Below are 53,253 nucleotides of genomic sequence, written 5' to 3' on the forward strand. Positions count from 1 at the left end.
TCCGCGACGCGCAGCTGGCCGGTCACCCAGTAACCCGCCTCGCCCTCGTTGTAACGGGCCGAGACCACCAGGAAGTCACCGCCGATCCACGTTCCCGCCGTCTCGACTCGTTGGCCGACATACGGCTCCGGAAGATACTCGCCCGGTTCGAGGACCTCGCCCAGCGGACGCACCTCCTCGGTGACGCCCACCGGTGCGGGATCGGTGTCGATCGCGCGCTCCAGCTGCCACCGTCCGAGGAACGCGAAGATCCCCGCGACGGCCAGGCATGCCAGCAGCACGGCGATCCACCGCCCGCGCAGCATGACCTCACGAAGGGTCGGCGCGAACTCCTGCGATGTCGTCACGATGGGCGATGCGTCGCTCAGGACTGCTGGTAGGGGGCAAGGACGACCTCGACGCGCTGGAACTCCTTGAGGTCGGAGTACCCGGTCGTGGCCATCGACTTGCGGAGCGCACCGATGAGGTTCGCCGTGCCGTCGGCGACCGGCGCCGGCCCGTAGAGGATCTCCTCCAGCGTGGCGATGCCGGGCGTCTCGACGCGGCGGCCGCGTGGAAGCTGCGGGTGGTGCGCCTCGGGGCCCCAGTGGAATCCGCGGCCCGGAGCATCCGTCGCGCGGGCGAGTGCGACTCCGAGCATGACGGCGTCCGCACCCATCGCGAGGGCCTTGACGATGTCGCCCGAGGTGCCCACGCCACCATCGGCGATCACGTGCACGTAGCGTCCGCCCGACTCGTCGAGGTAGTCACGGCGCGCGGCCGCGACATCGGAGACGGCCGTGGCCATCGGAGCGTGGATGCCGAGGGTCGCACGTGTCGTCGACGCCGCTCCCCCACCGAAGCCGACGAGCACGCCGGCCGCACCGGTGCGCATGAGGTGCAGCGCCGCGGTGTAGGTGGCCGCGCCGCCGACGATCACCGGCACGTCGAGGTCGTAGATGAACTTCTTCAGGTTCAGCGGCTCGGCGACGCTGGAGACGTGCTCGGCCGAGACGGTCGTGCCGCGGATGACGAACAGGTCGACGCCGGCAGCGGCGACCGTGTCGTAGAACTCCTGCGTGTGCTGCGGGGTGAGCGATCCGGCGACGGTCACGCCGGCCTCGCGGATCTCGGCCAGACGCGCGGTGATCAGCTCGGCCTTGATCGGCTCGGAGTACAGCTGCTGCATGCGCACAGTCGCCTTCTCAGCGGGCAGGCCCGCGATCTCGGCGAGCAGCGGTTCGGGGTTCTCGTATCGGGTCCACAGGCCCTCGAGGTCGAGAACGCCCAGGCCGCCGAGCTTTCCGAGCATGATGGCGGTGTGCGGGCTGACGACCGAGTCCATCGGAGCGGCGATGATCGGAGTGTCGAACGAGAAGGCGTCGATCGTCCACGCCGTCGACACGTCCTCGGGGTTCCGCGTCCGTCGGGACGGGACCACCGCGATGTCGTCGAACGTATATGCGCGGGTCGCGCGCTTGCCTCGGCCGATTTCGATGTCCATGCTCACCCCACAAGCCTACCCCGCCCGCTTCGGAGTCCTCCCCGCGGGGATCTCCCACGTATCGAGTCCCGTCTACGCATCGAGCTCCCGTCGTATCTGCGTGGATACGACGGGAGCTCGATGATAAAGCGGGGGCTCGCGGAAGAGTTACTTCTTGTAGTTCGGCGCCTCGACGACGATCTGAACGTCGTGCGGGTGCGATTCCTTGAGGCCTGCTGCCGTGATGCGCACGAACTTGCCACGTGTCTTCAGCTCTTCGATGGTGCGGGCACCGACGTAGAACATCGACTGGCGAAGCCCCCCGACGAGCTGGTACGCCACCGCGGAAACCGGACCGCGGTAGGGAACCTGGCCCTCGATGCCCTCGGGGATGAGCTTGTCATCGCTCGGCACATCGGCCTGGAAGTAGCGGTCCTTCGAGTAGGAGGTCTGCTTGCCGCGAGTCTGCATGGCGCCCAGCGATCCCATGCCGCGGTACTGCTTGAACTGCTTGCCCGACTGGAAGACGATCTCGCCCGGCGACTCGTCCGTGCCCGCCAGCAGCGAGCCCAGCATGACGGCATCCGCACCGGCGACCAGCGCCTTGGCGATGTCGCCCGAGTACTGCAGCCCGCCATCGGCGATCACCGGGATGCCCGCGGGACGCGCGGCGAGGGATGCCTCGTAAACAGCGGTCACCTGCGGGACGCCCACACCCGCGACGACGCGCGTCGTGCAGATGGAGCCCGGCCCCACACCGACCTTGACGGCGTCGACACCGGCGTCGACGAGCGCCTGCGCACCCTGACGCGTCGCGACGTTTCCGCCGATGATGTCGATGTGCTCGAAGGACTCATCGGCCTTGAGCCGCTTCACGAGATCGATGACGCCCTGGGACTGACCGTTCGCGGTGTCGACAACGAGCACGTCGACGCCGACGTCGCGCAGCGCCTCGGCGCGCTCCCAGGCGTCTCCGAAGAAGCCGATCGCCGCGCCCACGCGCAGGCGGCCCTGGTCGTCCTTGGTGGCGAGCGGGTACTTCTCGCTCTTGTCGAAGTCCTTGATCGTGATGAGCCCCGCGAGCTTGCCGTCCTCGTCGATCAGCGGCAGCTTCTCGACGCGGTGCTTCGCGAAGAGCGCGATGACCTCGCCGGCTGCGACCCCGACGGGCGCGGTGACGAGGTTCTCGCTCGTCATGACGTCCTTCACGAACGTGCTCTGGCGCTCGAAGCCCGACACGAAGCGCATGTCGCGGTTCGTGATGATCCCGACCAGACGACCTTCGTCATCGACGACGGGAAGTCCGGAGATGCGGTACTTCGCGCACAGATCGTCGACCTCTTCGACGGTCGCTGCGGGCGTCGTCGTGATCGGGTCTGTGATCATGCCCGACTCGCTGCGCTTGACGCGGTCGACGTGAGCCGCCTGGTCGGCGATCGAAAGATTGCGGTGCAGGATGCCGATGCCGCCTTCTCGCGCCATGGCGATCGCCATGCGCGACTCGGTGACGGTGTCCATCGCGCTCGAGAGCAGGGGCGTCGCGACCGAGATGCGGCGGGTGATCCGCGAGGACGTGTCCGCCTCGCTCGGGATCACATCGGTGTGTCCGGGAAGAAGAAGGACGTCGTCGTACGTGAGTCCGACGAAACCGAAGGGATCGTGCTGTTCCATGGATGATCCTCCTGCATGCGCGCGTGTGGTGTACCAAGTCTAAGTGCGGCGACGCCGGGAAAATTCCCGGAACGGTGCCGGCCACCGTTTGATAACAACCTGGCGGGATTGGGAAGCGGCACATTACGCTCATAGCGTCGTTCATCATCGTCGAGACGACCCGAGCCTTGGCGACCTTTCACGGGACGACTGGGGAGGTTTCGTGGAACTGCCGACCAGCCATGAGCGCCGAACGGCACCGTGGATCATCACGCTCGTGAGCGCCGTCCTGGCCGCTGTCATGCTGCTGCTGACAGCCCCGGCCGCTTTCGCCGATACCGACGACCCTCCCGCCGAGCAGGAGGTGACCGACTTCTTCTTCGCCGGGGTCATCCGTTTCGACGACGATCCGCTTCCCGGCGTCGTCGTCGCGATCGAGGGATCCGGTTTCGAGGCCGAGACGGCGACCGACGACGCCGGACGATGGACGCTCTACGTGCCGGAGAAGGCCGAGTACACGCTCACGGTCGACGAGTCCACCCTCCCCGATGGAGTCATCGTCGAAGGCGACTCCGCCTCGCAGGACGTGGAGTTCGGCCTCTCGAACCGCGTCGTCATCAATCTCTTCCTCGGCGAGGGCGTCCGCGAGACGACCTCCTTCCTCGACCAGTTCGTCGAGCGCCTGATCAACGGCATCAACTTCGGCCTCCTCCTCGCCCTCGCCGCGATCGGCGTCTCGCTGATCTTCGGCACCATGAACCTGACGAACTTCGCGCATGCCGAGATGGTCACTTTCGGCGCCGTCATGGCCGTCGTCTTCGGCGTCACCCTCGCGCTCCCCATGTGGCTGACGATCCCGCTCGTCGTCGTCTGCGGCGCGATCTTCGGCTATCTGATGGACGTCGGGCTCTGGAAACCTCTGCGAAAACGCGGAATGGGCATCATCCCGCTCATGATCGTCAGCATCGGCTTCTCCTTCGCCCTGCGCTACGTGTTCCTCTTCTTCTTCGGCGGCGGCACGGTGCAGCTGCCGAACGCCGGGGCGCCCAAGATCACCCTCTGGGGGCCGATCCGGCTCAGCATCATCGACATCATGTCGATGAGCATCAGCGTCGTCGTCCTCATCGCGGTCGCCCTCTGGCTGCTTCACACGCGAACAGGCAAGGCGACACGGGCCATCTCCGACAATCCCACCCTCGCCGCGGCATCCGGCATCAATGTCGACCGGGTCATCCGCATCGTCTGGGTCCTCGCCGCAGCGCTCGCCGCTCTCGGCGGCATCCTGTGGGCATACTTCCGACCGGGTGTGAGGTGGGACATGGGCGTGCACATCCTGCTGCTCATCTTCGCCGCCGTCTGCCTCGGCGGTCTCGGCACCGCCTTCGGCGCGCTGATCGGAGCGATCATCGTCGGCATCCTCGTCGAGGTCTCCACCCTGTGGCTGCCCTCCGACCTCAAATACGTCGGCGCACTCGCGATCCTGATCCTCGTGTTGCTGTTCCGGCCGCAGGGAATCCTCGGACGCAAAGAGAGGATCGGTTGATCATGGACTGGGGAGCGATCTTCAACAACACCGCCGCCTGGATGCTGAGTCCCACGACGATCGCCTATGCGATCGCCGCCACGGGCCTCGCCGTGCATTTCGGCTACGCGGGACTCCTGAACTTCGGCATGGCCGGGTTCATGGCCATCGGCGCCTACAGCTACGCCATCTCGATCCTCTCGTTCGGGCTGCCCTGGTGGGTGGGCATCATCGTCGGCATGGTGATGTCGACGCTGTTCGCCTTCATCCTCGGCATCCCGACGCTGCGCCTGCGCGCCGACTACCTCGCCATCGCGACGATCGCCGCGGCCGAGATCGTCCGGCTCCTCTTCACCTCGACGGCCTTCGAGAAGCACACGAATGCGGCCGATGGTCTGGGCGGCTACCACGCGGGTTTCCGCGCGGCGAACCCCTTCCCCGAGGGGAACTACGGATTCGGCCCATGGACGTTCAACGCGAACCAGCTCTGGGTCCGTGTCTTCGGGCTGCTGGTCCTCGCCGTATGCATCTACCTCGTCTGGGCGCTCATGCGCAGCCCCTGGGGCCGTGTACTCAAGGGCATCCGCGAAGACGAGGACGCCGTGCGATCCCTCGGCAAGAACGTGTTCGCCTACAAGATGCAGGCGCTCGTGATCGGCGGGATCATGGGCGGCCTCGGCGGCGCCGTGTTCGCCCTGCCATCCGCCGTGGTGCCGGCCAGCTACACGACCTCGTTGACGTTCTTCCTCTGGACCATCCTCCTCCTCGGCGGTGCCGCCACCGTCTTCGGACCGGCTCTGGGCGCCGTGATCTTCTGGGTCATCATGGCCTTCCTCGAAGGAGTCCTGCCCAGCCTGGCGGCCCAGGGCATCCTGCCCATGTCGGCGATCCAGGCGGGCACCCTCCGCTTCGTGATCGTCGGAATCGCGCTCATGCTGCTGGTGATCTTCCGGCCGCAGGGGCTCCTCGGAAACAAGAGGGAGCTGACCTTTGTCAAATAACGCCGCACCCACGAACGGGCGAACCAAGAGCACCGGCCTGCACACCGGCGACGCCGTCCCCGGGTGCAAAAAGGTCGACCCGATCCTCGTCGCCGACCACGTCACCCGCCGCTTCGGCGGCCTCACCGCGGTCGACGTCGACCACCTCGAGATCCCCCGGAACGCCATCACCGCCCTCATCGGCCCGAACGGCGCCGGCAAGACCACCCTGTTCAACCTGCTCTGCGGATTCGACAAGCCGAACACCGGCACGTGGAGCTTCGACGGGCACCAGCTCTCGGGCATCCCGTCCTTCAAGGTGGCCCGTATGGGGCAGGTGCGCACCTTCCAGCTCACCAAGGCGCTCTCCCTCCTCACCGTGCTCGAGAACATGAAACTCGGCGCACCGGACCAGAAGGGCGAGAGCATCCTGCCCAGCCTCATCCCCGCGATCTGGCGCAAGCAGGACACCGAGCTCGAGACGAAGGCCATGGACCTCCTGGCCCGCTTCAAACTCGATACCAAGGCACAGGACTACGCCGCGAGCCTGTCCGGCGGGCAGCGCAAGCTGCTCGAGATGGCGCGCGCCCTCATGCGCGACCCCAGTCTCGTCATGCTCGACGAGCCCATGGCCGGCGTGAACCCGGCCCTCACCCAATCCCTGCTCGAGCACATCCTCGATCTGAAGGACCTCGGCATGACCGTGCTCTTCGTCGAGCACGACATGAACATGGTCCGCCACATCGCCGACTGGGTCGTCGTCATGGCCGAAGGCCGCGTCGTCGCCGAGGGGCCACCCGAGAGCGTCATGCAGGACCGGGCCGTCATCGACGCCTACCTGGGCAGCCACCAGGACGTCGACCTCGGCGTGGTGACAGGCCGGTACACGGGCGAGCTCGACGAGTCCGCCGAGGAGATGCTCGAAGAGATCCGCGAAGAGCAGGAGGCCGCGATCCACGCCGCAGAGGAGGACAAGCGATGAGCACGACGCAGACGCCCGTCGTCGAGGTGAAGAACCTCACAGCGGGATACCTCCCCGGTGTGAACATCCTCACCGACACCAACCTCGTCGCAGCCCGGGGCGAACTGATCGGAATCATCGGCCCCAATGGCGCCGGAAAATCCACCCTGCTGAAAGCGATCTTCGGACAGGTCAAGGTACGCGGCGGAGACATCCTCGTCGATGGCGAGAGCATCGTCGGCCTCAAGGCGAACGAGCTCGTCCAGCGCGGCGTCGGCTTCGTGCCCCAGACCAACAACGTGTTCCCCTCGTTGACGATCGAGGAGAACCTGCAGATGGGCATCATCCAGCGCCCGAAGGCCTACAAAGAGAGGCTCGAGTTCGTCACCGGCATCTTCGCGGAGCTCGGCGGACGTCTCAAGCAGCGAGCCGGATCGCTGTCGGGCGGTGAACGGCAGATGGTCGCCATGTCGCGGGCGCTCATGATGGACCCATCGGTGCTGCTGCTCGACGAGCCCTCCGCCGGGCTCTCCCCCGTGCGGCAGGACGATGCCTTCATCCGGGTCTCCGACATCAACAAGGCCGGCGTCACCACCATCATGGTCGAGCAGAACGCACGCCGCTGCCTGCAGATCTGCGACCGCGGATACGTGCTCGACCAGGGGCACGACGCGCACACCGGCACCGGACGCGAATTGCTGAACGACCCGAAGGTGATCGGGCTCTACCTCGGGACGCTCGGCGAGGACTGACGCCGCGCGCACGGCGCGGGGTGGATTTCACGGCTCACGACCCGATTGGAGCCGTATTTTCCATCCCACGCCCGGGCGCAGAGAAGGGGCCGGATGCCGCAGCGCCCGGCCCCTTCCTGACAGATCAGTTGATACGGGTGTGGGTGTTGTCGGCGCCGTACTGGAAGACGCCGATCGTGGCTTCCGTCGGGTCGCCGTTGTCGTCGAAGGTGATGGCTCCGGAGTAGCCGTCGTAGTCGGCGGTGCCTCCGTCGAGGATGATCTGCGCGCAGGCCTCGAACGACTCGCACTTCTCACCGTCGCCCGAGCCCCCGGAGACCTCCTGCAGGAAGCCGGCGATGTCGGCGGCATCCGTCGAATTGGCGGCGAGCGAAGCGAGCGCGAGCAGCACGACCGCATCGTACGATTCTGCGCCGTAGTTGAAGTCGACGAGCTCTTCCCCGGCCTGCTCCTGCCACTGGTCGATCAGACGCTGCTGGAAGTCGTCGGCGAGCACGGGGCCCGGCTGGGTTCCCTTGCTGCCCTCGATCGACCCCGGCATGTCGGCGCCCCACTGCTGGGTGTTGCCGTCGACGAGGTAGAACTTGCTGCCGTCGAAGCCGTTCGACATGAACGCCGGGATGATCGTCGAGGTCTCCTCGAAGCCGATCACGGCGACCGCGTCGGGGCTCTGCGCGAGGATCGAGCTGATCTGCGCATCGAACGACGTGTCGTTGGCGTTGTAGGCCTCGGATGCCACGACCGTTCCGCCACCGGCCTCGAAGTTCTCCGTCAGCGATGCTTCCAGCCCGGAGCCGTAGGCATCGTTGAGATAGATGATGCCGAGGTTGGCGTGCCCGTCGAGACCGATCTCCGTGGCGAGGACCTCACCCTGCAACAGGTCGCTGGGGGCGGTGCGCCAATAGAGGTCGTTGTCATCCCAGGTGGTGAAGTCCGGCGAGGTGTTCGCCGGCGAGAAGGTGATCACGCCCGCGCTGATGGCCTGGTCGAGGAACAGCTTCGTCACACCCGACGAGGCCGCGCCGATCAGCGCCGAGACGCCGGAGTCGAGCAGACGCGGAACCGTCGTCTCGAACGCCTTGTTGTCGGCATCGCCGGAGTCACCGTACTGGACGTCGACCGTGATGCCGAGCCCTGCCGCGTTGATCTCGGCGGCAGCGAGGCCGACACCGGCCTCTTCCGGCGGGCCGAGGTAGGCGAGCTGCCCGGTCTGGGGAAGGACGGTGCCGATGCTGAGCGTGAGGTCCTCACGATCAGTGGGAGTGGATGGGTCGGCCGAATCATCGGTTCCGGTGCCCCCACCGCACCCGGTCAGAACGATAGCGCCCGCACTGACCAGGGCCATACCGCCGAGGAATTTTCGTGCGCGCGTACTGGTGAAGAGACTCATGCTGCTCCCTTGCTAGATCATGATTCCCGAACGACTCGGGCGCCGTCCGTGAAACAACGGTAGCGGCGAACCCTGTCGCGTTGTGTTGCGATGCGTTAACGGTCTGATCGGGCTTTTCGCCGGGATGCCGGGGCTCAGACGATCGCGGCGGGGCGGCTGCGGCGCCCTCGGCGCGCGGCGAGGACCAGATCGATGACGAAGACGATGACGGCGCACCAGACGATCGCGAATCCGATCCAGCGTTCCAGCGGCATGGGCTCCTCGAGGATCAGCACTCCGGTGAGGAACTGCATGATCGGCGTCATGAACTGGATCATTCCGATCAGGGTGAGGTCGATGCGCCGGGCGCCGGCGGCGAAGAGGAGCAGGGGCACCGCCGTGGCGACGCCCGTGAAGAGCATGAGCACCGTGTGCCCGATGCCGAATGATCCGAAGGTGATCCCGCTGCTCTGGGCGACGATGATGAGTTGCACGATCGCGATGGGCAGGAGCCAGAAGGACTCGAGGGTGAGTCCGCTGACCGCGTCGACGGCGGCGCCGATGCGCTTCTTGATGAGCCCGTAGACACCGAAGGACGCTGCCAGGGACAGCGCGATCCAGGGGAACGAGCCGTATCCGATGATGATCACCACGACGGCGAGCGCGGCGATGCCGATGGCGACCCATTGCAGACGGCGGATGCGCTCATGCAGCACGATAACGCCCAGCAGGACCGTGAAGATGGGGTTGATGAAGTATCCCAGCGAGGTCTCGACGACGTGGCCGGTGAGGGTCCCGATGAGGAATACCTGCCAGTTGATGTAGATGAGCAGGCCCGCCAGGGCGGTCAATCCGAGAAGTCGCGGCTGCCGGATGATCGCGATGATGCGCCGCCATCCGCGCAGGACGGTGAGCAGCACGAGGCAGAAGACGAGGGAGAAGATCACACGGGCGGCGACGATCTCCCAGGGGCCTGCGGGCACGAGCAGCAGGAAGTACAGCGGGAGGAACCCCCACAGCAGGTAGGCCCCGACCGAGTAGGCGATACCGGCGGGTTGCTCGGCGCGTTGGCGGGTCACGAGGTTCACCCTATGCCCGGGGATGCGAGAAGGCCCGGATGCCGTGGCATCCGGGCCTTCTCCGATCGGCATTCGAGCCGATCAAGATCTGCTGAAAGCGATCAGCGAACGACGACGGCGAGGACGTCGCGAGCCGAGAGCACCAGGTACTCTTCAGCGCCGAACTTCACCTCGGTGCCGCCGTACTTGCTGTACAGGACGCGGTCGCCGACGGCGACGTCGAGCGGAACGCGGTTGCCGTTGTCGTCGATGCGGCCGGGGCCGACGGCCACGACCTGGCCCTCCTGGGGCTTCTCCTTGGCAGTGTCAGGGATGACCAGGCCACTCGCGGTGGTCTGCTCGGCCTCGACCTGCTGGATGACGATGCGGTCCTCGAGCGGCTTGATGGAAACCGACACGGTCTACCTCTTCTTTCTTTACGCTGACACGAAAGATTCGTTCGCACTCTCAACCCGAGAGTGCTAATCACAAGTGTATGGGGTCGGCTGGCACTCATGCAATGCGAGTGCCAATTCCGACGGGCGGCCTCCGACGGGCCAATCTAAGCTGGTCGGATGGAGATGTCCGAGCTCACCGCGCTGCTCACCCCCGATGGTCTCCGACTCCTCGACGGAGTCGGCCCGCTCGCCTCGACCGGTGACGTCGCCCAGGCCGTCTCGAAGCTGCGCGCCGCGGGCCATTCACCCGATCTCGTCTCGGCCGTCGTCGGCCAGGCGCATCTGCGGGTTCGCGGCGCCGCCAAGTTCGGAGATTTCGCCGAGCGGATGCTGTTCACCCGGGCCGGCTACGAGCAGGCGACCCGTCTCGGCGTCGCCGCCCGCCATGCGGGCCGCATGCGCCGCGCGGGCATCGAGCGCGTGGCCGATCTCGGCTGCGGCATCGGCGGCGACTCGCTGGCCTTCGCAGGCGCGGGTCTGCGGGTGGATGCTGTCGATGCCGATGAAGTGACCGCGGCGATCGCCGCTTACAACCTCGCCCCCTTCGGCGCGGATGCGGCGGTGCACCATGGCACGGCGGAGGAGTTCGCCGAGCGGTTCGCCGCAGACGAGCAGCGCACCGCCATCTGGTTGGATCCGGCCCGTCGGACGGCCGGTCACAGCGAGACGCGGCGGGTCGCGGCATCCGACTACTCCCCCTCTCTCGATTGGGCCTTCGAGCTGGCGACACGCATGCCGGTGGGCATCAAGCTCGGCCCGGCGCTGGATCGTGATCTCATCCCCGATGACGTCGAGGCGCAGTGGGTCAGCGTCGACGGCAGCGTCGTCGAGCTCGTGCTCTGGTCGGGGCTCCTCGCCCGCGAGGGCGTGCGCCGCGCGGCGCTGGTGATCCGGGGCGACGAGTCGCACGAGCTCACCGCGGCGGACGATGCCGCCGATGCCGAGGTGCGTGATCTCGGCCCCTTCCTCCACGAACCCGATGGCTCGATCATCCGCGCCCGTCTGATCGGCGATGTCGCCCGGAGCCTGGACGCCGGGATGCTGGATGAGAAGATCGCCTATCTCACCGGTGATGCTGCGGTGACGAGCCCGTTCGTGCAGACGTTCCGGGTGCGCGAGGTGATGGCCGCGAATCCGAAGGCGATCAACGCTGTGCTGCGCACCCACGGCATCGGAAGGCTCGAGATCAAGAAGCGCGGCATGGACATCGATCCGGCGCAGTTCCGCAAGAAGCTGAACCTCTCCGGCCCGGAGTCCGCGACGCTGATCCTGACGCGCGTGGGCGACAAGCGCCTGGCGATCCTCGCCGACCGGGTCTGAGATCTTCGTCGATCAGCCGGCGATCTCGGCGGTCGTCTCGTCGATGGGCGTGCTCTCGTCGGGGTCGAGGAAATACTCCGTCGCGTCCTGCACGCGGGTGATCGTCAGCACCGGGTTACCGGTCGAATAGCGGCTGACGGTGTATTCGGTGCGCACGCCGTTCACGGTCTGCTCGAGCACGATGTCGCCGCCGTCCTCCATGTCGCTGCACGCCTGGAAGGCGCCGTCGTCGCCGTCGGCCATCACGCAATAGCCCAGGTTCCCCCAGGCGGCCCAGACCGGGGAGTCTCCGTCGTAGCCGATCAGCTGCAGCTCCTGCGGGTCAAGGTCGAATGCTGCGGAGATCGTGATGGCGCTGGCGACCTCGTCGTCGGTGAACTGGTCCGTCCAGTCATAGGTCTGCGTGTCCCATTTCTGAAAGAGAGCCACCCGTTCACCGCCGAGGCCCGGCGCCATCCAGAAGGCGACGTTGAGCTCCGCGCCGTCCTCGGAAGGGACGAAGACGGAGCCGCCGAGGTACCCCTGGCCGTCGATATCATCGATCTCGTCGGCGTGCAGGCACTGCTCCGTCACCCGGTCGCCGGCCGTCGCGATCGCGCACTCGAGCGCCCCGTCGTCCGCCGTCGCGAGCCACCCGACCGCGCCGTACTGGGCCCCCACCGCGACGACCGAGCCGGGGTCATAATCGCCGCTCGCCTCGAGCTCGGCACGGGTCTCGGCGTTCTCGAGGTTCAGCAGGAATCCCGCTGTGTCCCATCCGAAGGCCAGCCAGCCCAGAGCGAATCCGGCGAGCAGCCCGATCCCGGCGAGCACGGGCCCACGGGCGAAGAGCGGACGGTGAGGCGCCGCAAGGGTGACGGATGCGCCGAAGGCGGAATCCTCCGAGGGCTCAGCAGCCTCAGCATCCGCAGGCGTCTCGACCGGCGCAACGACCATGACCTCCTCCGAGGCCGGAACGGGCTCAAGAACCGGAGGCATCGGCACCGAGCGCCCCATGAGCTCATCCAGCCGCGCACGGTCGGCGTCGGTCGCCGTGCCATCGCGGCCGAATACTCTCGCCTGCAGCGTCCTCAGCTCTGCGGACTCGTCCGTGCTCACCCGAGCACCTACCCGAGCTTCTCGTACTGTTGCGCGGCCCACAGCAACCAGCCGAGGCTGAAGATCGTCGCCGCGATGCCGAGCACCAGCGCCCAGAGCGCGATCGAGCGCGATTCGACGGCCCGGCGCAGCGACATGATCGCCGCGACGACCGCGACGACGGCGAGCGGGATGCCCCAGCCGACGAACCAGGAGGCGATCAGCGCGACGATCGCCGCGACGAGGGCCCAGGGCGCCAGACGCGTGTTGTCCTCCGCGATGAGCAGATCGTTCGGCGCCCACTGCACGGTGGGCTGCCCGGCGGTGTCATCGGGGCCCGTCGCGATGACGGGCTCGACGCCGACCGGTCCGGTCGGCAGCTGCGTGTATCCGGTCCGCGGCGCCCCGGGCACACGCGTCGTGCCGGGCACCGCCTCGACCTCGGGGGCGGCCCCCTCGATCTTCCGCGCTTCGGACGGCTCGCTCATCAGTCCGGCCTTTCGGCGACCTGGATCTCGGTGACGGGCAACGTGGAATCGGCGCCGAAGGCGAGCGTCGACGGACGCCGACCGGAGGCGATGAGGTCAGCGGCGAGCGCGGCGATCATGGCCCCATTATCGGTGCACAGCGACAGCGGAGGAATCCGCACCGTCACGCCGGCGGCTGCGGCACGTTCGATCGCGACCTCCCGCAGACGCTTGTTCGCGATGACGCCGCCGCCGAGCAGCAGACGCGGAACGCCGCGCTCCGCACAGGCATCGAGCGCCTTGGTCACGAGCACATCGACGACCGCTTCGCGGAAGCTCGCGGCGACATCGGCGACCGGGACCTCTCGCCCCTCGGCCTCGCAGCGCTCCACCCAGCGGGCGACAGCGGTCTTGAGACCGGAGAACGAGAAGTCGTAGCGGTGCTTGGCCATATCGGAGGCCTTCGACAGGCCCCGCGGGAAACGGATCGCCTTCGGGTCGCCGTCGAGCGCAGCCCTGTCGATCTGCGGGCCGCCCGGATACGGCAGCGACAGGAGTCGTGCGACCTTGTCGAACGCCTCCCCCGCAGCGTCGTCGATCGTCTCGCCGAGCAGCTCGACATCCGTCGTCAAGTCGCGCACGTGCAGGAGAGAGGTGTGCCCGCCCGAGACGAGCAGCGCGATCGTCGGGTATTCGAGAGGCTCGGAGTCGGGGGTGACGATATCGGCGGCGATGTGGCCCACGAGGTGGTTGACGGCGTACAGCGGCTTGCCGAGAGAGACGGCCAGCCCCTTCGCCGCGCCGACGCCGACCATGAGGGCACCGGCCAGCCCCGGGCCGCTCGTCACGGCGATCGCATCGAGTTCATCGAGAGTGACGGATGCTTCGGCGAGCGCCGCCCGGATCGACGGTTGCAGCGCCTCGAGGTGGGCGCGCGCGGCGACTTCGGGGACGACCCCGCCGTAACGGGCGTGCTCGTCCATGCTCGAGGCGATCGTGTTCGACAGCAGCGTGCGCCCCCGGACGATGCCGATGCCCGTCTCGTCGCAGCTCGTCTCGATGCCGAGAACCAGCGGTTCGCTCATGCCTTCTCCTCCTGCGCCCGCGCCCATCCGCGCAGGTCGAGCTTCATGATCACAGCATCCACGTCATCGGGCTGGTAGTACCGCGGGCGACGGCCGATCTCCTCGAAGCCCTCCGAGGCGTACAGCGCCTCCGCCCCGGGGTTGTCGGCGCGAACCTCGAGGAATACCTCACGGGAACGGCGCTCGACGGCCTCCGCCAGCAGCGTGCGCAGAAGGGCCCGCCCGCGTCCCTCGCCGCGACGCGAGGCCGTGAGAGCGATGGTCTGGACATCGGCATCCGCACTGCCGCGGATCGCCCGCAGCCCCGCATAGCCGATGATCTCACCGGCATCCTCGTCCACGACGTAGTGGCTGTAATTCGTGACGAGCTCGGCCGCCATCGACTCGGCGCTCCAGGCGTCGGTCGGGAAGGAAGCGCGCTCGATCGCCATGATGGCGTCGAGATCATCTCCGGTCGCGGTGCGGATCGTCATTCAGCTCACGCGCTTCGGTGCGCCGGGAACCGTCACATCGGGCTGCCGCAGGTAGAGCGGTTCGGCGTCGGCGAGCTGACGCCCCGCGGCGACGGCGCGAGCGCCGACCCGGGCGAGGGCGGCCCCGTCGAGAGTGGCGACCTCGATCGCGTGGATCCCCGCGAGCTTCTCCTCGGACTCCGAGCGCGGCACGAGCACCGTGCGCTCGACGAGGTTCGGGATGCCGTCGGCATCCAGGCCATCGAAGATGCTGATCGCGACCTCACGACGGCGCGCATCCGTCACGATCGCGAACCGGGTCTCGGGCGCCTCGTTCTGGATGATCGCCAGAGCGGCACCGAAGTGGCTCGGCACCGCGACAACCGGCAGCCCGCGGCCGACAGCGAACGCGCGCGCTGTGGCGATGCCGATCCGCAGACCCGTGAACGGGCCCGGCCCCATACCGGCGACGACATGTGTGATGGCATCCGCGCCCACGACCTGTTCGAGCAGCGTGCCGATGACCTCGGCGTGGCCCAGAGCGTTCGGGCTCTCAGCCAGAGCTTGCACCGCCCCATCGGCTTCGATCAGCGCGACGGCGGTTCCCAGCGAGGTGTCGACGGCAAGAATCACCTCTCCAGGGTAGTCGCCCAGAAGACCGCGCGCTTAGAGTCCGACGTGCTGCACCGTCACGACGCGGGGTGCGTCGGCATCCAGATCCTCATCCGCGACGCCATCATCGGCGCGCCCGACCGGACGCTCCAGCTCGATGTCCCACCACGAATCGGCGATCGCCGAAGCCATCTCACGACCCCATTCGACCACCACGACCGACCCGGACAGATCGACATCGAGGTCGTCGAGCTCCGCGGCCGAGCCCAACCGGTAGGCGTCGACGTGCACCAGCGGCGCGCCCCCGACGAGCGAAGGATGCGTGCGCGCGATCACGAACGTCGGACTCTGCACCGGGCCGCGCACTCCCAGCCCTTCGGCGAGCCCACGCGTGAACGTCGTCTTCCCCGCGCCGAGCGGCCCGGTGAGCACCAGCAGATCACCCGCCGTGAGCTGCTCTCCGATCAGGAAGCCCAGACGCTCCATCTCCTCCGACGTCGCGATCTCGCGCCGACCGAGAAAAGCAGGATCCACGCTCATACGCCCCTCCTCGGAACACGGTTGCCGATGCGCGTCACGATCTCGTAGTTGATGGTGTCCGCAGCATCCGCCCACTGCGTCGCCGCCGGAGCGCCGAGCGTCGGATCACCGAAGAGCACGACCTCGTCACCGACCGCTACCGGGGCGTCTCCCACATCGATGACGAACTGATCCATCGCGATGCGGCCCGCGACCGTGAACCGGCGGCCATTGATCATCACCGGCCCCGTGCCCGACGCTTGGCGCGGGATGCCATCCGCGTAGCCCAGCGGCACCAGAGCCAGCGTGGTCTCCTCCGCCGTGCGATGCGTGTAGCCGTAGGAGATCCCGGCACCGGCCGGGACCCGGCGCACCGCGGCGACCGCGGCACGCAGCGTCATGGCCGGGCGCAACCCCAGATCCGACGAGGAGCGCCGATCGAACGGGGACAGCCCGTACAGCCCCAGACCGATGCGCACGGCGTCGAGCCGCGCCTCCGGCAGATCGATCGCCGCCCCCGTCGCGGCGATGTGCCGGATCTCGGGGTGAACCCCCTGCGCCGCCGCCGCGGCGACTCCCCGCTCGAACACGGCGAGCGCCGCACGGTCATCCTCGAGCGACGTCGTCGACAGGTGGCTGAAGATCCCGACGATGCGGATGCGGCCGATGCGCTCCAGACGTGCAGCCTCAGCGAACACCCGCATCCAATCATTCGGCGCGACCCCGTTGCGCGAAAGACCCGTCTCGAGCTTGATGTGCACCCCGATCGTCGTCGCTGCGCGGGCTGCCGCGGCATCCACCGCCATGAGCTGATCGAACGACGAGATGCCGACCTCGATGTTCATCGCCGCGGCCGTGTCGAACGTCTCATCCGGCGCATGCAGCCACGCCAGGATCGGCGCGGTGATCCCCTGCAGGCGCAGATCGATCGCCTCCGGGATCTCGGCGACGCCGAGGCGCGTCGCCCCGCCCGAGAGCGCGGCCACCGCGACGGAGGCCGCGCCATGACCATAGGCGTTGGCCTTCACGACCGCGATCACCTCGACGCCCGTCAGCCTGTGCAGGTGACGGGTGTTGTCGGCGACTGCTTCGAGGTCGATGCGTGCTTCGCGGAACGGGGCGGTCACAGCGGATTCCCTTCGGCGACGACGAAGGCCGTGGCGAGCCCGGCGTCGTGCGAGATGGTCAGGTGGAGGTTCATGATGCCCCGGTCTCGAACGACCGCGGCCGTCGTGCCCGACAGGCGGAAGTGCGGTTTACCGGACTCCTCCGAGGCGATCTCGATCTCGGTCCAGTGCACGCCGTCCGAGCCGCCGAGGGCCTTAATCAGCGCTTCCTTCGCGGCGTAGCGGGCCGCGAGCGACGCGAGCTTCAGAGTCCGCTCCGACGGGGCGAAGAGCCTCTGCATCAACCGCGGGGTGCGGGCCATGGTCTGCTCGAACCGCGGTATATCGACGAGGTCGATGCCTGTCCCGATGATCACCCTTCCAGCCTACTCGCGTGCTGTACGGGACCCCGGGTCGGCGCCTTCTGCTCTCCGTCCTGCCGCCTGCTCTCCCACCCCGCCCGTCTTGCCGATACTCGCCCGCTCGGGCCGCGGACACTTGTCAGTCGAAATGACGGATGCCGGGGCATCCTGCCCATCCCGACCGACAAGTGTCGGATCCGCTGACAAGTGTCCGGGCGGAGCCGGGGTCACTCGTTCTGCACAATCGCAATCGCGACTGCCCGGCTGTGGATCATCGCAACCGGAGCCCCGGCCTCGGCGAGTATCGCAGCATGTTCACCCCCGCCGCGCTGCTTGCGCACTTCGACGGCATCGCCCGAGGATCGCTTCTCCAAAAATACGGATGCACGCGCCAGCAGCTCGCCGATGCGGCGACCGCCGGAAGCATCCTCCGTATCCGCACCGGTGTCTATGCCCTGCCCGCCGTCGATGACGCCATCCGGACCGCCGCGGCCCATGGCGGCGAGCTCACCTGCGCTGCTGCCCTTCGCGCGCGCGGTGTCTGGGTGCTGCCCGATCCGGATGCCATGGTGCATGTCTGGATGGGGACGGCCGCCCGGCGTCACCCGCACTCTGGCTGCTTCTGCGTGGCCCATTACGGAGATGGACCCGCCGGAATTGGCATCGCGTCCGCCGCCACCGCGCTGATATCCGCTTTTCGATGTCTGTCCGGCGAAGCTTTCTTCGCCGCCTACGAATCCGCCTGGAACCTCCGTCTGGTGTCCGCGTCTGATCGCCGGCGGATCCGCCAGGCCCTCCCGAGATCAGCGCACTGGGTCCTGAACCTGGCGCGCGCGGATGCCGGGAGCGGCCTCGAGTCGGTGCTCCGGTTCCGTTTGCATCTTCTGGGACTCGTGCTCGATTCCCAGGTCGAGATTGGCGGCGTCGGCCGGGTGGACTTCGTCGTCGGCGGTCGGCTGATCATCGAGGTCGATGGTGCGCTGAACCACCGCGGTGCGGAACGCCGTCACCGCGACCTCGTCCGAGACGCCGAAGCATCCGCCCGCGGATACGAGACGCTGCGCTTCGACTACGCGCTCCTGCTGCACGACTGGCCACGGGTCGCCGCCGCCATCATCGCGGCGCTGGGGCGCGCTCTGGCTTAGCTCGGGCCGCGGACACTTGTCAGTCGAAATGACGGATGCCGGGGCATCCTGCCCATCCCGACCGACAAGTGTCGGATCCGCTGACATGTGTCGGTGTCCGGGTCACTCGACCGTGACGGACTTCGCGAGGTTGCGCGGCTGGTCGACGTCGAGGCCCTTCGCGGTGGCGAGCGCCATCGCGAAGATCTGCAGCGGCACGACGTTGAGCACCGGCTCGAACAGGGCTCCCGCCAGCGGAATGCGGATCACCTCGTCGGCGAACGGCAGCACCGCGGCATCCCCCTCTTCGGCGATCGCGATCACACGGGCGCCGCGCGCGCGGATCTCCTGGATGTTCGAGACGACCTTGGAGTGGATGAGCGCCGAGTGCCGCGGCGACGGCAGGAGCACGAACACCGGCTGTCCGGGCTCGATCAGGGCGATCGGGCCGTGCTTGAGCTCACCCGCGGCGAAGCCCTCGGCGTGGATGTACGAGATCTCCTTGAGCTTGAGCGCGCCCTCGAGCGCGATCGGGTATCCGACGTGACGGCCGAGGAACAGCACCGAGCGGGTGTCGGCCATCCAGCCGGCCAGCTGCGAGACGTGCTCGCTCTCCTCCTCGAGCACGCGGGCGATCTTCGCGGGGAGCTCGGTCAGCTCCGCGACCGCGGTCTCATCGGCCAGCGTCCGGCGCACGCGGCCCATGTGCAGGCCGAGCAGCAGCAGTGCGGTGATCTGAGCCGAGAATGCCTTGGTGGACGCCACGGCGACCTCGGGGCCGGCGTGCGTGTAGACGACGGCATCCGATTCGCGCGGGATCGTCGCGCCCTGCGTGTTGCAGACCGACAGGGTGCGGGCGCCGCGCTCGCGGGCGTACTTGACGGCCATCAGCGTGTCCATCGTCTCGCCGGACTGGCTGATCGAGATGACGAGCGTGTCGTCGCCGATGACGGGGTCACGGTAGCGGAACTCGTGCGCGAGCTCGACATCGGTGGCGATGCGCGCCCACTGCTCGATCGCGTATTTGCCGACGAGGGCTGCATAGGATGCCGTTCCGCAGGCCGTGATGATCACACGGTTGATGCCGAGGAACAGATCGTCGAGCCCGTCGAGCTCGGGGATCACGACGGCTCCCTCGTGAACCCGCCCGCGGATCGTGTTGGCGACGGCCTCGGGCTGCTCCGCGACCTCCTTCGCCATGAAGGACGGCCAGCCGCCCTTCTCGGCGGCGGCGGCGTCCCAGGAGACGTCGAAGGGCTCCGCTTCGACCGGGACTCCGGAGAAATCCGTCACCGTGACGGCGGTGGGGGTGATCGCGACGATCTGGTCCTGACCGATCGCGAGGGCCTTGCGCGTGTGCTCGATGAACGCCGCGACGTCGGAGCCAAGGAAGTTCTCCCCCTCGCCGAGGCCGATGACCAGGGGCGAGTTGCGCCGGGCCGCGACGACGAGCCCCGGGTGGTCCTCGTGCATGGCGAGGAGCGTGAAGGCACCCTCGAGACGGTTGACGACAGCGCGGAACGCGGCCTGCAGGTCACCGGTGCGCGTGTACTCCCGCCCGAGGAGGGCCGCGGCCACCTCGGTGTCGGTCTCGCTGAGGAAGACGACGCCGTCGGCGAGCAGCTCTTCGCGCAGCGCCGAGAAGTTCTCGATGATGCCGTTGTGGATCACCGCGAGCTTGCCGTCATCGGCGAGGTGGGGGTGCGCGTTCAGATCCGTGGGGCCGCCGTGCGTCGCCCAGCGGGTGTGGCCGATGCCGGTCATGCCGTCGCCGAGCGGCGATTCGGCGAGCGAATCGCGCAGCGCATTGAGCTTGCCGGCCTTCTTGCGCATCCCGAGCTGGCCGGTGTCGTCGATGACGGCGACTCCCGCCGAGTCGTACCCGCGGTACTCGAGGCGGGCGAGTCCGGCGATCAGGATGTCCTGGCTGGGGCGAGGGCCCACGTATCCGACGATTCCACACATAACGTCCAGAATAAACGCCGCATTTTGCAAGGATTCCGAACGAAATACTGCGCACTACGCCCGCTTCACGACGCGCCGTCGGGCCTCGGATCAGAGCTTGCGCAGCAGGACGCTCTCGACGTTGTGATCACTGCCCTTGTTGAGCACGAGGGAGGCGCGGTGCTTGGTCGGCATGACGTTCTCGACGAGGTTCGGCATGTTGATGTCGTTCCAATATCCGAGGGCTGCGGTGCGGGCCTCATCGTCCGTCAGGTGCGCGAACACGTTGAAGTAGGACGAGGGGTTCGTGAACGCCCCCTGGCGCAGCGCCAGGAACCGCGACACGTACCAGTTCTCGATATGAGAGGTATCGGCGTCGACGAACACCGAGAAGTCGAACAGATCGCTGACCGCCACATCGTTCGGGGCCGGCGGCGGCTGCAGCACGTTGAGCCCCTCGACGATCACGACATCGGGGCGGCGGACCACGACGTGCGCATCCGGGATGATGTCGTACCGCATGTGCGAATAGAAGGGCGCCCGGACCTCCGGAACGCCGGATTTGACCGCGGTCAGGAATTCGATCAGCGCGCGCCGATCGTAGGATTCCGGGAAGCCCTTGCGCTCCATGAGCCCGCGCCGCTCGAGCTCGGCATTGGAATAGAGGAAGCCGTCGGTCGTGACGAGCTCGACCCGCGGGGTTCCCGGCCAACGGCTCATGAGCTCGCGCAGCAGACGCGCGATCGTCGACTTCCCGACCGCCACGGAGCCCGCCACCCCCACGACGAAGGGCGTCGTCGCGTCGTCCTCATCGAGGAAGCTGCTGGTGGCTGCTCCGAGCTGCTTGGTCGCCGTCGCGTACAGGCTCAGCAGTCGGCTCAGCGGCAGATAGACCTCCTGCACCTCTGTGAGGTCGAGTCGGTCTCCGATGCCCCGGATCTCCACTAACTCCGTCTCGCTCAGCGGCTGGTCCAGGCCCGCGGCGAGGCGCGCCCATTCCGCCCGCCCGATCTCACGGTAGGGCGAGAGGGGCAGCGCGGCGTCGACGGAGGTCACGGCATCCATCGTAATGGCGCGCATGCGCGTAGTCTCGTTCCGTGCGACTCGGAATCCTCGACATCGGCTCCAACACCGTCCATCTGCTCACGGCGCAGGCGCGTCCCGGCGGGCGCCCGCACGCGACGACGAGCGACCGCACGGTCGTGCGACTCATGCGGTTCCTGACCCCCGAGGGCGCCATCAGCGAGGAGGGCATCCGCGCCCTCGAAGCGGCAGTCTCCCGCGCACGCGCCGCCGCCGAGGCCGAGCGGGTCGAGACGCTGCTCGCGACCGCCACGAGCGCCGTGCGCGATGCCGTCAACGGCGACGAGGTGATCGCCCGCATCGAGGCAGCCCTCGGCCAGCCCCTGCAGGTGCTCACCGGTGTGCAGGAGGCGGAGTTGACCTTCCTCGCGGTGCGCCGGTGGTTCGGGTGGGATGCCGGGCGCATCCTTCTGCTCGACATCGGCGGCGGCTCGTTCGAGTTCTCCGCCGGCGAGGACGAGACCCCGGAGATCGCCGAATCCGTCGCCCTCGGCGCCGGACGCATGACGATCGAATACCTGCCCCAGGACCCTCCCGGCGAGGATGCGGTCGCGAACCTGCGCGCTCACGCCCGTGCGACGCTCGCCCCCGTCGTCGCGAAGCTCAACGCCCTCCCCCGCCCGGACCACATCATCGGCTCATCCAAGGCCATCCGGTCGCTCGCGAACCTGGCCGGGCGCGAGGTCTCCGGGCTCGGATTCGACCGCACCGTGATGTCGCGCTCCGCGTTGAAATCCTGGATCCCTCGGCTCGCCCGCATCCCGGCATCCGCCCGCCAGGAGCTTCCCGGGATCACCCCCGACCGCACCTTCCAGATCGTCGCGGCCGCGGTATCGCTGCACACCGCGATGAAGATGCTCGACCTCGACGAGCTCGAGGTGTCGCCCTGGGCGCTGCGCGAGGGCGTTCTCGTGCGCTACACCGAGTCGATGAGCTGGGGCGGCGTCGGGATCTGAGACTCCGCATCGAAGCCGGAAACACGAATCGGGCGAGACCGTTCGGCCGGAATCATCCGACCGGGCGATGTCGCCCGATATCTGCGTGTGACGGTGCCGCGTGTCAGAGCGCCAGCCGGTCGCGGACGACGTCGGCGAGCTTCTCGGCATACGACTGCGCGGACTCGGCATCCGCCGCTTCGACCATGACCCGCACGAGCGGCTCGGTGCCGGACTTGCGCAGCAGCACGCGACCGGTCTCGCCCAGCTCGGCTTCAACCGACGCGACCGCGCTCTGCACGCCCTCGTCGTCGGCGACGCGATCCTTGTCGACCCCGCGCACGTTGATGAGCACCTGCGGGTAGACGGTCATGACGGACGCGAGCTCGGCGAGCGTCTTCTTCTGCCGCGCCATCTCGGCGACCAGGTGGAGGCCCGAGAGCAGGCCGTCTCCGGTCGTCGCGAACTCGCTCATGATGACATGGCCGGACTGCTCGCCGCCGAGCGAGTATCCGCCCGCATTCATGTCTTCGAGCACGTAGCGGTCGCCGACGGCCGTCTGACGCACGGCGATGCCGTGCTCCTTCATGGCCATGTGCAGACCGAGGTTGCTCATGACGGTCGCGACGAGCGTGTCGTCGGCGAGGTGGCCGCGCTCCTTCATCGCCACGGCGAGGACGGCCATGATCTGGTCGCCGTCGATCGTGTTACCGTCGGCGTCGACCGCCAGGCAGCGGTCGGCGTCGCCGTCGTGCGCGATGCCGACGTCGGCGCCCAACCGGACCACGGCCTCGGCGAGGTTGTCGAGGTGGGTCGATCCGACACCGTCGTTGATGTTGATGCCATCGGGCTCAGCACCGATGACGGTGACCTCTGCGCCCGCGGTGCGGAACGTCTCGGGTGAGACACCGGATGCCGCGCCGTGCGCGCAGTCGAGGACGACGTGGATGCCGTCGAGGGAATGCGGCAACGAGCCGAGCAGATGCAGCTTGTAGCGATCCTCGGCGTCCGAGAAACGCTGGATGCGTCCGACGCCCTCACCGGTGGGGAGCAGCATGTCGCCGCTCATCGCGGCTTCGATTCGCGCCTCGACCTCGTCGGGGAGCTTCACGCCGCCACGGGCGAAGATCTTGATGCCGTTATCCGGCGCCGGGTTGTGCGACGCGGAGACCATCACGCCGAAATCTGCGTCGTGATCGGCGACGAGGAAGGCCAGGGCCGGAGTCGGGATGACACCGGCATCGAGGACATCGACGCCGGATGCGGCCAGTCCCGCCGAAACGGCGGCGACCAGGAATTCTCCGGAGATCCGCGGGTCGCGGGCGACGACGGCGGAAAGCCGCTTTCCCTCGGCCTTGCGTGCCTCTGCAGTACGGCCCTGGCCCAGGACGACAGCAGTCGCCTGGGCCAGGGTGAGCGCGAGATCGGCGGTGAGGATGCCATTGGCAAGTCCTCGCACGCCGTCCGTGCCGAAAAGCGGCATGGTCCCGCTGGACCTTAACGCTTCGAGTACTGAGGCGCCTTGCGGGCCTTCTTGAGTCCGGCCTTCTTGCGCTCCTTGATGCGCGCGTCGCGCGAGAGGAAGCCGGCCTTCTTCAGGGTCGGGCGGTTGTTCTCGACGTCGATCTCGTTGAGCGCACGGGCGATGCCCAGGCGCAGCGCGCCGGCCTGGCCCGAGTCGCCGCCGCCCGAGATGCGGGCGATGACGTCGTATGCGCCGGCGAGGTTGAGCGCCGTGAACGGGTCGTTGATCAGCTGCTGGTGCAGCTTGTTCGGGAAGTAGTCCTCGAGCGCACGGCCGTTGACCGTGACGACGCCCGAGCCGGGGATGACGCGCACGCGGGCGATGGCCTGCTTGCGACGACCCACGGCCGCACCCGAGACGTTGAGGACGGGGCGGGGAGCCGCCTCGGTCGCCGCGGTCTCCGGGGTGGAGGTCGAGTAGTTCTGAGGGGTTTCGATGGTGTCCTGAGTGTCAGCCACGAGAGTGTCCTTAGTGATCTTTGCGGCGCTTACTGGGCGACCTGGTCGAGGGTGTAGGTCTGGGGCTGCTGAGCGGAGTGCGGGTGCTCAGCGCCGGTGTACACCTTGAGCTTGGACAGCTGCTGGCGGCCGAGGCTGTTCTTGGGGAGCATGCCGCGGACGGCCTTCTCGACAGCGCGGACCGGGTTCTTCTCGAGCAGCTCGGCGTAGGAGACGGCCGTCAGACCACCCGGGTAGCCCGAGTGACGGTAAGCCATCTTCTTCTGCAGCTTCTGTCCCGTGAGCGCGACCTTGTCGGCGTTCACGATGACGACGAAGTCGCCGCTGTCGATGTGGTTGGAGAAGGTGGGCTTGTGCTTGCCGCGCAGGAGCGCTGCAGCGTGCGAGGCGAGGCGGCCGAGGACGACATCGGTTGCGTCGATGACGACCCAGTCACGCTGGACCTGCCCGGCCTTCGGGGAGTAAGTGCGCGTCACGATAGTGCTGCTTTCTTGTTCGAACGGAGGAGTTCGTGAATCCCACTCCGGGGGGTTCTGGCCCGCAGATGCTGAGAAGAACTCGGCTTCTGCGGGGAACACGCCAGTGGAGGGCTCACGTTCGCGGCACTCGGCAGTCGAGTACCAAAGTGATAGCTTACGCCATCTGCGCCCACACGGCAAAACGCGCCTCGGGAGCATCACAGGGCGATGTTCCCGAGGCGCGTTCCGCGGGGGTCAGTTGGAGCGGATCCGGCGCACAGCCATCAGTGCGATGCCCATGAGCAGCGCGAACAGGCCTCCGCCGATCAGCAGCCACGGCGTATCGGAGCCCGTCGTGGCGAGATCCTCGTCACCGGCTTCGACGGCTTCGGGCTCTTCAGCAGAGCCGTCATCCGAGACGTCCGGGTTCTCAGTGGGAATCTCCGGCTCCTCAGTGGGAACCTCGGGGTCCTCAGTGGGATCCTCCGGCTCCTCAGTGGGAACCTCGGGGTCCTCACCGGGGACCTCGGGGTCCTCACCGGGGACCTCGGGATCCTCACCCGGGATGATCGTCGCCGAGGACCCTGCCGCGGTGTTCACGACGCCGATGCCCGGCTCGAAGTCGTCGAGGCGCACCTTGAAGTTGACCGAGAGGGGGGTTGTGGTGTCGAGCACCGTGCCCGGGGACTGCTGAATCGTCAACGTCCCGTTCTCGGCGTCCCAGTCGGCCCGGAGGTTCCCACCCATCTCGAGCTGTGCGGCGCGCGTCGACTCCTCATCGATCACTCCGGTCTCGAGGTCGCCATCGGACACGAACCCGAGGAACTCCATCCCCTCCGGCAGGACGTCCTCGACGGCGTAGATCTCCACACCGTTGTATCCGCCGTGCGGGCGCAGCTGGATTCGGTAGATGAACTCGTCCTCGAGGAGGTCCCCCTCCTCGTCCAGTTCAACGCGCATCTCGTCGGTCCAGCTCCCTGCATCGTACAGGGCCTTAGCGACCTCCATCTCGGCACCGTACGAAGTGGCGTATCCGGTGGCCTGGGAAGTCCAGAACTCGACGATCTCGTCCGTGCCGTACAGGTTGGCCGTGTTGACGAAGTCGAGGGTCTCCTTGCCCTCGACCGGGTTGGTCGGGATCTCCAGACGCAGCGTCATGGCCGCCCTGGGGTTAGCCTCCGCGCCCATTGCCCCCACCAGGTTCGCGTTGGGCTCGATGACGAGGTTCCCCTCGGCATCGAGGGAGACATCGAACATCTCCGGCGCGAGCGTCACGGCGCCGAAGGTGCCGCTGATGCTCGCCGCAATCTGGTCAAGAGTGTTCTCAGTGACATCGAAGACCGAGTGATCGATGATATCGACGAGGCGCGACTTGGTGACGTCGAGTCGGTCCTGTCCGGTGGTGAACACGAACGGCACGAGACCGACGCCGGTCGCGGGATCGATCTTCGTCTCTTCCGAGCCGACCGACTTGCCGAACGCCGCACGGTCATCGAGCCCGTTGCTGAGATCCTTCTGCACGTAGAGCGCCTGCGTCGTGGTCGACCTGTTCGAGTTGACCTGCGCGCCGGGCTGGTACGTGAAGTAACCGATATTGACCGGCCCGTCGTAGAGCGTCTCGGCGGGGGTGAACTCGCTCGGGTTCGACACCGCGGGGATGCCGGCGACGCTGATGATCTGCGCCTTGACGTCGATGACGTCGGTCGCCGTCGCGTCCTGGCCGACGTTGATGCGCAGTTTCTGACCGTCGAGGGTGAAGGTGCCCACATACTCGTTGCCGCGGAAGTCCGCGTCGGAGATGCCGTCCGCGGCACGGGTGATCACGGCGCCGCTCCGGGTGGTGAGGAAGTCCGCGTCCTCCGCGAGCCAGATGCTCTGCGTGGCGAGGGTATCCGTCATCACGAAGTTGTCGGTCAGAGCGTGCTCATCGCCGCCGTATCCGGCGAACGGCCGCAGGTCGTACTTGAGGGAGTAGGTGATGTCGAGCGGCGTCACCAGATTCCCTGCGTCATCGACCTCGATCTTCGTGTAGCTCTGAGCACTGCTCGGACGCAGGCTGCTGGTCTTTCCGAACACGCCGCTGAGGTTGGGGCCGCCCGTGCCGCCCACGACGCGTTCCTGCAACGTCAGCGTGGCGACGGCATCCTCCGAGCCCGTGACCCGGGCCGTGTTGTCCAGATCGAGCGTGAAGGTTCCGCCGGCTTCGGGAAGCGCATCCGCCTTGGCTTGCAGGTCTGCGACCAGATCGTCCGTGCGGTCGAGGTCGAGCTTCGCCTGATAGGTGATCGTCACGCGCGAGTTCGCGGGAAGATCGACGTCGTCGAAGACGAATCCGCCGCCGGATGCCACCGGCGTCGCAGCGAGCGGGGTGTCCGTCTTGTTGAGGCCGTTCGCATCCCAGGTCGTGACGGTCGCCGCGATGGAACCGAGGTCGACGACGAGGAACTCGTCGGGAATATCGGCGATCTGGATGCCCTGCCGGGCCTCGAGACTATCGATCGAGATGATGTAGTCGACGCGGGCATCTTCGACGCCCGCCTTCAGGGAGATGACGCCCCGGCTGCTGAGCAGGTAGCTCTGAAGCGAGTTCGAGGCGACACCCTTCGTTACCGCGGACCCGAGATCGGGCCGCTGCTCGTCGTCGCCCGCAAGCAGGATGACGTTGTTCGTGTGCGGAGTGCCGTCGACATTCCAGGTGAGATCTGCGGGGCCGGAGCCGGTCTCCGGTTCATCGACGACGTAGTCGAATCGCAGGATGCCCTGGCTGAGCTGCCCGCTGCTCTTGAAGGTGATCTGGAGGACTCCGTCGACGATCTCGATTGAGTCGATGGATTCGTTGCCCGCAGGAACGTTCGGAATCCGAACCCCCTCCGGAATCGCGATCTCGGCGACGGCACCGGATGCGACATTATCCGGGTACTGGAAGGTGAACGTGTACGGCGTCTCGCCGTCCGCGTCCACGATCTGGCCATCGGTGACGCCGGTGGTCACTCGTACGCCCGGCACAGCGGCACCGGCGGTTGCGGGAAGCGCGATGAGACCGGCGACGGCCAGCACCATGGCCAGCACCGCTCCGATCCACGTGCGCAGGGTGCGGGTTCCTCCTCGTGGAGAGTGGACGCGCAAAGATTGTTCGTACATACTCTTCTTTCTCAAGGCGATGGAATGCACGCCGGACGGCGGCACACGTCATCGGGGCAAATCCGCCTCCCCGCGGGTGAAATCACCATGGGGGTTGGGGGTGGCGGCTGAGGTGTCCATGAGCGCAGATTGGGGAGGGGCGCGAAAACATCCCCGATGCATAGCAGACGTTCCTGATCGTCGACACGCCCGGAATCCAGACCCCCGGTTCGGCTCACTCCGGGAACGGCACGCGCGGCGCCCGTCCGGAAGGGGCCAGCTCCAGCCTCTCTTCGGCCCGGATGCGCTCGCGCTCCATGGCTTCGAAGGCTCCGTGCACCGTTTCGGCGAAGACGTCGCCGCCGGCCGTGCCGGGGTGGATGCCGTCGTCGGCGAGCAGACTCTCCTGCGCCCCGATCGCCGCGTCCCAGTCGGCGATCCCGACCCCGGGGCGTCCTCGCGCGAACGAGGACAGTTCGGCGTTGACACCGGGGATCCACTCGCGGGGAGCATGCGCGTTCACCAGCACCAGAGTCCGGTCGCGCCCGATGATCTGCGCCATCTCCTGGAGCACGGATCGCTCGACGGGGCCGTTCGTGCCGAGTGCGACGACGACGTTCTCTCGCAGCTCGCCGCGATCGGCCATCGCCCGCAGGATCTCGGGGCCGGCCCAGACGGAGCGGGAGACCTCGGCTTCGACGGCGATGCCCGGGAACCGCTCCATGAGCGAGGGCGCGGAGGCGAGCATGACGGAGTCACCGATCGCGGTGATCTGCTCCCCCGCGGGCACCGCGATCGGTGCAGGGTCCTCGGCCGCCGGCAACGGGTCGTCGTCCTCCGCGGGGGCATCCTCCACCGCCTGCGCGCCGCGGTCGATCGCGGCGGCGGCCGACGTTACCCGTGGTGCCGTCGCGATCGATGCGGCCGTGCCCGCGAGCATGACTGCGGCTATCGTCACGGCGGCGAGTCCGGTCATCCGTGCCTTCGGCGTTCCCGCCATGCGCCGGCGGAGGATCCCGAACGACCCGCGGAAGCCGTGCCGACGCAGCGGCTGCTCGACGTACCGGTACGACAGCTCCGCGGCTGCGAGCGAGATGGCCAGGGCAACGGAGCCTGCCAGCGGCGGCACCCCGCCCTCCGGCCCGAAGCCCCGCGTGGCGACGAGGACGAGTACCAGCACGGGCCAGTGCCAGAGGTAGATGCCGTAGGAGCGGTCGCCGATCCACTTCAGCGGCGCGGCATCCAATGCCCTCCCGAACCACGATCCCGGCCCGATGCCGGCGACGATCGCGAGCGCCGACCCCGCGGAGGCCATCAGCAGCGCACCGGGGAAGGTCGCGGCATCCGGGGTCTCGGCGCGCAGCGCCGCCAGCACGATCAGGCCGACCCCGGCGAGGCCGACGAGCAAAGACCCCGCGCGGGCCTTTCGCGTGCGCATCCACGAGCGATCCGGCACGCCCGTCATCACGAAGGCCAGGGCGATGCCGAGGAGAATTCCGAACGCATGCGAGCCGGTGCCGAAATAGGCGCGGGTGACGTCGCCGTCGGCGACAAGCGCGGCCATCCACACGGCCGAGCCGGCGCCGAGCAGGAGAACAAGGGCGATCCGGGACCAGCGGCCTGGGATGAGCATGATCAGCGGCAGCAGCAGCGGCCAGACGAGGTAGAACTGCTCCTCGACGGCGAGGGACCAGAAGTTGCGGAACAGTTCCGGCGCGGTCGCCGCGAAGTAGTCCGAGTCATCAGCGATCGCCAGCCAGTTGTAGCTGAATGTCGCGGAGCCCAGAACCTGGCGGCCCATGCCGACGAGGACGTCGCCGCCGATCACCCATGCTGCGGTGGCGCAGACCGTGACGACGACGGCGAGCGCCGGCAGCAGGCGGCGAGCGCGTCGCCGCCAGAAGTCGACCAATCTCCGCCTCGACCCCAGAGCCCCCGCGCGCGATGGCCGCAGCAGAAGCGAGGTGATGAGGAATCCGCTGATCACGAAGAAGACGTCGACGCCGACGAAACCACCGCGCAGGGGCGAGCCCGGGAACAGGTGATAGACGAGCACGAGGACGACGGCGATCGCACGCAGGCCGTCGAGGCCCGCGAAACGCGCAGGGGAATTCTGGCTGGTCATCGTCATGGAAGAGGGTCGCACCGGTCAGGACGCAGGGTGCAAAGCCGCCAGTCTAGGCTTATCGGGTGAGGATCAGGCTGGATATCGCCTATGACGGGACGAACTTCCGCGGGTGGGCGGCGCAACCGGGACTGCGCACGGTGCAGGGCACGCTCGAAGCGGCCCTCGCGCGCATCGTCGGCTCCGATGTGCGCTTCGTCGTCGCCGGGCGCACGGATGCCGGGGTGCATGCCTCCGGCCAGGTCGCGCACGTCGATCTCGACGAGGCGCAGTGGGCGCGCATCACCTCGCGGCACGGCCGCGCGGCCGAGGACCCTGCGGGAACGATCGCTCATCGCATGCGCGGCGTGTTGGGCTCGTACCCCGATGTCACGGTGCATCGCAGCTCGGTGGCGGACGACGGCTTCGACGCCCGGTTCTCGGCGGTCTGGCGGCGCTACCGTTACCGGCTCGGCGACGATGCCTCCGGTTATGACCCCGCCCGCCGGCTCGACACCACGCGGATCCGCGGCGATCTGGACGTCGAGGCGATGGATGCCGCGGCACGCTCCCTCATCGGCCTGCATGACTTCGCGGCGTACTGCAAGCCGCGCGATGAGGGAACGACGATCCGCACACTGCTGGACTACCGGTGGCGGCGCGACGATGAGGGGGTGCTCATCGCCGAGGTGAAGGCCGATGCGTTCTGCCACAGCATGGTGCGCGCGCTCGTGGGTGCGTGCGCCGCGGTCGGACAGGAGCGCCTGGACGTCTCGGATCTCGTCGTGCTGCGGGATGCCCTCGCACGAACGAGCGCTTTCCCTGTGCTCGCGGCCCGCGGCCTGACGCTCACCGAGGTCGGTTACCCGGCTGTCGATCTGCTCGGTGCCCGCGCCGAGCAGACGCGTGCGCGCCGCGACAGCGAGTGACGCGGGGCTGCGCTTCTCGCACCCCGCTCCCCGCCGAGACGCACTAGCCTGGGCGGGATGAAGGTCATCTCGTACAACCTGCGCAAGCATCGTGCTGCGACCGAGCTCGAGAAGCTCGCGGCCGAGCATGCTCCGGACGTGCTCTGCCTTCAGGAGTGCGATGTGTCGGCGCTGCCCGAGGAGATCGGCGGGCTCGTACTCGCCGATGCCACCCAGGGCAACCGTCTGGGGCTCGCCGTGTACTTCCGGGCGAACACGTTCCAGCTGCAGCAGATCCGCACGTTCGGGCTGAAGAAGTCGTTGCACGACCGGGTGCTGCGGCCCGCGCATGAGCGCGTGCTGGGTGTGCGCCTACGTGATATCGACGACGGCGGAGAGCTCATCATCGCCTCGTTCCATGCGGCGCCCCTCACGGCCCTGAACTCCCTGCGTCGCAATCAGATCCGCGCCGCGCTGAGCGAGCTGGAGACCATGGGCCCGGGCCGGCCCATCCTCATGGTCGGCGACTACAACTATCCGGTGTTCAAGGAGAACCTCAGCCAGAATGTGCGCGAGCACGGATACACGCTGACGCTCAGTGACGACCGCACCTACACGCGCTACCGGGTGTTCAAGGGGCACTACGACTTCGCTACCTCCGACGGCTTCACGATCGACAGCATCCAGACCCTGCCTCAGCGTTCGAGCGATCATCGCCCGATCCTCATCACGGCGGCCGTCGCCGGCACCCGCTGGTAGAGCTCCCCTAACGGCGCAGTACGCGCTGGGCGAGCCAGTTGCCGAGGAGCTGCCCGACCTGCACGATGACGATGACGATCGCGACTGTGACCCAGGTGACCTGCTGGTCGAACTGCTGGTATCCGTAGATGATCGCGAAGTTGCCGAGCCCGCCGCCGCCGATGTAGCCGGCCATGGCGGACATGTCGACGACCGCGATGAACATGAACGTGTAGCCGAGGATCAGCGGCGCCAGCGCCTCGGGGATCACGACGCCGAACAGCACGGCGACGCGCTTCGCGCCGATGGCGAGGGCCGCTTCGACGACGCCCGGATCGACGGCGACGAGGTTCTGCTCGACGACGCGGCCGATCACGACGGCCGCCATGATCGTCATCGGCACGATCGCCGCCTCGGTTCCGAGGGTCGTTCCGGCGATGACCTTCGTCAGCGGGCCGACGGCGGTCAGGAAGATGATGAACGGAATCGGCCGCACGAGGTTGATGACGATGTTGACCGTGTGGAACACGGCACGGTTGCCGAACAGGTTGCCGGGTCGCGTCGCATAGAGCACGGCGCCGATCAGCAGCCCTGCGATCCCGCCGATGAGGAGGGTGACGACGACCATGTAGATCGTCTCCTGGATCGATTCCAGGAGCACCGGGGTGAGCGAGCCCCAGTCGGCGCCCGGGCGCACGCCGCTCATGCGGCAGCCTCGGCTGCGAGCCGCTGCACCGCGGTGCGTTCGGAGAGCTCCGCGACGACCGCGGTCACCGCATCCGCTTCGGCGTGAACCCGGTACGTGAGGGTGCCGAGCTGACGACCGCGGATATCGGTGACGCCGCCGAAGACGACGGAGCGACGGATGCCGTGCTTCTCGAAGATGGCATCGACGTCCTCGCTCGTGAACTCGTTCACGTCGACGCTGAGGAGTGCGCCTCCGCCGGAGAGGAGCGCGTCGCGGGTATCCCCCGTCGGGACTCCCTGGGTCACGGCCCTCACGAACCGCTCGGTGAGTGCTGCGCGGGGGTGCGCGAAGACGCGGTAGGTGTCGCCGCTGTCGACGACGCGGCCGCCCTCCATCACGATCACCTGGTCGCACAGCTCGTGCACGACGGAGATCTGGTGGGTGATGACGACGATCGTGATCCCCAGCGTGCGGTTGATCTCCCGCAGCAGAGACAGGACCTCGGCGGTCGTCTGCGGGTCGAGCGCGCTGGTGGCCTCGTCGGCGAGGAGCAGCTCGGGGTTCGTCGCGATGGCACGCGCGATTCCCAGCCGCTGCTTCTGCCCGCCCGACAGGGAACGCGGGTAGCGGTCGGCCTTGTCCCCGATGCCGACGAAGTCGAGCAGCTCGGTGACGCGCGCCGCGATGTCGGCCTTCTTCCACCCGGCCACGCGCAGCGGATAGGCGACGTTGCCGCGCACGGTGCGCGAGGCGAAGAGGTTGAACTGCTGGAAGATCATCCCGATCCGACCGCGCAGAGCGCGCAGCTCCCCCTCGGAGGCGCGGCCGATATCGGCGCCCAGCGCCGTCACCGTCCCGGCGGTGGGCTTCTCGAGGCCGTTGATGAGGCGCACGAGCGTGGACTTGCCGGCGCCGGAGTACCCGATCACTCCGACGATGGACCCGCGCTCGACGGAGAGGTCGACTCCGTCGAGCGCGGTGACTGCGGGCCCTCGGCCTGCGGCCGGGAACGTCTTCGAGACGTTCTCGAAGGTGAGGATGCCGGTCATGGGCTCGTCGTCCTCGGCGGTTACTTGATCGCCGCCAGCTTCTCCTGCAGGTCGGTGAGCTCGGCCTGCAGATCGGCGACGCTCCAGTCCTGTGTGAAGACGAGGTTGCCGTCGTTCAATTCGGTGACGGATGCCTGGACCTGGGCCGAGTGGTAGGCCTCGAGCACCTTCGCCCACCGCGGGTCGTCGGCGTTGTCGGCGGTGACGGCGAAGATGTTGATGTACGGGGCGAGCGCCGGGTCGTCGACGTCCTCCTTGTAGATCATCTCGTCGTCGCCGAGTCCGCCCTTCTGCGCCTGCGTGTTGTTGATGATCGCAGCATCCGCGCTGCCGTCCTTCAGCGCCGTGACCGTCTGGTTCGGGTCGACGGGGAAGATCTCCACGGAGCTTTCGACGATGTCCGCCTGGGAGGAGTACGCGTTGCCGCCGTCGGCGAGCTCGAGCAGGCCGACGGCCTGCAGGTTCAGCAGCCCGCGCGAGAGGTTGGTCGCGTCGTTGGGGATGGCGATGGTCGCCCCCGCGGGGATCTCGTCTGCTGAGGCGTACTTCTCGGAGTACAGGCCCAGCGGGTAGACGGCCGTCGCTCCGGCCGGGACGAGCGTGCCGTTGTTGCTGACGTTGAAGTCGGCGAGGTAGATGAGGTGCTGGAACAGGTTGATGTCGGCGTCGCCGTTCTGCACCGCCTGGTTCAGCTGAACGCCGTCGGTGATCGTGCGAACCTCGAGCTCGATGCCGTCGTCCGCGAGGATGTCCTTCATCAGCGTCCAGTGCGCTTCGACGCCGTCGTTCGCGACGAGCACGATCCGGTCGGAGTCGGCGTCGCCGCCTGCACCTGCGCACGCCGTCATCGACAGTGCCAGAGCACCGGTTGCCAGGATGCCGACGACGGACAGGAGCTTCTTCACACGGGAGTTGTTCACGAGAGCGAGTGAACCACGCCGCGCTCCCCCGCCGTGGGGATTCGGTAACGGCGCGTAATCTCCTCACGCGGACGCGCCTACTCTGGGGGTGTGACTCATCTCGAAGAAGAGGCCGTCGACTTCGTCCGCGCCCTGATCCGCATCGACAGCGTCAACACCGGGGACATCGCTACCATCGGCGATGGCGAGACGCGCGCCGCACGCTACGTGCAGGCAGCGCTCGAGGAGGTCGGTCTCTCGACGGTCTTCGTCGAGCCGCTTCCGGGCCGCGGCAGCGTGATCTCCCGTATCGCCGGCTCGGATCCGGATGCCGGAGCGCTCATCGTCCATGCCCACCTGGATGTCGTTCCCGTGCAGGCCGAGGACTGGACGCATGATCCCTTCGGCGCGGAGATCGTGGACGGGCTGCTCTACGGACGCGGCGCCGTCGACATGAAGGACTTCGCCGGTGTCATCCTCGCGGTGGCCCGCCACCTCGCGCGCGAGGGGATCCGGCCGCAGCGCGACCTCATCTTCGCGTTCCTCGCGGATGAGGAGAGCGGCGGCGTCTGGGGCGCGTCCTGGCTCGTCGACAACCGGCCCGAGCTGTTCGCGGGCGCGACCGAGGCGATCAGCGAGGTCGGCGGGTTCTCCGTGCCGCTCGCGCAGGATCGCCGCGCCTACCTTCTGGCGACGGCGGAGAAGGGCGTCGGAGGGGCTCGGCTGACGGCCCGAGGCGCCGCCGGACATGCGTCCCGCCCCCTGCCGAGCGACGCTGTCCCCCGCCTGGCCGGCGCCGTGGCACGGATCGGCGCGCACCGGTTCCCCGTCGTGCGCACGCCGGCGCTGGCTCGTTTCCTCGAGGCGTTCGGCGAGGCCCGTGGGACGACGTTCACGGATGAGGATCTGGATGCCGAACTGGACGAGCTCGGTTTCGTCGGGCGCGTGATCGGTGCGGCTGCGCGGAACACGGCCGCGCCGACGGTTCTGGATGCCGGCGGAAAGATCAACATCATCCCGGGTGACGCATCGGCGCTTCTCGATCTGCGTTCGTTGCCGGAGGGCGCGGACGCTCTGCGGGACGGGATCATCGACCTTGCGGGTGATGGCGTCGAGGTCGAGTGGCTGCGGATGATCCCGCCGATCGCAGCACCGTTGGAGGGGCCTCTGGTGGATGCTGTCACGGCGGCGATCGCGGCGGAGGATCCGGAGGGCGTGGTCGTGCCCTACTTGCTTCCGGCCTCCACCGATAACAAGCATTTCTCGCGGCTGGGCGTGCACGGATACGGTTTCGTGCCGCTGCGCGTGCCGGATGATTTCGATGTGTACGGGCAGTTCCACGCGGTCGATGAATGCGTGCCGGTGGAGTCCCTGCGCTTCAGCGCGCGTGTGACGCTCGACATTGTGCTGCGGGCCTAGGAATACCCCCCGGGGGTATCCTGTTGTCGTTGGTGAACGCCCCGCGTTCCGACGAGAGGAAGTCAGCATGAGCAGCACGAGTGTTTTCCTGGTGACCGGGATGACCTGCGGTCACTGCGAGATGTCCGTCCGCGAAGAGGTCTCCGAGATCGACGGTGTCGAGGGCGTCGAGGTGAGTGCCCAGGACGGCCGCCTCATCATCACGGCATCCGCTCCGGTCTCCGACGAGGCGGTCATCGCGGCCGTCGACGAGGCGGGATACACCGCCGCCCGGATCTGACGGAGCCGGCATGTCCACGGTGAATGATGTCGAACTCGCGATCGGCGGCATGACGTGCGCCTCCTGCGCCAATCGCATCGAGCGCAAGCTGAACAAAATCGATGGCGTGAGCGCGACCGTCAACTATGCGACGGAGAAGGCTTCGGTGCGGTCAGCGTCGGGCATCGAGCCCGCGCTCCTCATCGCCGAGGTCGAGAAGGCCGGCTACTCCGCTGCGCTTCCCGCACCCGTGAAGGCCGATGAGGGCGAGGACCCCGAGCTGCGGTCGCTGCGCCGGCGCCTGATCGTCTCCATCGCTCTGACGGTTCCGGTGATCGTGATGGCGATGGTTCCTCCTGCGCAATTCATCGGCTGGCAGTGGGTCTCGCTCGTCCTCGCCACCCCGGTGATCCTGTGGGGCGCGTGGCCGTTCCACCGCGCCGCCTGGATCAACCTGCGTCACGGGGCCGCCACCATGGACACGCTCATCTCGATGGGCACGCTCGCCGCCTTCCTCTGGTCGTTGTACGCGCTGTTCTTCGGCACCGCGGGGATGCTCGGCATGACCCACGGGTTCGAGTTCGCGCTGTCGCGCTCGGACGGCGCCGGAAACATCTACCTCGAGGTCGGCGCCGGGGTGACGATGTTCGTGCTCGCCGGCCGCTACTTCGAGAAGCGTTCCAAGAGGCAGGCGGGTGCCGCGCTGCGCGCTCTGCTCCAGCTCGGCGCCAAGGACGTCGCGGTGCTCCGCGACGGCGTCGAGACGGCGATCCCCATCGAGGACCTGCGCGTCGGCGATGAGTTCCTCGTCCGCCCGGGCGAGAAGCTCGCGACGGACGGCATCGTCGTCTCAGGGGCATCCGCGGTGGATGCTTCGCTGCTGACCGGCGAGTCGGTACCCGTGGAGGTGACCGCCGGGGATGCCGTGACCGGTGCGACCGTGAACACGAGCGGACGCCTGCTCATACGGGCGACCCGGATCGGTGCGGATACGCAGCTGGCTCAGATGGCGAAGCTCGTCGAGGAGGCCCAGACCGGGAAGGCCGAGGTGCAACGCCTCGCCGACCGTATCTCGGGCGTCTTCGTGCCGATCGTGCTCATGATCGCCGTGGTGGCCCTCGGCGGGTGGCTCGTCGCCGGGTATCCGCCATCCGCCGCGTTCACCGCGGCCGTGGCCGTGCTCGTCATCGCCTGCCCGTGCGCGCTCGGGCTCGCCACCCCGACGGCGCTGCTCGTCGGCACCGGCCGCGGCGCGCAGATGGGCATCCTCATCAAGGGCCCCGAGGTGCTCGAATCGACCCGCGCGGTCGACACCGTTCTGCTGGATAAGACCGGCACCGTCACCGCGGGGCGGATGACCCTCGACGGTGTCCTCAGCGAGGAGGGAACGGACCCGGAGGAGCTGCTGCGACTGGCGGGGGCGCTCGAGAACGCCTCGGAGCATCCGATCGCCCGCGCCATCGCCTCCGCGGCGAGCGCTCCGCTGCCACCGGTCTCGGATTTCTCGAACATCGAGGGTCGCGGCGTGCAGGGCCTCGTCGAGGGGCGCAGCGTCATCGTGGGGCGCGAATCACTCCTCGCGGACTGGTCGCTGGCGCTGTCGCCTGAGGTCGCGGCGGCGAAGGCCGATGCCGAGTCCTCGGGGAAGACGGTCGTCGCCGTCGCATGGGACGGCGCTGCGCGCGGAGCTCTCGTCATCGCCGACGCGGTGAAGCCGACCAGCGCGGAGGCCATCCGCGACCTGCGGGAGCTGGGCCTTCGTCCCATCCTGCTCACGGGCGACAACGCGTCGGTCGCGCGCCGCATCGCCGCCGAGGTCGGGATCGACGAGGTGATCGCCGAGGTGCTCCCCCAGGACAAGGTCGACGTGGTCACGCGTTTGCAGTCGGAGGGCGCGGTCGTCGCCATGATCGGCGACGGCGTGAACGACGCCCCGGCCCTCGCTCGCGCGGATCTCGGTCTTGCGATGGGGACCGGCACGGATGTCGCGATCGAAGCCGCGGACATCGCGCTCGTGCGCGGTGACCTGCGCAGCGCGGTGGATGCGATCCGTCTGTCCCGCCGAACGCTCGGCACGATCAAGACGAACCTCTTCTGGGCCTTCGCCTACAACGTCGCCGCCATTCCGGTCGCCGCCCTCGGCATGCTAAACCCCATGCTCGCGGGCGCCGCGATGGCGTTCTCGAGCGTGTTCGTCGTCGGCAACAGCCTGCGGCTGCGCAGCTTCGGGCGCACGACCCGCTGACGGTCACGCGTCAGCGGGAAGCGCGACCTTCGGCTTGGCCCAGGAACGGCCGCGAGTGTCCTTGAGGATGTCGTACTCGACGTCGACGTGGGGTTCGATCGCGCTGTACTTGTCGTTCGGAGCGCCGATCACGAGCTGGAAACCGAGCCCCCGCCAGGCGCCGATCGCACGCTTGGTGAAGTGCGCGTCGGCCTTGATGAGGGCCTCATCCATGAACACCGGGGCATAACGGGGGCGGGCTGCGCCCGCATCGCCCAGCTGATAGCGCAGGGCCGCACCGACGATGAAGGCGACGAGCTCCTGCGACTCGCCACCGGACTTCTCGCCGATGTGATCGTAGAGCGCCACATGCTGGCGGGTGACGGCCTGGATGCGCTCGGCGCTGACGCGCACGTGGTTTCGCACATCGATGAGCTCGGCGAAGTCGGGTGCCGTCCGTCGCATCCGCCCGATCAGACGGCTCATGCGCCGGTAGGCGTTCTCGCGCTGATCATCGGTGGATGCCGTGTCGATGAGCCCGCGCACCTCGCGCAGCTCGCGGCGGAAGCGCTTGCGCGCCTCGGACTGGTTCTCGCGCGGAGTGATCTGCAGACGGTGCTCGTCATCGTAGAACGCCAGTTCGCGCATGATCGCGTTGATCGGCTCGATGCGCTCACGGATCTCGCGCAGCGCCCGGCTGAGCGTGGAGTCGAGACTCGTCAGATCGTTGCCGGACAGTTTGATGAGGCTGTCGCGCCACTCGCGCTCGAGCTCGTGCAGGCCGTTGGTCTTGAGCGCTTCGAGAATGCCCTCGAACTCATCGACGGATGCGTCGGGGTCGGGCAGCAGATTGAGGTTTGGCCAGCGCTCGAGGAACGCCTGCATCAGGCGGCGCAGGCTCTCGCGCTGCTCGTGATGCGTGTCCACAGCGGCAGCGCGATCGTCCGCGAGACGCTGCGCGGCGGTCTTCAACGCCAGGTCGAGGCGGGCGAGTTCGGCGGTGGGTGCGGCTGCCCCCGCAGCATCCGTCAGCATGAAGCGCTCATCGAGGAACCGCATCTGCTCGCCGCTGATCGACAGCTCCGCATCGATCGCGCGATCGATGATGATCTGGCAGGCGTCGACGTCGTCGACGACATCGCCCCAACGCTGCTCGACGCTCTCGGCCTCGACCTGGGCACGCGCGATGTCGGCGCGCAGCGCGGCGGCCTTCTTCTTCAGTTGTTCGGCGCGGTCCTTCAGATCGGCGATCTCCGGGCTCGCCGTCGTGACCTCGGCCTCGACACCCGCCCAGCGCTCGTGCTCGGCACGAACCGCTGCGACGTCGATCTGCTCCCAGGTGATCTCGCGCAGGCGCGCGTAGATCGTCATGCGGTTCTCGACGCCGTCGAGATCCTTCTCCGCGTCGCGGGCCGCGCTCGTCGCCGCATCGACCTCGCGGGTGAGGGCGGTGAGCTGCTCATCGATCTCGTGCAGTCGGCGCTGGTTCGAGAAGCCGAGAACGTTCGCGCGCCCCTGTCCGCCGTGTGCGCCCCGGCTGCCCTGCGTCAGCTGACCCGTGATCGTCAGAGCCATCGCGTGAGCTCCGAGCTGCGCCGAGCTGTCGACGCACACGAAGCCGAAGCGCTCTTCGAGCCGTTGCTGCAGCCATCCGGTGAACCGGGAGCCTCGGTAGTCCAGGCGCCCGGGCAGTGTGCGCTCGTCGGTGCTCGGAGATTCCGCCAGCCCCGTCTGCACTCCCTCGAACCGCAGGCGCACCGGCGTGCGCACCGCGTTGATCGCCGCGCGGAACCGGTCGATGTGCTCGTCGTCGATCAGCAGCGTGGTCGCGAAGCCGCCGAGTGCGAGGTTGAACGCATCGCGCCACGGCTCGTGCTCGGTGCGCACCTCGATCAGCTCGCCCACGAACGGCAGGTCCGCAGGATCAAGGCCCGCGGCTTCCGCGAGCAGCGCCCGCGAATCGTCGAGGGCCGGTGGGATGCTGCCGCGCATCTGCGTGACACGATCGCGCTCGGCCTGCAGCTTGGCATGCGCGGTGAACGCGCGGCGACGATCCGTCTCCGCCTCCGCGAACATCGCCCGGGCCGTGCGACGGCCATCGGCCTCGGCGATGCCCTGAGCGACCTTCACCATGAGCTCATCGAACTCATCGACGGTCGTCACCGATACGCCCAGCCCCGCGGACACCTCGTCGAAACGGGCGCGCTCGCGTTCGACATCCGTCAGGCGCGCCGAGACCCGGCGCAGCTCGCGCTGCGCGGTCTCGAGACGGTCGCCGCCGGACTGGCGCAGCAGGTCGAGCAGACCGTCGCGCTCGACGTCGGCAGCATCCGCCAGCGCCCGCTTCTCGCGCAGGGACAGGTCGATCGTGATCTTCTGGCCGCGCAGCTCCGCCTCCACCGCACGCAGCAGTTCAAGACGGCGCTCGGCACGCCACAGCGCAGCGCGCGAGGTCTCGTCGATGAACGACCCGACCTCGTCGATCAGGGCGACGCGCGAGGCGGCCTCCGCGATCTTCGCCCGGATACCCGGAATGGGCTCGAGCGCATTCACCTGCTGCCGCGCGGTGAGCATGCTCGTGCGCGTGCTCTCCAGCTCGTCGAAGTGCGCGACCACCGCATCCGCGGCATCCATCGTGTCCGGCTCTTCGAGGACCAGACGCTTGTAGAGGTCATCGACCGTCGTGATCTGCTGACCCGCCTGGATGCGGGCGAGCAGACTGATGGCCTTCGCGCCGGAGCCTGCCGCTCCGATGCCGAGGACCGCGTGCAGACGCGCAGAGAACTCCCGATCCGTGCTGAGAGTCTCCAAGCCGAGGCCGCGCACCGCAGAATCCGACAGCCGCTGCGCAGCGGCCTCCTCCAAACGCCCCAGGTCGAAGGCATCCGCGACCGTCGCACGAACCCGGACCGTGTCTTCCAGCACCCGGGCCGTCGCCGGGATGTACCAGGCGCGCACCGCGGTGAACCGGGAGCCGTCATGATCGCGCCACGTGACCGCGATCGCGCTCCACGTGTCTTCTCCATCGCCGCGCAGCACGCGCAGCTTCGTCCCCTCCTCGGTGCGCGACTCATCGATCTTGCCGCGTCCGTACGAGAGGATGTTGCGCTGCTCCTCGCCGCGCGGACGCCCCGTGACACCGCCGTTGGATGCCCCGTTGAAGGGTGTGGTGTGCGGCATCATGAGCGCGATGTAGGCGTCCATGAGCGTGGACTTGCCCGATCCCGAACCGCCGCACAGCAACGTCGCATCCGGTGAGAATCGAACCAGGTGCGGGCCGCCGTCGTAGCCGCCCCAGTTGATGAGCTGCAGGTCTTCGGCGACCCACTGCTGGCCCCGCGAGGAAGCCGGGATCATTCCGAACAGCGTGTCGAGCATCGTCACAGCGCGCCCTCTTCCTCGTCGTGGCCGGCGCCGACCTGCTCGCGCAGCCAGTCGCGCAGTTCCTTCAGCTTCTCGGCGCTGAGGATCACCTCGACGAGCGGACTGATCCGGTAACGACCGGTCGTCTCCTCATCGATGATGCCCTCGCGGTCGAGACGGTCCATCGCCTTGCGCACGGCCTTCTGCTGGCGCGCGGTACCGCCGTCGACCTCGGTGAAGTAGCTGAGCACGTTCTGCTCGACGTCCTCGATGTCGATGCGCACCGAGCTCTCCCCCGCAGCGGACTCCCGCTGATGCACGGTGCGCAGGTGCACGAGCACGAGCGTCTCCACACGAGAGTACGGCAGGTCCTTCAACAGGATCGGCACCTCGAGCTCGTCCGAGCGCACCTGCTGTTTGTAGGCGAGGCCGCGCCCGTGGTCGACGACCAGACGCAGGAACAGGTCGTTCAAACGCGACTCGATGATCTGCTGATGCTCGATCAGCAGCTTCCACTCCTGCTTCGACCGCTCCGCGGCGAGGAAGCGACGCTGCAGGATGTGCACGAGCACGCGGCGCACCTCGGCGTCGAGCGTTCCGTGATCACCGGCGAACAGCTCATCGGGGTCGTCCTCCATCGCCACGGGGTCGATGAAGGGTGCGTCGATCGCGGATGCCGCGGGTGCAGCATCCGTCTCGGTCTCGACGTCGGGCGCAGACTCAGTCATGCGCTTCCTCTCTGGCGGCCTGGGCGCGCACGGCGCCGAAGGCGAATCGTCGGGTCGTGCCATCGGGGCGCAAAGCCTCGACGACGGAAATCTCATCGCTCTCGCTCATCCCGCCGCGGTGCGCGATCTCGAGCAGACCGAGCAGGTCCACCGGGCGGCGATTGTCGTCATCGACGCCCACGAAGGCCTCGGCGAGGTCGTAGTCGCCGCCGAGGCCCTCGATGTAGGCCTCGAGCTCCGCGTAGCGCGGACCGCCCCAGGCGCGCGTGTCGGCGTCGACGAACTCGACGTCGACGGCTTCCGTCAGGGGCGCGGGAGCGCCGGGCGGGCGAATGTCGCCGACCGATTGGCGCAGGTGGCCGACGTCGATCATCGGCAGGCTCCGCACCGGGTCCACCGGCGCCGGCGCGGCCGTGCCCTGACCCCACTCGTGCATGCCCGCGATCACGTCGCGCAGCAGATCATCGATCTGGCGGTCGCGGAGCGGATCATGCGTCTTCACCTGTCCGGTGATGACATGCGAGGCGCGGCGCTGGGCCGAGAGCACCTCTTCGACGCCGAGCTCGACCCGACGACCGATCGCATCGAACTCGGAACGCTGGTTCGCATCGAGGCTGCGGGCGAAGGGCTGACGCAGCAGATCCTGCAGGTTCTCGGTCAACGCATCGATGCGATCGGGGTCGCCGATGAGGCGCAGAGCGCCGGCGAAAGCGCGCCCCTCGCTGGTGGATTGCATGACGTCCTGGGCGCGCTGCAGATACTCGCGGAGCACCTCGCCCGTCGGGCGCTCGTCGCGGCGCAGATGCGCGACGACGTCGCGCTGCATGGCCTTGAGCGACTCGGCGACGCGCGCGAAGTCGGCGGGCAGTTCGCGGGCCAGGTGCAGAACGTTCTCGGCCTCTTCGAGAAGCTCATCATCGTCGAGGGGCTCGAGCTCATCGGCCTCGGCGCGCGTGATCTTCGCATCCAGCGCGTCGCGCTCCTCACGCAGGCGCTCCAGGCGCTTGGCTGGATCGGACTCGGCGTTCTCGGCGAGATGGTCGACGGCCTCGAGCAGGGTGCGAACGCGCGAGTTCGAGACGCGGGTACGGCCGCCACCCGTGCGACCGGCGATCTCGAGCGCCTCGACCGCGTGGGCAGAAAGACGGTAGACCTCGACATCGTCATCGATCTGCTGCAGAAGCCAGCCCTGCTTGGCCCAGGAACGGCACACTTCGCGCCCCGTTCCCCCCGGCAGACGACGTGCGTCGTCATCATGGCCGCCGGTGCGCAGCTGCTCAAGGATCTCATTCACCTCGGCGTGCGCATCGGCGATCGCGACCGAGGGACGGTCAGCTGTGAACAGCGTCATGAGCGCCGCGACGACGAACGGAGCCTGCCGCCCGTGCAGAAGATCGAGCGTCGGGGCGCGGAACGCCGCCAGCGCCCGGGAATAGGCTGCCTCGGCACGCGTTCCTGTCACCTCTAGAGCCTAACTTTCACGCCCGGAATACGACAAAACCCCCGGGGCTTCCGGGGGTTTGAATCTGTAGCAGGAGCGGGGCTTGAACCCGCGACCTCACGATTATGAGTCGTGCGCTCTCACCAACTGAGCTACCCTGCCGCAAGACGATTCACCTGAAAAAGTGAATACTGCGAGCCCCGAGTCAGGATTGAACTGACGACCCCTTCCTTACCATGGAAGTGCTCTGCCACTGAGCTATCGGGGCGCTGTTGCCCCGCGAGGCAACTATACGAGAATACCAACAACTTTCGGATTCTCAAAAACGAGACGGCTAGTAGTCGTATCTCCCGGCGTTTTTCTGCATCCAGGGCAACGGATCGATGGTCGAACCATTGATGATGATCTCGAAGTGCAGGTGCGAACCGTAGGAACGGCCCGTGTTTCCGGTGAGCCCGACGATGTCGCCGACCTTGACCGTCTGACCTGCGCTGACGCGCAGCGAGCCGTACTGCATGTGCGAGTAGTGGCTCGTGACGAGCTGACCGTCGATAATGTGGTCGACGTAGACGGTCACACCGTAGTTGCCGCCGGACTCGGTCGCGATGCGAACCGTTCCATCGGCGATCGCCTGAATGGGAGCGCCGTCGCCGGGCACGAGGTCGATCCCCTCGTGCATGCGGCCCCAACGGGCTCCGTACGGGGAGCTCATCGCGACGCCCACCTTGAACGGCCACTGGATAGCCGCATCGGGGTCGTTCGTGTACAGGTCATCCGAGAACGCGATGCCCTGCTCGGCGGCCAGATCGATCAGAGACTCGGAGGAGAAGTCCTCAGAGCGCTGGATGGCGTCGTTCTGCAGGTCAGACGAGGCGACGAACGCCTGAATCTCATCCTCGGACATCGCCGACGTGGTGCCGTCGGAATTCGTGATCAACGACATCGCTGATGCCGGCTGTGCACCCTGAGCGGCTGCCACGGCCTCAGCGGGAAGCGTCATCGATACGGCGAGGAGGCCGGCGACGCCCATGACTCCGACGGTCGCGCCCAGGGTGAGCAAGCGGCGTCGCAATGCGACGCGGGTGGTCGGGCGCTCTTCTTCGTCGAGGGGAGCCTCGGGTGCGACCGGCATGTTCGCGACGGAGAAGATCGACGTGTCGGCTTCGACCGTGCCGAAGGCACGGGATGCTGCGACGAACGCATCTTCTGCGACTGCTGTGCGCACCAGTGCGGGCTCGACGAGAACAGAACCGTAATCTTCGGGCGAGACGACGGGCATCGGCTCGTACCCGGCATCGACGAGGGCCGGCAGGGCTGCTGTCGCGGGCACGGTCTCAACACGAGCCGGAGCGGGCGCGGTCTGCGCTGCGACCTCGAAAGCGACCTCTGCCGCACGCACAACCGTCTGAGCGACATCGTGGACGACCGAGACGGGCTCTCGGGGCGCGACGGGCGCTTGCTGGGCGGCGAGCGCGGCTGCGGTGCGCTGCTCAGCGAGCTCTGCGGCGTGCTGCAGCTCGCGCATCTCACGGCGGGACAGCGGTGCACGCGGAGCGTCGACGGAGCCGGTTTCGATACCTGTCGGGTTCGCGGAAGCCGCGGTCGCGCGACGGCTGGAGCGGCGTGTGGGCACAGGCTCAGCCATGGAGGAGTCGAAGGGCAAAACGGATCTCTCGTCGTTCGTCAGCATGAAGGGAGTTCGCTGTTCGGGCAGCGAAAGTAACGATCAGGTAAATACACTACCGGGCTGCTCCTGGGAATGCCATGTGCGGACCCTCAATTGTGGTTGTCCACAATCGCAGAAAGTCGTGAGAAGAGTTCGGGGCCAGCCGCTACCAGCATCGGTCGCGCAGACTCGGTGTCGAAGCGCTGCACGCGGCCGCCCGCCTCGGTCACGAGCAGGGCGCCGGCCGCGTGATCCCACGGCTGCAGGCCGCGCTCGAAGTAGCCGTCGAGCCGACCGGCGGCCACATAGGCGAGATCCAGCGCCGCAGACCCCATCCGACGCAGATCGCGCGCCAGGGGCATGACACGGCGCACCACGGCGAGATCCGGGTCATGCGTGCTCGGGTCGTAGCCGAAGCCCGTTGCGAGCAGGGCCCCCGCCGCTGTCTCCTGGGTGACGGCGAGCCGTGAGCCGTCGAGCCAGGAGCCGCCGCCGCGAGCGGCGGTGAACAGCTCTCCCCATGCCGGGGCGCATACAGCGGCGGCGAGGGCCGTCCACCGGTCGGGATGCGGTTCGCCCTGCACGGCAGCGATGCTCACGTTGTAAGCACCGAGCCCGTAGGCGTAGTTCACGGTTCCGTCGATCGGGTCGACGACCCAGGTGACCCCCGTGCTGCTGCGGGCTTCTCCCGATTCCTCGCCGAGGAAGCCATCGCCGGGACGCTCCGCAGCCAGACGCGAGCGGATCAGTGCCTCGACCTCGCGGTCGGCCTCGGTGACGATGTCGGCGACCGTCGACTTCGTCGCCGCGAGGGCGACTCCCTCCGCGCGACGACGGCGGGCCAGGTCTCCGGCTTCGCGCGCGATATCCGCGGCGAGCAGTCGCAGCTGCTCGCCGTCGTATTCCACGGCGCTCACTGCGGTGCCGGCGGAGGAGGGGGGAACGAGCCGGGGGCCGAAGTCTGCGCAGGAGGAGCAGGCGGTTCGGTAACGGGATCCGCGGCTACCGGAGCCGGGTGCTGCGGCTGAGCCGCAGGGGACTGCGCGTTGCCGTAGTACTGGGGCGTCGGGTAGCCCGTGTAGTAGGCACTGACATCCGGGGTGCCGTCGGGAAGCACCGGCAACGGCGTGACGCCATCGGCGTAGGTTGGCCACGCGTTCACCGGCTGCTCGATGACTGCGGGCTGTGCATAGCCCTGCCCGGCGAAGCTCTGAGGCGCGGGGGCACTGTAGTTCGGCAGTCCGATGGACCCCGACGGGCGCTTGGGTGCGAACAGCGCGTTCAGCAACGGGATCAGCGTGGTTCCGACCGCGACGAGGATCGCGAGGGCGACGACGATCCGCCAGTACATGTCGGGGTACTCGAACAGCCTCGTGAAGGTGAGCGGGATGATCAGCATCACCGCGAGGATCATGAGCAGCCCGATCGTCACGTACTGGATGACCTGGGTGAACAGCGTCACATAGCGCTGCGCCGCGGTTGTGAACAGCCGCACGTGCAGCAGTGCCAGCTGCAGGATCGCGACGACGAGGAGTAGGAAGAAGAATCGGGTGAAGCCGACCGCGCCCTCGAACCACTGAATCGGCATCCAGATCTTCACCGCGCCCACGAGAAGGGCGATGATCCAGGTGATCATGCTCGCCAGCGCGAGCCAGTCAGGGCGCTTGCTCGACAGACCCGCCTCGAGGATGGCGATGCCCGCGAAGGCGACGAAGAGCAGGATCGTGAGGAACGCCCGGCCGATGATGCCGTCCTGGTTATCGACGAGCACCCACACCACGCAGACGATCGCTGCGGCGATCAGCGCCCCGATCGCGATCCAGATGGCCCCTCGGATGAGCAGAGAGGTGTTCGCGCCCTCTGGTTGCCGCGTCGTGCTGTCAGCCATGGTCTTCTCCTCATCGGCGGGCGGTGACCTTCATCCTGCCACGAGCCACCGCCCTCTGGCCGTGGGCCGTTCCGGTTGTGAACAACTCGTCACTCAGCCTTCTTCTTCGCGGATGCCGCGGCGAATGCCGTCACCCGGGCCCGCGCATCCGGCGTCTCGAAGGCCGCACCGATCGAGTGCGCCTCTTCCGCGAGCTGCTCGGTGAAGCTTCGGGCCGGGCGGGAACGGATCAGGCGCTTCGCCTGCCCATAGGCGCCCGCGGCGCCCTCGCACCAGAACCGGGCGATCTCCGCGGCGCGGGCTCGGACGAGATCCGCTTCAGCCCCGGCATCCGCCCCCTCGACGGCCTCGGCGACGAGCCCCCAGTCCCGAGCCTCCTGCGCCGTGAGGAGACGATCCTGCAGGACGAGCTGCAGTGCGCGCCGCTCGCCGATGGCCGCCGCGAGGTGCGCGGATACCGACAGGTCGGGGGTGAGCCCGATGTTGGCGTAGAGGCTTCCGAGATGCGAGCGCGAACCGACCACCGCGTAGTCCGAGCAGAGCAGAATGCCCAGTCCCCCGCCCACCGTCGTGCCGTGGGCGGCCGCCACAACAGGGATCGCCGATTCGGTGAGAGCACGGATGCCGGCGTTGATGACGCCGGCCAGCTCGGTGAGCTGGCTTCCGGATTGCATCGTCGTCGCCATCTCGACGACATCACCACCCGCGCAGAACGAGGGCCCCGCTGCGTCGATCACGATCGCGTGCACATCATCGCGCGAGGTCGCCTCGACCGTCGCATCCCGCCATGCCCGGGCCAGATCGGCGTTGAACGCGTTGAGCCGGGCCGGACGATTCAGCGTCAGGCGTGCGACGTGATCGTCGACGGACAGCAGGATGGGCTCGCTCATGGCATCTCCTTCGAAGCGGGGCAGACCCGGTCAGCCTAAGCGGTCGTCTCCGCCATCGAGCATGACTGCTGTCGCCGGAGACCAGCTTCAGTCCGCGACGTCGGGGTTCTCCTGTACGCGGGCGACAAAAGCCTCCATACGGCGGCGCGTGCCGTCCAGGCGCATGTCGACCTGGCCCGCGGGCCGGATCTCATTCGGGGCCAGCGGCGGCGCGAGGCGCACGTTGTCGTGGCAGGACAGATCGACGCACATGTGCGTTCCGATGCTGTCGCCGCGACTCCCCGCACTGTCGGCGCGACGCGCGGTGAACAGCGCGACCTGCGCGCCCGGCTGCATCGTGCGGCAGATGTTGCACATACCCGCCTGTGCGCGGCCCGACTCGCTCGCACGCAGCACGATGCCGACGGCCCTCGCCGCCGTCTCGACGATCACGTACCCGCGTTTGCCGAAGACGGGATCCCGCCAGGCGAAGAAGTCGCGGAAGTCCCAGTCGATGAAGAGGAAGTCGTGCGGCATCTCCATCGTCTCGAGCTCCTCCTCCGTCGCATTGACGAAGGATGCCCGGACATCGGTCTCGGTGAGCGCACGCATCGCCCCAGTCTACGAACAGATCCTCCGAGGCAACGCAAAAGCCCCGCATCAGATGCGGGGCTTTTTGTCGTGGTGGCAAGTGAGGGATTCGAACCCCCGAATGCGATGCAGGCTGATTTACAGTCAGCTCCCTTTGGCCACTTGGGTAACTTGCCAAGCGCACACCCGTCCAGCTTATACAGCCAACCGGGGGCACGAGTTATAAGCATACCGGTCAGAGCCAGGTGTAAGAAATCGAGGGATCAAGAATTTTCCGCCTGGCGTTTCGCGACCCCGAACGATTCGGGGGTGCGCAGCAGACCGCCCTCCGCGCGGCACGTCGCGGCCGCGACATCCATCGCCCGATCCAGCAGTCGGCGCCACTCCTCGGGCGCTTCCGGGCGGGTGCCGATCAGCCCCTCCGCGACGGCGGCGAGCGTGGCATCCCCCGCTCCCACCGTGTCGACGATCGATCCGGGAAGATCCGTGATCGGCGCCGAGACCACACCCGAATCCGTCTCGAGGACCGCACCGTCGCGCCCCGCCGTGGCAAGAACCGCCCGGGCACCGAGCCCCCGCAACCGCTCGCGCAAAGCGTCGAGATCACCGTCGTAGAGCAGCGCGGCATCATCCGCACCGACCTTCACGATCGCAGCATCCGACACCACCCGCTCGAAACCGCGCACGAACTCCGCCCGATCGCTGAGCATCCCCGCACGCGGATTCGGGTCGATCGCAACGCGCGCCCCCGCCAGCGCCTCGATCGCCGCATCGACCTCGCGGCGAACGTCGAAGGGGAAGCAGCTGATGACGGTCAGGTCGGCTTTCGCGATCGCTGCGCGCGCCTCCTCCCCGTATCGGATGCTGCGCCGCTGCGCCGCCGTATTGAAGACGTAGATCGGCTCGCCGTCCGCCGTGCGGGTGACGATCGCCCGAGAGGAGCCGTGCGGGGCCGCGCTCGCAACGAGCACCACACCATGCTCGGCGAGGTGCTCGCGAATCCGCTCCCCCGCCTCGTCGCCTGCGACCATCGCGATCAGCGTCGTCGGAACCCCGAGACGCCGCAGCCCCACGGCCACGTTCAGCGCCGCCCCTCCCACCAGTTCGCGCACACCGGTACCGTCTCGGATCTCGTCGATGAGCGCGTCGCCGATCACCACGACGGAGGGGGAGGTTTCCTGCATCCTCACATTCTGGCCCGGGACGGCACCGCTGTCTCCCTCCGCGCACATCTGCGCGCTACGGTGTGCTCATGAAGGCACAGCGCTCCGCGCTCATCGCGGCCCTGCTCCTATCCGTCACGGGCATCGCTGGATGCTCCGCGCCTGCGGATCCGGCCTCCGAAGCATCTTCACCGCCGAGCTCCTCGCCCTCGGCATCCGCACCATCGACGGCGCCCCCGAGCCCAACCCCGACACCGACGCCGACCGAGGAACCGGTCGTCATCCCGAACGACTGCCGCGCGATCCTCTCCGCCGATGTGCTCGCTCAACTCGACGGCATCCCGCTGAACGACCCCGCGATCGGCGAGAACGGCGGCCGGCAGGCCGACGGCTCGCTGCTGTGCATGTGGGCCGACCCGCGCGCCGACACCACCGGGCTCGCCACCTACATCTCCTATGAGAGGCGCGGACCCGCTCTGGAGATGCTGAACGACCTCGTCACCGAGGAGGACTTCACCTGCTACGAGAGCCAAGGCGGAACACGCTGCGAGAAGACCTGGGAGAACGAGCTGTACCCGGTCGCCGATGGGCGCACCCTGTTCTGGCGCGGCGGCATCCTCATCGACACGCAGTACTCGAATCTCTCCCCGACCGGCTACACCGCGAGCATCGTCGACAACCTCTTCGGCTGAGTCCCGCCCACGAAGAAGGCCCCGATTCCATGCGGAATCGGGGCCTTCTTCAGTCAGTCACGCTCAGTTGTAGGTACCGGGCGTCACGTCGTCGGTCGAGAACGCGTCGAAGTCGACGTAACCGAAGTCGCCCTCGGCGTACGCGCCGTCGGATGCGAAGATCCGGTTCGGGTAGCGCTCGCTCTTGGCCTCTTCCGTCGCCTCGACCGTGATGTCGCGGTACTTCGACAGACCGGTTCCGGCGGGGATGAGCTTACCGATGATGACGTTCTCCTTGAGACCGACCAGCGGGTCGCGCTTGCCCTGCATCGCAGCCTCGGTGAGCACACGGGTCGTCTCCTGGAACGAGGCGGCCGACAGCCACGACTCGGTTGCCAGCGACGCCTTCGTGATACCCATCAGCTCCGAGCGGCCCGACGCGGGACGCTTGCCCTCGGCCACGGCCTCGCGGTTGATCTGCTGGTAGCGCTTGAGGTCGACCATCTCACCCGGCAGCAGGGTCGTGTCGGCGTGATCGACGACGGTGACCTTGCGGAGCATCTGACGGACGATGACCTCGATGTGCTTGTCGTGGATCGGCACTCCCTGCGAGCGGTACACGCCCTGGACGCCGTTGACGAGGTAACGCTGAACCTCGCGGGCACCCATGACACGCATGACCTCCTTGGGGTCGAGCGTGCCGACCTGCAGGGGCTGACCGACGGAGACGTGCTGGCCGTCCTCGACGAGAAGCGTTGCACGCTTCAGCACCGGGTAGACGACCTCTTCATCACCGTTGTCGGGCGTGAGGATGACCTTCTTGCCCTTGTCGTTCTCCTCGATCGTGATGCGGCCATCGGCCTCGGCGATCGGGGAAGCGCCCTTGGGCGTACGAGCCTCGAAGAGCTCCTGCACGCGGGGCAGACCCTGGGTGATGTCACCGGCGGATGCCAGGTGGAAGGTACGCATCGTCAACTGGGTACCGGGCTCACCGATCGACTGTGCGGCGATGATGCCGACGGCCTCACCGATGTCGACCGTCTTGCCGGTCGCGAGCGAACGGCCGTAGCACTGCGCGCAGACGCCGACGGCCGAGTCGCAGGTGAGCACGGAGCGCACCTTGATCTCCTCGACGCCGAGCTCGACGAGCTTGTCGATGAGCACGTCGCCCACGTCGTCGCCGGCCGATGCGAGGACCTCGCCCGACTCGCCCACGACATCGGCTGCCAGCGTGCGGGCGAACACCGAGTTCTCGACGTTCGCATCGCGGACCAGCTCGCCCTGCGAGTTCGGAGCGGCGATCGGCAGGGCCAGGCCCTTCGACGTGCCGCAGTCGTGCTCGCGGATGATGACGTCCTGCGAGACATCCACCAGACGACGGGTCAGGTAACCCGAGTCGGCGGTGCGCAGAGCGGTGTCGGCCAGACCCTTACGGGTACCGTGCGTCGCGATGAAGTACTCGGCGACCGAGAGTCCCTCGCGGTACGAGGAGATGATCGGACGCGGGATGAGCTCACCCTTCGGGTTGCTCACCAGACCACGCATACCCGCGATGTTACGGATCTGCAGCCAGTTACCACGTGCGCCCGACGTCACCATGCGGTTGATGGTGTTGTCCTCGGGGAAGTGGTCCATCATCGCGGCCTGGACCTCGTCTGTGGCGGACGTCCAGATCTGGATGAGCTCCTGGCGGCGCTCTGCGTCGGTGATCAGACCCTTGTCGTACTGCGACTGGACCTTCGCGGCCTGCTTCTCGTAACCGGCGACGATCTCCTTCTTGCGCGGAGGCGTGATCACGTCACTGAGCGCGACGGTCACACCCGAGCGGGTCGCCCAGTAGAAGCCGGCATCCTTGATGCGGTCCAGCGTCGCAGCCGTCTCGACCTTCGGGTACTCCTCGGCCAGCTTGTTGACGATCTGCGAGAGCTTGCCCTTGTCGGCGGGCTCGCGCACGAACGGGTAGCCCTTGGGCAGCGTCGCGTTGAAGATCGCCTGTCCGAGCGAGGTGTCCACGAGACCGTGGTTCTCGTAGCCCTCAGGGCCCTGGCCCTCGAGGAAGGACAGACCCGGGATGCGGATGCGGACCTTCGCCTGCAGGTCGAGGGTGCCCTCGTCCTTGGCGAGGATCGCCTCGGAGACGGAGCCGAATGCACGGCCCTCGCCCAGAGCGCCGTCCTTCAGCACCGTGAGGTGGTGGAGACCGATGATCATGTCCTGCGAGGGCAGGGTCACCGGGCGGCCGTCCGACGGCTTCAGGATGTTGTTCGAGGCGAGCATGAGCACGCGCGCCTCGGCCTGAGCCTCGACCGACAGCGGCAGGTGCACAGCCATCTGGTCACCGTCGAAGTCGGCGTTGAACGCGGCGCAGACGAGCGGGTGCAGCTGGATGGCCTTGCCCTCGACGAGCTGGGGCTCGAACGCCTGGATGCCCAGACGGTGCAGGGTGGGTGCACGGTTGAGCAGCACCGGACGCTCGCGGATGATCTCCTCGAGCACGTCCCAGACCTCGGGACGGGTGCGCTCGACGGCGCGCTTGGCGGCCTTGATGTTCTGCGAGTGACCGAGGTCGATCAGGCGCTTGATGACGAACGGCTTGAACAGCTCGAGCGCCATCTGCTTGGGCAGACCGCACTGGTGCAGCTGGAGCTGCGGGCCGACGACGATGACCGAACGGCCCGAGTAGTCGACGCGCTTTCCGAGCAGGTTCTGACGGAAACGACCCTGCT

Annotated in this window: 47 protein-coding genes and 3 tRNA genes; 13 read left to right on the plus strand and 37 right to left on the minus strand. The window is 67.8% G+C overall.

Annotated elements, in window-relative coordinates; translation table 11 throughout:
- The 3 genes from Q0Z66_RS04935 to guaB all read right to left on the minus strand — a co-directional run.
- Positions 1–305: SURF1 family cytochrome oxidase biogenesis protein (locus Q0Z66_RS04935; protein WP_366938972.1), on the minus strand; the 305-nt coding region annotated here is incomplete at its 3' end.
- Between the two features lie 59 nt (positions 306–364).
- Complete coding sequence (locus tag Q0Z66_RS04940) at positions 365–1,483, minus strand: GuaB3 family IMP dehydrogenase-related protein (RefSeq protein ID WP_298038538.1); 1,119 nt, start codon at positions 1,481–1,483, stop codon at positions 365–367.
- Between the two features lie 147 nt (positions 1,484–1,630).
- On the minus strand, positions 1,631–3,133 hold the full coding sequence (gene guaB / locus Q0Z66_RS04945; RefSeq protein WP_298038454.1) for an IMP dehydrogenase: 1,503 nt from the start codon (positions 3,131–3,133) through the stop codon (positions 1,631–1,633).
- Positions 3,134–3,335: 202 nt separating this feature from the next.
- On the opposite strand from guaB, the gene Q0Z66_RS04950 reads away from it, so the two are divergent.
- From Q0Z66_RS04950 to Q0Z66_RS04965, 4 genes are read left to right on the plus strand one after another with little or no spacing between them, the layout of a single operon-like run.
- A complete protein-coding gene (locus Q0Z66_RS04950) occupies positions 3,336–4,655 on the plus strand; it encodes a branched-chain amino acid ABC transporter permease (RefSeq protein WP_298038457.1) in 1,320 nt (439 codons plus the stop codon).
- A gap of 2 nt (positions 4,656–4,657) precedes the next feature.
- Positions 4,658–5,635: a branched-chain amino acid ABC transporter permease gene (locus Q0Z66_RS04955; RefSeq protein WP_298038459.1), complete on the plus strand. Its 978-nt coding sequence runs from the start codon at positions 4,658–4,660 to the stop codon at positions 5,633–5,635.
- The gene (locus Q0Z66_RS04960) at positions 5,625–6,596 is read left to right on the plus strand and encodes an ABC transporter ATP-binding protein (RefSeq protein ID WP_298038461.1); all 972 of its coding nucleotides are present in this window, start codon (positions 5,625–5,627) and stop codon (positions 6,594–6,596) included. Before Q0Z66_RS04955 ends, Q0Z66_RS04960 begins: the two co-directional genes overlap by 11 nt.
- On the plus strand, positions 6,593–7,327 hold the full coding sequence (locus Q0Z66_RS04965; protein WP_298038463.1) for an ABC transporter ATP-binding protein: 735 nt from the start codon (positions 6,593–6,595) through the stop codon (positions 7,325–7,327). Before Q0Z66_RS04960 ends, Q0Z66_RS04965 begins: the two co-directional genes overlap by 4 nt.
- Positions 7,328–7,451: 124 nt before the next feature.
- On the opposite strand, the gene Q0Z66_RS04970 is transcribed toward Q0Z66_RS04965, so the two are convergent.
- From Q0Z66_RS04970 to groES, 3 genes are all read right to left on the minus strand, one after another.
- Entirely contained in the window at positions 7,452–8,717 is a 1,266-nt protein-coding gene (locus tag Q0Z66_RS04970) for an ABC transporter substrate-binding protein (RefSeq protein ID WP_298038465.1), read from the minus strand.
- A 134-nt stretch (positions 8,718–8,851) separates the two neighbouring features.
- Positions 8,852–9,775 carry an EamA family transporter RarD gene (rarD, locus tag Q0Z66_RS04975; protein ID WP_298038466.1) on the minus strand — a complete coding sequence of 308 codons (924 nt, stop codon included), beginning with the start codon at positions 9,773–9,775 and terminating at the stop codon, positions 8,852–8,854.
- Positions 9,776–9,876: 101 nt separating this feature from the next.
- Positions 9,877–10,173 carry a co-chaperone GroES gene (groES, locus tag Q0Z66_RS04980; RefSeq protein WP_298038467.1) on the minus strand — a complete coding sequence of 99 codons (297 nt, stop codon included), beginning with the start codon at positions 10,171–10,173 and terminating at the stop codon, positions 9,877–9,879.
- Positions 10,174–10,329: 156 nt separating this feature from the next.
- Between groES and Q0Z66_RS04985 the strand changes: the two genes are divergently transcribed.
- Complete coding sequence (locus Q0Z66_RS04985; protein WP_298038469.1) at positions 10,330–11,532, plus strand: SAM-dependent methyltransferase; 1,203 nt, start codon at positions 10,330–10,332, stop codon at positions 11,530–11,532.
- A gap of 12 nt (positions 11,533–11,544) precedes the next feature.
- Here Q0Z66_RS04985 and Q0Z66_RS04990 read toward each other — a convergent pair whose 3' ends face one another.
- Genes Q0Z66_RS04990 through Q0Z66_RS05025 form a run of 8 tightly spaced genes read right to left on the minus strand, consistent with a single transcriptional unit; the run spans position 11,545 to position 17,227 of the window.
- Complete coding sequence (locus Q0Z66_RS04990; protein ID WP_298038470.1) at positions 11,545–12,630, minus strand: hypothetical protein; 1,086 nt, start codon at positions 12,628–12,630, stop codon at positions 11,545–11,547.
- Positions 12,631–12,638: 8 nt separating this feature from the next.
- Positions 12,639–13,097: a hypothetical protein gene (locus Q0Z66_RS04995; RefSeq protein ID WP_298038472.1), complete on the minus strand. Its 459-nt coding sequence runs from the start codon at positions 13,095–13,097 to the stop codon at positions 12,639–12,641.
- Entirely contained in the window at positions 13,097–14,161 is a 1,065-nt protein-coding gene (tsaD, locus tag Q0Z66_RS05000; protein WP_298038474.1) for a tRNA (adenosine(37)-N6)-threonylcarbamoyltransferase complex transferase subunit TsaD, read from the minus strand. Before tsaD ends, Q0Z66_RS04995 begins: the two co-directional genes overlap by 1 nt.
- The gene (rimI, locus tag Q0Z66_RS05005) at positions 14,158–14,634 is read right to left on the minus strand and encodes a ribosomal protein S18-alanine N-acetyltransferase (RefSeq protein WP_298038477.1); all 477 of its coding nucleotides are present in this window, start codon (positions 14,632–14,634) and stop codon (positions 14,158–14,160) included. The genes tsaD and rimI overlap by 4 nt, the downstream gene beginning before the upstream one ends.
- Positions 14,635–15,246: a tRNA (adenosine(37)-N6)-threonylcarbamoyltransferase complex dimerization subunit type 1 TsaB gene (gene tsaB / locus Q0Z66_RS05010; protein ID WP_298038479.1), complete on the minus strand. Its 612-nt coding sequence runs from the start codon at positions 15,244–15,246 to the stop codon at positions 14,635–14,637. It lies immediately after the preceding gene.
- Positions 15,247–15,279: 33 nt separating this feature from the next.
- Positions 15,280–15,765 carry a tRNA (adenosine(37)-N6)-threonylcarbamoyltransferase complex ATPase subunit type 1 TsaE gene (tsaE, locus tag Q0Z66_RS05015; protein ID WP_298038481.1) on the minus strand — a complete coding sequence of 162 codons (486 nt, stop codon included), beginning with the start codon at positions 15,763–15,765 and terminating at the stop codon, positions 15,280–15,282.
- Positions 15,762–16,871, minus strand: a complete 1,110-nt coding sequence (alr, locus tag Q0Z66_RS05020) for an alanine racemase (protein WP_298038483.1) — start codon at positions 16,869–16,871, stop codon at positions 15,762–15,764. The genes tsaE and alr overlap by 4 nt, the downstream gene beginning before the upstream one ends.
- The gene (locus tag Q0Z66_RS05025) at positions 16,868–17,227 is read right to left on the minus strand and encodes a holo-ACP synthase (RefSeq protein WP_298038485.1); all 360 of its coding nucleotides are present in this window, start codon (positions 17,225–17,227) and stop codon (positions 16,868–16,870) included. Before Q0Z66_RS05025 ends, alr begins: the two co-directional genes overlap by 4 nt.
- A gap of 296 nt (positions 17,228–17,523) precedes the next feature.
- Here Q0Z66_RS05025 and Q0Z66_RS05030 point away from each other — a divergent pair, with 296 nt between their 5' ends.
- A complete protein-coding gene (locus Q0Z66_RS05030) occupies positions 17,524–18,357 on the plus strand; it encodes a DUF559 domain-containing protein (RefSeq protein WP_298038488.1) in 834 nt (277 codons plus the stop codon).
- 102 nt (positions 18,358–18,459) lie between these two features.
- On the opposite strand, the gene glmS is transcribed toward Q0Z66_RS05030, so the two are convergent.
- The gene (gene glmS / locus Q0Z66_RS05035; RefSeq protein WP_298038490.1) at positions 18,460–20,301 is read right to left on the minus strand and encodes a glutamine--fructose-6-phosphate transaminase (isomerizing); all 1,842 of its coding nucleotides are present in this window, start codon (positions 20,299–20,301) and stop codon (positions 18,460–18,462) included.
- Positions 20,302–20,391: 90 nt separating this feature from the next.
- Positions 20,392–21,360 (minus strand): type I pantothenate kinase, encoded by a 969-nt coding sequence (gene coaA, locus Q0Z66_RS05040; RefSeq protein ID WP_298038491.1) that lies wholly within the window; start codon positions 21,358–21,360, stop codon positions 20,392–20,394.
- 17 nt (positions 21,361–21,377) lie between these two features.
- Between coaA and Q0Z66_RS05045 the strand changes: the two genes are divergently transcribed.
- Positions 21,378–22,319, plus strand: a complete 942-nt coding sequence (locus Q0Z66_RS05045) for a Ppx/GppA family phosphatase (RefSeq protein WP_298038493.1) — start codon at positions 21,378–21,380, stop codon at positions 22,317–22,319.
- Between the two features lie 103 nt (positions 22,320–22,422).
- Here Q0Z66_RS05045 and glmM read toward each other — a convergent pair whose 3' ends face one another.
- The 5 genes from glmM to Q0Z66_RS05070 form a co-directional block, all read right to left on the minus strand.
- Positions 22,423–23,781: a phosphoglucosamine mutase gene (gene glmM, locus Q0Z66_RS05050; RefSeq protein WP_298038495.1), complete on the minus strand. Its 1,359-nt coding sequence runs from the start codon at positions 23,779–23,781 to the stop codon at positions 22,423–22,425.
- A gap of 14 nt (positions 23,782–23,795) precedes the next feature.
- The gene (gene rpsI, locus Q0Z66_RS05055; protein WP_298038498.1) at positions 23,796–24,281 is read right to left on the minus strand and encodes a 30S ribosomal protein S9; all 486 of its coding nucleotides are present in this window, start codon (positions 24,279–24,281) and stop codon (positions 23,796–23,798) included.
- A 29-nt stretch (positions 24,282–24,310) separates the two neighbouring features.
- Positions 24,311–24,757: a 50S ribosomal protein L13 gene (gene rplM / locus Q0Z66_RS05060; RefSeq protein WP_298038499.1), complete on the minus strand. Its 447-nt coding sequence runs from the start codon at positions 24,755–24,757 to the stop codon at positions 24,311–24,313.
- 237 nt (positions 24,758–24,994) lie between these two features.
- Entirely contained in the window at positions 24,995–27,880 is a 2,886-nt protein-coding gene (locus Q0Z66_RS05065; protein WP_298038501.1) for an LPXTG cell wall anchor domain-containing protein, read from the minus strand.
- A 214-nt stretch (positions 27,881–28,094) separates the two neighbouring features.
- Positions 28,095–29,984, minus strand: coding sequence for an acyltransferase family protein (locus Q0Z66_RS05070; RefSeq protein WP_298038502.1), 1,890 nt, complete (start codon positions 29,982–29,984; stop codon positions 28,095–28,097).
- 65 nt (positions 29,985–30,049) lie between these two features.
- On the opposite strand from Q0Z66_RS05070, the gene truA reads away from it, so the two are divergent.
- Entirely contained in the window at positions 30,050–30,892 is an 843-nt protein-coding gene (gene truA / locus Q0Z66_RS05075) for a tRNA pseudouridine(38-40) synthase TruA (RefSeq protein WP_298038504.1), read from the plus strand.
- A 57-nt stretch (positions 30,893–30,949) separates the two neighbouring features.
- The gene (locus Q0Z66_RS05080) at positions 30,950–31,630 is read left to right on the plus strand and encodes an endonuclease/exonuclease/phosphatase family protein (protein ID WP_298038506.1); all 681 of its coding nucleotides are present in this window, start codon (positions 30,950–30,952) and stop codon (positions 31,628–31,630) included.
- Between the two features lie 7 nt (positions 31,631–31,637).
- Here Q0Z66_RS05080 and Q0Z66_RS05085 read toward each other — a convergent pair whose 3' ends face one another.
- Genes Q0Z66_RS05085 through Q0Z66_RS05095 form a run of 3 tightly spaced genes read right to left on the minus strand, consistent with a single transcriptional unit; the run spans position 31,638 to position 34,266 of the window.
- Entirely contained in the window at positions 31,638–32,315 is a 678-nt protein-coding gene (locus tag Q0Z66_RS05085) for a methionine ABC transporter permease (RefSeq protein ID WP_298038508.1), read from the minus strand.
- Positions 32,312–33,346: a methionine ABC transporter ATP-binding protein gene (locus Q0Z66_RS05090; protein WP_298038510.1), complete on the minus strand. Its 1,035-nt coding sequence runs from the start codon at positions 33,344–33,346 to the stop codon at positions 32,312–32,314. The genes Q0Z66_RS05085 and Q0Z66_RS05090 overlap by 4 nt, the downstream gene beginning before the upstream one ends.
- A gap of 20 nt (positions 33,347–33,366) precedes the next feature.
- Positions 33,367–34,266 carry a MetQ/NlpA family ABC transporter substrate-binding protein gene (locus Q0Z66_RS05095; RefSeq protein ID WP_298038513.1) on the minus strand — a complete coding sequence of 300 codons (900 nt, stop codon included), beginning with the start codon at positions 34,264–34,266 and terminating at the stop codon, positions 33,367–33,369.
- Positions 34,267–34,356: 90 nt separating this feature from the next.
- Between Q0Z66_RS05095 and Q0Z66_RS05100 the strand changes: the two genes are divergently transcribed.
- The 3 genes from Q0Z66_RS05100 to Q0Z66_RS05110 all read left to right on the plus strand — a co-directional run bounded on the left by Q0Z66_RS05100 (position 34,357) and on the right by Q0Z66_RS05110 (position 38,168).
- Complete coding sequence (locus Q0Z66_RS05100; protein ID WP_298038515.1) at positions 34,357–35,664, plus strand: M20/M25/M40 family metallo-hydrolase; 1,308 nt, start codon at positions 34,357–34,359, stop codon at positions 35,662–35,664.
- A 67-nt stretch (positions 35,665–35,731) separates the two neighbouring features.
- Positions 35,732–35,944: a heavy-metal-associated domain-containing protein gene (locus tag Q0Z66_RS05105; protein WP_298038517.1), complete on the plus strand. Its 213-nt coding sequence runs from the start codon at positions 35,732–35,734 to the stop codon at positions 35,942–35,944.
- Between the two features lie 10 nt (positions 35,945–35,954).
- Positions 35,955–38,168: a cation-translocating P-type ATPase gene (locus Q0Z66_RS05110; protein WP_298038519.1), complete on the plus strand. Its 2,214-nt coding sequence runs from the start codon at positions 35,955–35,957 to the stop codon at positions 38,166–38,168.
- A gap of 3 nt (positions 38,169–38,171) precedes the next feature.
- On the opposite strand, the gene Q0Z66_RS05115 is transcribed toward Q0Z66_RS05110, so the two are convergent.
- The 12 genes from Q0Z66_RS05115 to Q0Z66_RS05170 all read right to left on the minus strand — a co-directional run bounded on the left by Q0Z66_RS05115 (position 38,172) and on the right by Q0Z66_RS05170 (position 49,877).
- Complete coding sequence (locus Q0Z66_RS05115; RefSeq protein WP_298038521.1) at positions 38,172–41,531, minus strand: ATP-binding protein; 3,360 nt, start codon at positions 41,529–41,531, stop codon at positions 38,172–38,174.
- Positions 41,528–42,238, minus strand: a complete 711-nt coding sequence (locus Q0Z66_RS05120; protein ID WP_298038522.1) for a DUF4194 domain-containing protein — start codon at positions 42,236–42,238, stop codon at positions 41,528–41,530. Before Q0Z66_RS05120 ends, Q0Z66_RS05115 begins: the two co-directional genes overlap by 4 nt.
- On the minus strand, positions 42,231–43,700 hold the full coding sequence (locus tag Q0Z66_RS05125; RefSeq protein ID WP_298038523.1) for a DUF3375 domain-containing protein: 1,470 nt from the start codon (positions 43,698–43,700) through the stop codon (positions 42,231–42,233). Before Q0Z66_RS05125 ends, Q0Z66_RS05120 begins: the two co-directional genes overlap by 8 nt.
- A 67-nt stretch (positions 43,701–43,767) precedes the next feature.
- A tRNA-Met gene (locus Q0Z66_RS05130) sits at positions 43,768–43,841 on the minus strand.
- A 34-nt stretch (positions 43,842–43,875) separates the two neighbouring features.
- Positions 43,876–43,947 (minus strand) — tRNA-Thr (locus Q0Z66_RS05135).
- Between the two features lie 66 nt (positions 43,948–44,013).
- Positions 44,014–45,324 (minus strand): M23 family metallopeptidase, encoded by a 1,311-nt coding sequence (locus Q0Z66_RS05140; RefSeq protein ID WP_298038524.1) that lies wholly within the window; start codon positions 45,322–45,324, stop codon positions 44,014–44,016.
- A gap of 131 nt (positions 45,325–45,455) precedes the next feature.
- Positions 45,456–46,262, minus strand: a complete 807-nt coding sequence (locus Q0Z66_RS05145) for an inositol monophosphatase family protein (RefSeq protein ID WP_298038526.1) — start codon at positions 46,260–46,262, stop codon at positions 45,456–45,458.
- Complete coding sequence (locus tag Q0Z66_RS05150) at positions 46,259–47,233, minus strand: hypothetical protein (protein WP_298038527.1); 975 nt, start codon at positions 47,231–47,233, stop codon at positions 46,259–46,261. The genes Q0Z66_RS05145 and Q0Z66_RS05150 overlap by 4 nt, the downstream gene beginning before the upstream one ends.
- Before the next feature lie 89 nt (positions 47,234–47,322).
- Positions 47,323–48,123, minus strand: a complete 801-nt coding sequence (locus tag Q0Z66_RS05155; protein WP_298038529.1) for an enoyl-CoA hydratase/isomerase family protein — start codon at positions 48,121–48,123, stop codon at positions 47,323–47,325.
- A gap of 87 nt (positions 48,124–48,210) precedes the next feature.
- On the minus strand, positions 48,211–48,714 hold the full coding sequence (locus Q0Z66_RS05160) for an FBP domain-containing protein (protein ID WP_298038531.1): 504 nt from the start codon (positions 48,712–48,714) through the stop codon (positions 48,211–48,213).
- A gap of 70 nt (positions 48,715–48,784) precedes the next feature.
- A tRNA-Tyr gene (locus tag Q0Z66_RS05165) sits at positions 48,785–48,869 on the minus strand.
- Positions 48,870–48,956: 87 nt separating this feature from the next.
- A complete protein-coding gene (locus Q0Z66_RS05170) occupies positions 48,957–49,877 on the minus strand; it encodes a PfkB family carbohydrate kinase (RefSeq protein ID WP_298038532.1) in 921 nt (306 codons plus the stop codon).
- A 68-nt stretch (positions 49,878–49,945) separates the two neighbouring features.
- Between Q0Z66_RS05170 and Q0Z66_RS05175 the strand changes: the two genes are divergently transcribed.
- Positions 49,946–50,548, plus strand: a complete 603-nt coding sequence (locus Q0Z66_RS05175) for a hypothetical protein (RefSeq protein ID WP_298038534.1) — start codon at positions 49,946–49,948, stop codon at positions 50,546–50,548.
- A gap of 63 nt (positions 50,549–50,611) precedes the next feature.
- Here the strand turns inward: Q0Z66_RS05175 and rpoC are convergent.
- Positions 50,612–53,253: DNA-directed RNA polymerase subunit beta' (rpoC, locus tag Q0Z66_RS05180; protein ID WP_298038536.1), on the minus strand; the 2,642-nt coding region annotated here is incomplete at its 5' end.

It is taken from the genome of uncultured Microbacterium sp. (assembly GCF_947632095.1).
Classification (GTDB): domain Bacteria; phylum Actinomycetota; class Actinomycetes; order Actinomycetales; family Microbacteriaceae; genus Microbacterium.

Bases quoted from the DNA above. Each gene is read 5' to 3' on its own strand.
- Q0Z66_RS04940 (WP_298038538.1), bottom strand. From the start codon at position 1,483: ATGGACATCGAAATCGGCCGAGGCAAGCGCGCGACCCGCGCATATACG.
- guaB (WP_298038454.1), bottom strand. From the start codon at position 3,133: ATGGAACAGCACGATCCCTTCGGTTTCGTCGGACTCACGTACGACGAC.
- Q0Z66_RS04955 (WP_298038459.1), top strand. From the start codon at position 4,658: ATGGACTGGGGAGCGATCTTCAACAACACCGCCGCCTGGATGCTGAGT.
- Q0Z66_RS04965 (WP_298038463.1), top strand. From the start codon at position 6,593: ATGAGCACGACGCAGACGCCCGTCGTCGAGGTGAAGAACCTCACAGCG.
- Q0Z66_RS04970 (WP_298038465.1), bottom strand. From the start codon at position 8,717: ATGAGTCTCTTCACCAGTACGCGCGCACGAAAATTCCTCGGCGGTATG.
- Q0Z66_RS04985 (WP_298038469.1), top strand. From the start codon at position 10,330: ATGGAGATGTCCGAGCTCACCGCGCTGCTCACCCCCGATGGTCTCCGA.
- Q0Z66_RS04995 (WP_298038472.1), bottom strand. From the start codon at position 13,097: ATGAGCGAGCCGTCCGAAGCGCGGAAGATCGAGGGGGCCGCCCCCGAG.
- tsaD (WP_298038474.1), bottom strand. From the start codon at position 14,161: ATGAGCGAACCGCTGGTTCTCGGCATCGAGACGAGCTGCGACGAGACG.
- rimI (WP_298038477.1), bottom strand. From the start codon at position 14,634: ATGACGATCCGCACCGCGACCGGAGATGATCTCGACGCCATCATGGCG.
- tsaE (WP_298038481.1), bottom strand. From the start codon at position 15,765: ATGAGCGTGGATCCTGCTTTTCTCGGTCGGCGCGAGATCGCGACGTCG.
- Q0Z66_RS05030 (WP_298038488.1), top strand. From the start codon at position 17,524: ATGTTCACCCCCGCCGCGCTGCTTGCGCACTTCGACGGCATCGCCCGA.
- glmS (WP_298038490.1), bottom strand. From the start codon at position 20,301: ATGTGTGGAATCGTCGGATACGTGGGCCCTCGCCCCAGCCAGGACATC.
- coaA (WP_298038491.1), bottom strand. From the start codon at position 21,360: ATGCGCGCCATTACGATGGATGCCGTGACCTCCGTCGACGCCGCGCTG.
- glmM (WP_298038495.1), bottom strand. From the start codon at position 23,781: ATGCCGCTTTTCGGCACGGACGGCGTGCGAGGACTTGCCAATGGCATC.
- Q0Z66_RS05065 (WP_298038501.1), bottom strand. From the start codon at position 27,880: ATGTACGAACAATCTTTGCGCGTCCACTCTCCACGAGGAGGAACCCGC.
- Q0Z66_RS05070 (WP_298038502.1), bottom strand. From the start codon at position 29,984: ATGACCAGCCAGAATTCCCCTGCGCGTTTCGCGGGCCTCGACGGCCTG.
- Q0Z66_RS05080 (WP_298038506.1), top strand. From the start codon at position 30,950: ATGAAGGTCATCTCGTACAACCTGCGCAAGCATCGTGCTGCGACCGAG.
- Q0Z66_RS05085 (WP_298038508.1), bottom strand. From the start codon at position 32,315: ATGAGCGGCGTGCGCCCGGGCGCCGACTGGGGCTCGCTCACCCCGGTG.
- Q0Z66_RS05090 (WP_298038510.1), bottom strand. From the start codon at position 33,346: ATGACCGGCATCCTCACCTTCGAGAACGTCTCGAAGACGTTCCCGGCC.
- Q0Z66_RS05105 (WP_298038517.1), top strand. From the start codon at position 35,732: ATGAGCAGCACGAGTGTTTTCCTGGTGACCGGGATGACCTGCGGTCAC.
- Q0Z66_RS05110 (WP_298038519.1), top strand. From the start codon at position 35,955: ATGTCCACGGTGAATGATGTCGAACTCGCGATCGGCGGCATGACGTGC.
- Q0Z66_RS05120 (WP_298038522.1), bottom strand. From the start codon at position 42,238: ATGACTGAGTCTGCGCCCGACGTCGAGACCGAGACGGATGCTGCACCC.
- Q0Z66_RS05140 (WP_298038524.1), bottom strand. From the start codon at position 45,324: ATGGCTGAGCCTGTGCCCACACGCCGCTCCAGCCGTCGCGCGACCGCG.
- Q0Z66_RS05150 (WP_298038527.1), bottom strand. From the start codon at position 47,233: ATGGCTGACAGCACGACGCGGCAACCAGAGGGCGCGAACACCTCTCTG.
- Q0Z66_RS05155 (WP_298038529.1), bottom strand. From the start codon at position 48,123: ATGAGCGAGCCCATCCTGCTGTCCGTCGACGATCACGTCGCACGCCTG.
- Q0Z66_RS05160 (WP_298038531.1), bottom strand. From the start codon at position 48,714: ATGCGTGCGCTCACCGAGACCGATGTCCGGGCATCCTTCGTCAATGCG.
- Q0Z66_RS05170 (WP_298038532.1), bottom strand. From the start codon at position 49,877: ATGCAGGAAACCTCCCCCTCCGTCGTGGTGATCGGCGACGCGCTCATC.
- Q0Z66_RS05175 (WP_298038534.1), top strand. From the start codon at position 49,946: ATGAAGGCACAGCGCTCCGCGCTCATCGCGGCCCTGCTCCTATCCGTC.